The organism is Rhizobacter sp. Root1221, from assembly GCF_001425785.1.
Lineage (GTDB): Bacteria > Pseudomonadota > Gammaproteobacteria > Burkholderiales > Burkholderiaceae_C > Rhizobacter.
The window spans coordinates 224001-280943 of the sequence record NZ_LMDI01000012.1 but is presented as its reverse complement, the minus strand read 5'-3'; the positions used below and the strand labels follow the sequence as shown (position 1 = coordinate 280943).

Below are 56943 nucleotides of genomic sequence, written 5' to 3'. Positions count from 1 at the left end.
GCCTGAAGTACGGCCTGCTGACGCAATACACGAGCTTCATCGCGGTGGACAAGATCGTCCGCAATTCGAACCCGGCCCAGAGTGCCACCGTGGACCAGCCGTCGCCGCTGCCCGAAGGGGTGAGCGAAGCGGCCATCGGCGCCGAGGTGCCGAGCACGCCGGAGCCGGGTGCCTGGATCGCGCTCCTGCTCGTGGTGGGCATCGTGGGCGCCACGCTGGCCTCGCGCCGCCCGAAGTGAGGACCCGCCGTGAACGTGACCTGTGACGTTCGCGCGGCCGTGCCCACCAGCGAGGAGGGCCGCTGGCTGGCCCGCCTCGACGCCGTGCCACCGCTCGGGTGGCTGGCGCTGCACGCGGCGGCGCTGTGGCCCCACTGGCGGTGGGCCGCGGCGCGGGTCGCCGACGGGTCGGACGACCCGCTGGGCCTGGCCGCGCTGGCGGTGTTCGGGGTGCTGGTGGCCCGCGAATCCGCACGGCTGACCGCACGGCCCGACACCCGCTGGCTGGTGGCGGCCGCCGTGGGCACCGCGGCGGCCACCGCCGCCACGTTCTTTCTGCCACCGCTGCTTGGTGCGGTATTCGCGGCGCTGGCGCTGGCCTGTGCCGCGCGGGCCTTCCTGCCCGCGGGCCACGCGGCGTTGCCGCTGCTGGGGCTGTCGGTGCTGGCGTTGCCGGTGGTGTCGTCCCTGCAGTTTTATGCGGGGTTTCCGCTGCGGGTGGTGACCGCCCAGTTGAGCACGTGGGTGCTGCAGGCGGCCGGGTTCGTGGCCACGCGCACCGGCACCGCGATGGAGGTGGATGGCCGGCTCGTGATCGTCGATGCCCCTTGTTCGGGTGTGCAGATGGTGTGGATGGCGTACTTCGCCGCGTGTGCGGTGGCGGGCTGGTACGGGCTGCGCGACCGCGCGTTCCTGCAGCGCCTGCCGGCCGCGGGGGGCTTCGTGCTGATGGGGAACGTGGTGCGCAACAGCGTGCTGGTCGGGTTGGAGGCGCGGCACGTGGCCGTGTCGGAGTCGCTGCACCAGGGCATCGGGCTCGTGGTGCTGGCGATCGTGTGCTGGGGTGTCGTGACCGTGATGCGGGGAGGCCGTCGTGACGTCGTTTGAAAACCGGGGGGCCCGTTGGGCCAAGGGACTGTTCGCGGTGCTGCTGGCCGCGTGCGCGCTGTCGCCGCTCGCCCGCCACGCGGGCCCGGCGCCCACCGCCACCGCGTCGCCCGAGTGGCCCACCGTGTGGGAGGGCCGCCCGTTGCGGCCGCTGGCACTGAGCCCCGTCGAACACCGCTTTGCCAGCCGGTTTCCCGGCCACATCGCCCGCCTGACCGACGGCGAGCAGGTGCTCGTGCTGCGCGAGGTGCGTGAACCCACGCGCCTGCTGCACCCCGCGGCCGATTGCTACCGCGGCCTCGGCTACCGCATCCGCAACGCCCAGCTGGAGACCGACGGGCAGGCGCGGTTGTGGCGCTGTTTCATCGCGGAACGCGACGGCCATGCCACGCGGGTGTGCGAACGCATCGTCGATGCCCAGGGCCAGGCGTACACCGACACATCGAGCTGGTACTGGGCCGCGCAGTTCGGCCGGTCCACCGGGCCGTGGCAGGCCGTCACCGTGGCGAGGGCGCTGTGAAGGCCGTCCTCAAATGGTGTGCGGTTCTGGTGGGCCTCGTGGTCGCCACCGTGCTCGTGTTGGCTGCAGCGGTGTTGCACCTGCTGCGGCCGGCCGATGGCGAGTGGGCCCACACCGTGCGGGCGGGGAGGTTCTCGCACGCGGTGAGTGTGCCCGCACTGTGGCGCCTGGCCACCCACCCGATGGTGCTGCGCCTGACCGCGGACCGCGTGTGGTCCACGCCGTTCGGTCCGGTGCAATGGACCGCCTCGCCGCAGGACGGCCAATGGCACGCGGTGTGCGCGCCGTGTTCGGTGCACCGCCCCGAGTGGGGTGCCGACACCCTGACCGTGTCGCGGGCCGAGTTCTCGCTGCAACACGGGATGGAGGGCCGTGCGTCCGGCTCGGTGTCCATCGGCGATGCCCCGCGTGCGGTGGCCGGCCGCTGGTCGCTGGTGATGCAACCGGCGGGCGCCGTGCTCGAGGTAGCCCTCAGCGACGTGCCGATGGCCGACGCCTACGGGGTGCTCGCGGCGGTGGTGCCCGAGGCCCGGCGCGCCCGCATCGATGGCCGGCTCGACTTGCGGGCCACGCTGCACCTGCCGTCGAGGGCGTTGACGGTGACCCCGAAGGTGACGGGTTTCCGGGTGGCCGGCCTCGGCACCGAGCAGCTCGCCGACGCGCGCCCGGCGTGCCCGGAAGGCCCGGCTGGCACGTGGCTGCCGCGCGCCGTGATCGCGGCGGAGGACCAGCGCTTCCACGAACACACCGGTTTCGACGTGGACGCGCTGGCAGCCGCCTGGTCCGCCAACCAGGCCAAGGGTGCGGTGGTGGCCGGCGGCAGCACGCTGTCGCAGCAGCTCGCCAAGCTCGTCTACACCGGTGACGGACGCAGCCCGGCGCGCAAGCTGCGCGAGCTGCTGTACGCGGTGGAACTGGACCGCACGCTCGGCAAGGCCCGGGTGCTGAACCTCTACCTCGCCCTCGTGCCGTGGGGCGAGGGGCAGTGCGGGGCCGCGGCTGCGGCGCGGCACTACCTGCACAAGGAGGCTTCGAAGCTCACGCCGATCGAGGCCGCGTGGCTCGCGAGCTTGTTGCACAACCCCGACCGGGAGCGGGCCGCGTTGGCCCGCGACGGCCACGTGAACGTGGCCCGGGTCGACTGGGTGATGGACCAGATGCGCCCGCCGCCGAGGCCACGCTGGCGTGTGCCGGCGGCGGGGTGGCTTCCACCGTCTTGAAAACCTTGCGGGTGGCCCGACTTTCCGGCGGGGTAGCATTCAGCCCCTAACGACCGAAGGACATTCCATGATTCGCAGGCACTGGCTCGTTGCCGTCGCACTCGCTTCCATCACCGCCCTGAGCGGCTGTGGGTACAACGACTTCCAGCGGCTCGACGAACAGGTCAAGTCGGCCTGGGCCGAGGTGGTGAACCAGTACCAGCGCCGGGCGGACCTGATTCCGAATCTGGTGTCGACGGTCAAGGGCCAGGGCCAGTTCGAGCAGGAGACCCTGACGCGTGTAGTCGAGGCACGCGCAAAGGCCACCAGCATCCAGGCCACGCCTGAGCTGGTGAACAACCCCGAGGCATTCGACAAGTTCCAGAAGGCCCAGGGTGAACTGACCGGCGCGCTGAGCCGCCTGATGGTGGTCAGCGAACGGTACCCGGAGCTGCAGACCAACAAGGGCTTCCAAGATGTGCGCGCCGAACTGGCCGGTGCCGAGAACCGCATTGCCGTAGCCCGCAATCGCTTCATCAAGGCCGTGGCGGACTACAACACGTTGGCTCGAAGCTTCCCGTCCAACCTGACTGCAATGGCCTTCAACTACACGATCAAGCCGTCCTTCACCGTGCAGAACGAAGCCGCCATCTCCACCCCGCCCGTCGTGGACTTCAGCAGCAAGCCCGCCTCGAAGTGAGCGCCACACCTTGAGCCGCCTGCTGCGCTGGACGTTCGCGCTGCTGCTCGCGCTGGCAGGTGCGGCAACGTTCGCGCAGGACGTGCTGCCGGTGCCGCCGCTGTCCGGCCGCGTGGTGGACCAGACCGGCACGCTCACCGACAGCCAGCGCAGCGCCATCGCATCGAAGCTCGAGGGCGTCGAGCGCCAGCACGGCTCGCAGGTGGTGGTGCTGATGGTGCCCACCACGGCGCCGGAAGACATCTTCTCGTTCACGCAACGCGTGGGTGAGCAGTGGAAGATCGGCCGGCGCGACGTGGGCGACGGCCTGCTGATCGTGGTGGCCAAGGGCGACCGCAAGATGCGCATCGCGCCGGCGAAGGCACTCGAAGGCGCCATCCCCGACCTGGTGGCCAAGCGCATCATCGAAGACCAGATGGTGCCCGCGTTCCGCCAGGACGATTACGCAGGCGGACTCAACCTCGCCATCGACCAGCTCGCCGCGCGCATCGGCGGCGAAGGCCTGCCCGAGCCCGCCGTTCGGCCGTCACCATCCGCCCGCCAGGGCTTCGACTGGGAAGACGCTGGCATCCTGCTGTTCGTCGGGGTGCCGCTGCTTGGTGGCATCGCCGTGGCCGTGTTGGGCCGCAAGCTCGGCTCGCTGCTCACCGGCGGGGTGGTGGGTGGCATCGGCTGGTGGATGACCGCCAGCCTGTTGATCGCCGGCGGCGCGGGGCTGCTCGCGCTGCTGCTCGTCGGTGCGATGGGCGTGGGCTCGCGCGGTGGACGCGGTGGCGGCGGGCCCATCATCTGGGGCGGTGGTGGCGGCGGGGGTGGGTTCGGCGGCGGCGGCGGGGGCGGTTTCAGCTCCGGCGGCGGCGGCGATTTCGGCGGCGGTGGTGCCTCGGGGGACTGGTGATGAACAACCACGGCCATCTGCTGGTCCGAATGCTCAAGCACCGCTGGCGCGACGCGGGCGACGCCCGCCGGGCGATCGGCGACGACGGCCTGCGCGACCTGCAGGCGCGTGTGATCGACAGCGAACGCGAGCACACCGGCGAGATCCGAATCTGCGTGGAAGGCGGCCTGCCGCTGTCGTACCTGCGCCGCCGGGCCACCGCGCGCGAGCGCGCCGTGACGCTGTTCGGCAAGCTGCGCGTGTGGGACACGCAGGACAACAACGGCGTGCTGATCTACCTGCTGCTGGCCGACCACCGCATCGAGATCATCGCGGACCGCGGCCTCAACGCCCTGGTGCCCGAGGCCCAGTGGGCCGCACTCGCGGTGCAGATGGCCGCCGCGTTCCGAGAGAACCACTTCGCACAAGGCCTGGCAGAAGCCGTGGCCGCCGTGCACACCCTGCTCGTGCAGCACTTCCCCGCCACGGCCGGCGCGCCAAACCCGAACGAACTGCCGGACGCCGTCGTGTTGCTCTGAAGACGCTCGGACCATTCCGAGGGGTCATGGCGCAGCCGCCGGGTAGTGCGTTTCGAGCCGCCGGGTCAGAAGTGCGCGAGGTAGCCGCCGTCGACGGCAATCACCTGGCCGGTGACGTACGACGCGGCCGGAGACACCAGGAATACCACCGCGCCGGCGATCTCGTCGGGCTGGCCCCAGCGACCCAGCGACGTGCGGCGTTGCAGCCAGTCGGCCACGCCGGGGTCGGCCACCATCGCCACGTTGGGTTCCGTGGCGAAGTAGCCTGGGGCCACGGCGTTGACCGTGATGCCCTGCGGGCCCAGTTCGGCCGCCAGGGCACGGGTCAAGGCGGTGAGCCCGCCCTTGGCCGTGGTGTAGGCCACGTCACCCGCCCGCGCGATGTCACCCGCGATGGACGTGATGTTGACGATGCGGCCCCGCCCCCGCGGCGCCATGTGGCGTGCGGCCGACTGGCACAGGTGGAACGGGGCCAGCAGGTCCACTTCGAACAGCGCGCGCACGTCGGGCAACGTGAAGTCGGCCAACGCGCCGCGGTGGCGTTGCCCCACGTTGTTGACGAGGATGTCCCAACCGCCCTGGGCCAGCATCGTGTCGATGCACGTGGCGGCAGCAGCCGGGTCGGTCACGTCGAACACGGCCGGGTTCGCCGTGCCGCCGGCCGCACGCACCGCGTCCACGGCCGCTGCCACGCGGGTGGCGTCGCGGCCGTTGACCCACACCGTGGCCCCTGCCAACGCCAGCGCCTGCGCGATGGCCAGGCCCAGCCCGCCAGTGGCGCCGGTCACGAGGGCATTCTGTCCCGTGAGTGAAAACGGATGGGGGGTCATGACGTTGTCCTTCGCAAAAACGAAGAAGCCCGCCGAGGCGAGCCTGGCGGGCTTTCAGACGCGAACGTCGATCACTTCTTGCGGAACTTGCGCAGGGCGGCGATCTGGGCGGCCATCGCGACGAACTCGCTCTGGGCCGCGGCGAAGTCGATGTCGCTCTTCGCGTTTTTCATCGCTTCTTCGGCGAGGCGTTTGGCTTCGGCAGCCTTGGCTTCGTCGAGGTCCTTGCCGCGGATGGCGGTGTCGGCGAGCACGGTGACCGTGCCCGGCTGCACTTCGAGGATGCCCCCGGCGACGAACACGAATTCTTCCGTGCCGTCGGTGCGTTCGATGCGGACGGCGCCCGGCTTGATGCGGGTGATCAGCGGCGTGTGGCGGGGCAGGATGCCCAGCTCGCCGTTTTCACCCGGCAAGGCGACGAACTTGGCTTCGCCGGAGAAGATGCTCTCTTCGGCGGAGACCACGTCTACGTGCAGGGTTGCCATGATGTTTTCCTAAGGAGTTGGAATCGGGTTCAGGGAGGACACACCGGGTGCGGACGGGAAGGTCCGCGCCCGGTCAGGCCGCTCACTGAATCTTCTTCGCCTTCTCGAAGGCTTCGTCGATGGTGCCGACCATGTAGAAGGCCTGTTCCGGGAGGCTGTCGCACTCGCCGGCCACGATCATCTTGAAGCCGCGGATGGTTTCCTTCAGCGGCACGTACTTGCCCGGCGAGCCGGTGAACACTTCGGCCACGTGGAACGGCTGGCTCAGGAAACGCTGGATCTTCCGGGCACGGGCCACGGCCAGCTTGTCTTCCGGCGACAGTTCGTCCATGCCGAGAATGGCGATGATGTCGCGCAGTTCCTTGTAGCGCTGCAGCGTGCCTTGCACCGCGCGGGCGGTGTTGTAGTGCTCTTCGCCCACCACGTTCGGGTCCAGCTGGCGCGAGGTCGAGTCGAGCGGGTCCACGGCGGGGTAGATGCCCAGCGAAGCGATGTCACGCGACAGCACCACGGTGGAATCCAAGTGGGCGAAGGTCGTGGCAGGCGACGGGTCGGTCAAGTCATCCGCAGGGACGTACACGGCCTGGATCGACGTGATCGAGCCCACCTTGGTGGAGGTGATGCGCTCTTGCAGGCGGCCCATTTCCTCGGCCAGCGTGGGCTGGTAGCCCACGGCGGAAGGCATGCGGCCCAGCAGTGCGGACACTTCCGTGCCGGCCAGCGTGTAGCGGTAGATGTTGTCCACGAAGAACAGCACGTCCTTGCCTTCGTCGCGGAACGATTCGGCGATGGTCAGGCCGGTCAGGGCCACGCGCAGGCGGTTGCCCGGGGGCTCGTTCATCTGGCCGTAAACCATGGCCACCTTGGAGTCTTCGAGCTTCTCGAGGTTCACGACGCCGGAGTCGGCCATCTCGTGATAGAAGTCGTTGCCCTCACGGGTGCGCTCGCCCACACCAGCGAACACCGACAGACCGCTGTGGGCCTTGGCGATGTTGTTGATGAGTTCCATCATGTTCACGGTCTTGCCCACGCCGGCACCACCGAACAGACCCACCTTGCCGCCCTTGGCGAACGGGCACACCAGGTCGATCACCTTGATGCCGGTTTCCAGCAGGTCGGTCGACGGGCTCAGCTCGTCGAACGCCGGCGGGAGGCGGTGGATGGAAGCCGTCAGCTCCTGGCTGACCGGGCCGCGTTCGTCGATGGGCGAACCCAGCACGTCCATGATGCGGCCGAGGGTGGCACGACCCACCGGGACCGAAATGGCCTTGCCGGTGTTGGTCACGGTCAGGCCGCGGCGCAGGCCGTCGGACGAACCCAGTGCAATGGTGCGGACCACGCCGTCGCCCAGCTGCTGCTGGACTTCGAGGGTCAGGGCCGTGCCCTCCAGCTTCAGTGCGTCGTACACCTTGGGCATTGCGTTGCGGGGGAACTCCACGTCCACCACCGCACCGATGCACTGAACAATTTTGCCGTCAGCCATGTTCGTATCCTTGATAAATCAGTTTCTTGAATCGTCGACCTGAGGAGCGCGGGCCGGTCAGACCGCCGCGGCGCCTGCCACGATCTCGGACAGTTCTTTGGTGATCGCTGCCTGGCGCGCCTTGTTGTAGACGAGCTTGAGTTCGCCGATCACGTTGCCCGCGTTGTCGGTCGCCGACTTCATGGCCACCATGCGAGCCGAATGTTCCGACGCCATGTTCTCGGCGACGGCCTGGTAGACCAGGGCTTCGGTGTAACGCACGAGCAGCTCGTCGATCACCGTCACGGCATCGGGCTCGTAGATGTAGTCCCAGCCGTGCGAACCGGCCCCGACGGGCGCCTGGGCCGCATCGGCCTTCAGGCTGTCCGCCGACAGCGGCAGCAGCTTCAGCAGCACCGGCTCCTGCTTCATCGTGTTGATGAAGCGGGTGTACGTCAGGTACACGGCCGACAGCTTGCCTTCGGCATACGCGTCGAACAGCACCTTGACCGGGCCGATCAGCTTGTCGAGGTGCGGCTTGTCACCCAGCTGGGTGACATGCGACACGACGTTCGCGCCGATGCGGTTCAGGAAGCCGAAGCCCTTGTTGCCGATTGCAACGGCTTCGATCTTCTGGCCCTGGCCTTCGAGCTCGCGGAGCTTGTTGGTCAGGCCGCGGAGCACGTTGGTGTTCAAGCCGCCGCACAAGCCCTTGTCGGTCGTGACCACGATGACACCGGCCGCCTTGGCCGAGTCGTTCGGGATCATGAACGGGTGCTTGTACTCGGGCGTGGCCAACGACAGGTTGGCCGCCAAGCTGCGGATCTTCTCGGCATACGGGCGCGCGGCGCGCATGCGCTCCTGCGCCTTGCGCATCTTGGAGACGGACACCATCTCCATGGCCTTGGTGATCTTCTTCGTGTTCTCGAAGCTCTTGATCTTGCCGCGGATTTCCTTGCCTGCTGCCATGTCGGAGTTCCTTCGTTAAAGGGTCTTCGGACCGTCAGCGGGTCAGGCGAAAGACTTCTTGAAGGCCGTCACGGCGCTGGACAGTTCGGCTTCCGCGTCCTTGTCGAGTGCCTTCGAGTCTTCAATCTTCTTCAGCAGACCGGCGTGGCTGGACTTCAGGTGCGTGTGCAGGCCGGCTTCGAAGGCCAGGACCTTCTTGACGTCGATGTCGTCCATGAAACCCTTGTTCACGGCAAACAGCGTGGCGCCCATCAGGCTGATCGACAGCGGCGAGTACTGGGCCTGCTTCAGCAGTTCCGTGACGCGTGCGCCGCGGTCGAGCTGCTTGCGGGTGGCTTCGTCCAGGTCGGAGGCGAACTGCGCGAATGCAGCCAGTTCACGGTACTGTGCCAAGTCGGTACGGATACCGCCGGACTGGCCCTTGATGATCTTCGTCTGGGCGGCACCACCGACACGCGACACCGAGATACCGGCGTTGATGGCGGGGCGGACACCGGCGTTGAACAACGACGTTTCCAGGAAGATCTGGCCGTCGGTGATCGAGATCACGTTGGTGGGCACGAAGGCGGACACGTCGCCGGCTTGCGTTTCGATGATCGGCAGGGCCGTCAGCGAACCGGTCTTGCCCTTGACTTCACCCTTGGTGAACGCTTCGACGTAGTCGGCGTTCACGCGGGCTGCGCGTTCGAGCAGGCGGCTGTGGAGGTAGAACACGTCGCCAGGGTAGGCTTCGCGGCCCGGCGGGCGGCGCAGCAGCAGCGACACTTGACGGTAGGCCACGGCCTGCTTGGACAGGTCGTCGTACACGATCAGGGCGTCTTCGCCGCGGTCGCGGAAGTATTCGCCCATCGTGCAACCCGAGTAGGCCGACACGTACTGCATCGCGGCCGATTCGGCAGCGGAGGCGGCCACCACGATGGTGTATTCCAGGGCGCCGTTGGCTTCCAGGGCGCGCACCACGTTCTTGATCGACGAAGCCTTCTGGCCGATCGCAACGTAGATGCAGGTCATGTTCTGACCCTTCTGGTTGATGATGGCGTCGATGGCGACAGCGGTCTTGCCGGTCTGGCGGTCACCGATGATCAGCTCGCGCTGGCCACGGCCCACGGGCACCATGGAGTCGATGGACTTCAGGCCGGTCTGCATCGGCTGGTCCACCGATTTACGCGCGATCACGCCCGGGGCGATCTTCTCGATCGGGGCGGTCAGTTTGGCGTTGATCGGGCCCTTGCCGTCGATGGGCTGGCCGAGGGCGTTGACCACACGGCCCTTGAGTTCGGGGCCGATGGGCACTTCGAGGATGCGGCCCGTGCACTTGACGGTGTCGCCTTCCGAGATGTGCTCGTATTCACCCAGGATCACCGAGCCGACGGAGTCGCGCTCGAGGTTCAGGGCCAGACCGAAGGTGGGTGCACCAGCCGGGGTGGCCGGGAATTCCAGCATTTCGCCCTGCATCACGTCCGACAGGCCGTGGATGCGGACGATGCCGTCGGTGACCGACACCACGGTGCCCTGGTTGCGGATGTCCGCCGAAGCGGTGAGCCCTTCGATGCGGCTCTTGATCAGTTCGGAAATTTCTGCGGGATTCAGTTGCATAGCTTCTCTCCGGTCTGCTTCGGGCGAGGCCTTGGCAGGTTGGACGGGCAGCGGGGACGGCTTACGCCGTCAGGGCTGCCTTCATTTGTTCAAGACGGGCCTTGACCGAGGTGTCCAGCACTTCGTCACCGACCACCACGCGGATGCCGCCGATCAACTCGGGCTGCACCACCACGGCGGCGTTGAGCTTGCGCCCGAAGCGCTTTTCCAGCGTCACCTTCACGTCGGCCAGTTGGGCCGGTTCGATCGGGTAGGCGCTGTACAGGACAGCATCCGAGACACCGGAGCGCGCGTTCACGAGCGCCTGGAACTGCACTGCCATTTCGGGCAGCGCCGCCAGGCGGTCGTTTTCGAGCGCGAGCTGCAGCAGGTTTTTCGCGGCGGCGGACAGCGGGGTCTTCACGACCGAACCGATCACGTCGAGCACCTGTTGGGTGCTGACCTTGGGGTTCGACGCGAAGGCACGCAGGTCGGCGTCACCGGCGACGCTGGCCAGGGCCTGGATTTCTCCGGCCAGGGCCGGCGCGCTGGTGGCGTCGGATGCCTTGAACAGCGCCTCGGCGTAGGGGCGCGCGATGGTTGCAAGCTCGGCCATGGTTTACAGCTCAGCCTTGAGGCGGTTCAGGATGTCGGCGTGGACGCCGGCGTTGACTTCGCGCTTCAGGATCTGCTCCGCACCCTTGACGGCCAGCACGGCAACCTGGTCGCGCAGGCTTTCGCGTGCGCGGGTGGCTTCCTGCTCGGCTTCGGCCTTGGCCGACGCGATGATCTTGGCGCCTTCTTCGCTTGCGCGGGTCTTGGCTTCCTCGATCATCGACTGGGCCAGGCGCTCGGCGTCGGCCAGGCGCTTGTTGGCGTCGTCACGGGCGGCCGACAGCTGCTCGCCCACACGCTGTTGCGTGGCGACGAGCTCCGTCTTGGCCTTGTCAGCGGCGGACAGACCTTCGGCAATCTTCGCGGCGCGCTCATCCAGGGCCTTCGTGAGCGGCGGCCAGATGTAGCGCATCGTGAACCACACCAGGATCGCGAAGACGATCGCCTGGAGGAACAGTGTTGCGTTGATGTTCATTGCACAGTCCTTTCAACCGTGAAAGGGGAGGCGACGAATTACTTGATGAACGCGGCGAACGGGTTGGCGAACGCGAACAGCAGCGCGATGGCGACACCGATCAGGAAGGCAGCGTCGATCAGGCCGGCCAGGATGAACATCTTGGTTTGCAGTTCGTTCATCAGTTCCGGTTGGCGAGCCGACGATTCGAGGAACTTGCCACCCATCAGTGCGATGCCGATCGAAGCGCCGATCGCGCCCAGGCCGACGATCAGACCGCAAGCCAGTGCCAGAAGACCGATGTAGCTGTTATCCATGATTGCTCCTAAGAATGGAATGAAAAACGAAAGGGACTAAAACGAGAGAACGGACCGGATCAGTGCGCGTCGTGCGCCTGGCCCGCATAGATCAGCGTCAGCATCATGAAGATGAAGGCTTGCAGCGTGATCACCAGAATGTGGAACAGGGTCCAGACGGTCCCGGCCACCACATGCCCCACACCCAGCCAGAAGTTGGCGGTCGCGGGATTGAACTGCCATGCCCACACGCCACCCATCAGGGCAATCAGCATGAACACGAGTTCGCCGGCGAACATGTTGCCGAACAGCCGCATGCCGTGGGACACGGTCTTTGCGACGTACTCGATCATTTGCATGAGGAAGTTCACCGGGTACAGGAACCACTTGTCGCCGAACGGGGCCGCGACAAGTTCATGCGCCCAACCGCCCACGCCCTTGATCTTGACGTTGTAGACGAGGCAGACGAACAGCACGCTGGTCGAAAGACCGAGCGTGGTCGACAGGTCGGCCGTGGGGACGACACGCAGGTAATCCTTGAAGCCGAGCGCGGGGCCGGCCGTGTGCCATGCGGCGGGGAGCAGGTCCACCGGCAGCATGTCCATGAAGTTCATCAGGAAGATCCACAGGGCCACGGTCAGCGCGAGCGGTGACACGAGCTTGCGGCTCTGGGCGTTGTGGATCACGCCCTTGGCCTGGTTCTCGACCATTTCGGCGAGCATCTCGACCGCAGCCTGGAAGCGGCCCGGCACACCCGACGTGGCACGGCGCGCGGCCAGCCAGAGGATCCAGCAGCCCAGCACACCGAGGATCACCGAGAAGACCAGCGAGTCCAGGTTGAAGACGCTGAAGTCGACGATGGACGTCTGTTTGGTGCTCTCGAAAGAGAAGGTCTTCTGCAGGTGTTGCAGGTGGTGCTGGATGTACTCCGTGGGCGTGGGGCCCGCGTGATGAGCAGCGTTTGCTTCGGCAGACATGTCGAATCAGACTCTCTTTGTTTTCGTGGTCACAACCGGCCGGCGCCGCAGAAGCAGCACCAACCATCCCATCTTCAGGCTCACGACCATCGTGACCAGCATGGCCGGCCAACTCAGGTCATTCGCCCATACCGCAACCCCCACCAACATGGAAGCTGCCACGGCGATCTTCACCAATTCCCAGAACATGAAACTGACGGCCGCAGAAGCCGGGTCCCCTGTTCCTCGGCGAATCCCCCAAGCCAGCAAGGCCCCGGGAACCACCACCACCGCCGCTCCCCACAGGGCCGACCACACCGCGCTGGCACGGTGCGTGAGCCCCCAGGTCACCAGGGCGCAAGCCACACCGAACGCGGCTTGCGCCGCAAGGATTCGCCAAGGCGAGACCGGTGGGTTCTTGGCTCGCAGGGCCGACACTTCTTCTGGTGTCAGGGCCTTGAAAGCCGGCTCTTGCGCCGCATCTGGGTCAGACGTGTCATCGAAGCCATGATCGAAAGGTCCGTTCATGGCCCAAGTACATCCGTTAGCAGCAAAGCCTCGGAATTATACGTGGAAACCCACCCTCGTCCGTGAACGCCAATTCGCGCTGTCTGGTTTCAACCAAAAATCGCAGTGGGGAGTCCGGGCACTTCCACGCGCAATGACAGCACGCCGCCCGCCCAGGGCTGCGCGGCCAGCTCGGCCTCCGGGCGCTTCTCGCGCGTGGTGGTGAGGTACAGGGTGCGGAGGTCGGGGCCACCAAAACAGGGCATCGTGGGGCATTGGACCGGCACACGCACGTCGCGCAGCACTTCGCCCGTGGGGGCGATGCGCAACACACACTGACCCTCGAACATGGCCACCCAGTAGCAGCCCTCGGCGTCGACCGCCGCCCCATCGGGACGACCGCCGTAGGTGGCGAGGTCCTGTCCCGGCTGCTTGAGAGGGAACGGCGCGAACACGCGGCGGTTCGACACCGAGCCGTCACCCGGCTCGACGTCGAACGCGAACACCGTGTGCGACGTGGTGTCGGACCAGTACATCGTGCGGCCGTTCGGGCTGAAGCCCAAACCGTTCGACACGGTGATGCCGTCCGCCACCTGCACGAGGCCGCGCTCGCGGTCGTATCGGTAGAGGGCCGACAGCGGCTGGCGCGCATCGCTCAGCGTGCCTACCCAGAAGCGCCCCTGGGCGTCGCACTTGCCGTCGTTGAAGCGGAACGCGGCCGGATCGTAGGGTGGCGGCGCCAGCGGCTCACGCTGGCCGGTGCGGCGGTCGAACCGCCACAGGCCATCGCGCTGCGCCAGCAGCAACGCCCCATCGGCCATGGGTGCAAGGCTCGCCACGTGGTTGTCGAACTGCCAGTGGCGCAGTTCACCGGTGGCCGGGTCGAACCGGCGCACCTGATGTTCGGCGATGTCGCAGTAATACAGACACTGCTCCACCGGGTGCCACATGGGTGACTCGCCCAGCACCGCGGGTGCGGCCACGGCCAGCACCCAGGGGGCGTCGTGCTCGGGGAGCGGCGTGCTCACAGTGCGGTGACGGCCAGCGTCATCGAAGCTTCGAACGTTTCACCCGGCTGCACCGTGCGCAGGCCGTTGGCGGCCGGGTCGGCCATCTGGATGGCGTTGCTCACGTGGCTGACCGGCTCGACGCAGTAGTAGTCCTTGTCCTGCGGTGTGTAGACCACGAGGTACGGGAGCGTGGACGTGAGTTGCAGCGAGAACTTCTCGTCGCCGATGCGGGCCGCGCCCTGCCAACCGTCGAAACAGTTGTCGAAATCGAGTTGCGCCACGTCGGCGTGGATGCCGGCCTGGGCTTCGCGGCGGACGGGGAGGTGCGTTGCGTCCGAGTCCCAGCGGTGGGTGAGTTCGATGTCCAGGTGGCTGCGCCCGCGTTTCGGGAAGTACGGGTGCCAGCCCAGGCCGGCCGGTTGCGCCTGCGTGTCGGTGTTCGTGAACACGAAGCGCGCGGTGAATGCCTGCGGGGTCAGGCTGAAGTACTGCACCACCTCGAAGGCGAACGGCCAGTGCTCGTCGGGCGTGTGGCGGTAACGCAGGGCCGCCTCCGTCGGGCTCGACGAGACGACCTCCCACCCCCGCAGCCAGGCGACGCCGTGTACCGAGTGGGGGTAGTCGCCGAAGTTCGCGGCGGTGGTGTAGTGCTTGCCGAGCCAGCTGAACTGGCAGTTGCCGACGCGGTTCGAGTACGGCACGAGCGGGTAGCTGGCGGAGGCACGCGGCAGCGTGAGCTGCGCCGGTTCGGTGGAGCGGAGCACCGGCGTGTCGCCGTGCCACAGCCCGGCGATGGAGCCGCCGAGGTCGGGGCGCAGCGCGAGCCGCAGCGCGCCGGCACGAAGTTCAAGGCTGTGGGGGGAGGATGCGGTCATGGCCTGTGTTGGGCTGGAGAGGAAGGAAGTGGGCGAGGTCGGGACGGGTCAGTCCAGATCGGCCTTCAGGTAGTGCGCGCCCGGGATGGGGTTGAAATAGTAAGGCGGGATGTCGTGGAAGCCCAGGGTGGCGTAAAGGCCGCGCGCCGCTTCCATGTCATCGAGGGTGTCGAGCAGCATCGTCGAGTAGCCGGCGCGCCGGGCTTCGTCGAGCAGCGCCTGGGCCATCACCCGGCCGAGGCCGAAGCGGCGGAACGCGGGGCGCACGTACAGGCGCTTCATCTCGCAGGCGTTCGGGTAGTCGGCGTCGGGCAGCGGGGCGAACGCGCCGCAACCAGCGATGGCACCGTCCACCAGCGCCAGCAGCAACTGCCCCGACGGTGCCGCGTAGCGCCCGGGGAGCGTGGCGAGCTCGTGTTCGAAGTCCTGGAACGAGAGGTCGATGCCGAGGCTGTCGGCATATTCGTGGAAGATGCCGCGCGCGACGTCGAACCACTCGACGTTGTCGGCGGCAATCAGGTGGATGTCGGGAGCGTCCATTCCGGCAGGGTAGAGGCAGGCGGCCCAGTTTATCGGGTCACCCGGGTCCCACGGCATTCCACAGCGCCGCGACGGGTCGGGATATCCCGACATGCTGTTCGGCTAACATTCGCGGCTGCCATCATCCGGCGCACCGCGACACCGCCCAGCCCCCCGCCGGGATGGCCGCGGGCCCTTCACGAGCCTGTTCCGCATGACCTTGTTGTCTCCTCGATCCCTGATGATCCAAGCCGGCGTGCTGGCCGCGTTCCTGATGCCCCTCCCGATCGCAGCGCAGGCTGCCGGCGAAACGACCTCCGGCGGTTTCGGGGCGCCGGGCTACGGCACCGACACGCAGCAGCAGCAGCGAAGCACGGGCGGCAACTCACGCAGCGACAACGGCTCGACCATGGGACGCGACGGCATCCTGACGCTGCGCAACGACCCGGCGTCCGCCGGCGCAAACGCGGCACAGCAGCCGCAGAGCCGCTCGGGGGTCACCACGCCGGGCCGCCGCAGCGACCTGCCGCCGCCGCGCCCGAGCGAGTTCCAGAAGTTCGTCGAAGCCGCGACGGGCCGCCAGCTCCAGAACTTCGGCGCCCGGTTCTTCAACGACGCCGCCGATTCCTTCTCGCCCATCGACAACGTGCCCGTGTCGGCCGACTACACCGTCGGGCCGGGCGACCAGCTGCTGATCCGTGCCTGGGGCAGCATCGACGTCGACTACCGCGCCACCGTCGACCGCGCCGGCCAGATCAGCCTGCCGAAGGTGGGCACCTTCACGGTCGCCGGCACCCGCGCGTCGAACCTCGAAAGCCACCTGCGTGCGCAGATCGGCCGCCTGTTCACCAACTTCAACCTGAACGTGACGCTTGGCCAGCTGCGTGGCGTGAAGGTGTTTGTCGTGGGCCCGGCCCGCGTGCCGGGCGTCTACACGCTGGCCAGCCAGTCGAGCCTGCTGTCCGCGGTGGTGGCGGCCGGCGGCCCCAGCCCCAACGGCTCGATGCGCAAGGTGGCGCTGCGCCGCGACGGCAAGACCGTGGCCGAGATCGACATCTACGACTTCCTCGTCCAGGGCGACAAGTCGAAGGACGTGCAGCTCACCGCCGGCGACGTGGTGGTGTTCCAGCCCGCCGGCCCGCGCGTGGCCGTGACCGGTGCGATCGACAGCCCGGCCATCTATGAGCTGCGGTCCCCGCAGGAACCCGTCGCCGACGTGCTGCGATACGCGGGCGATTCGCCGGTGCTCGTGAACCCGAACCGGGTGCAGGTCGAACGCATCGACCCGTCGCGCCCGGGCGCCGCCCGCTTCGTCGAGCAGTTCAAGCTCGACCCCGACGGCCTGAAGAAGCCGCTGCAGGACGGCGACGTGCTGACGCTGCTGGCCATCTCGCCGGAGTTCGCCAACGCCGTGACGCTGAAGGGCAGCGTGGCCCAGCCGCTGCGCTACGCGCACCGCCCGGGCATGCGCATCCGCGACCTGATCCCCGACCGCGACGCGCTCATCTCACCCGACTTCTACCGCCGCAAGAACCTGCTGGTGCAGGTGATGGAGGACGATCGGGAAGAGCGCATGGCGCGGCAGCTGCGCCGTACCACCGCCACCGCCACCGATGGCACGGACACCGCCGACAGCCGCCGCACGGGCACCACCCGCACCGGCGGCACGTCGTCGCGCCGCACGTCCGACGCCATCGGCGACCGCGACCTGGAACGCCAGCGCGCACGCGAGCGGGACGAGGAACGCGAGCGCAGCACCACCAGCAACGACCGTGACGACGACCTCGCCGCTGACCGTGAACGCGACGACCGCAACCGTTCGAGCGTGAGTACCCGGCAGCGCGCCGCAGCACCGCTGTTCGACGAGCTGAACTGGGACTACGCGGTGATCGAACGCCTGAACAGGACGGACCTGACCACACAGGTGATCCCGTTCAACCTCGGCAAGGCCGTGCTGCAGGGTGACGACGCCAACAACCTGGAACTGCTCGCCGGTGACGTGGTGACGGTGTTCAGCCAGAAGGACGTGCGGGTACCGGTGTCGCGCCAGACCCGCATGGTGTCGGTGCTCGGCGAGGTGGGTGCCCCCGGCACCTACCAGCTGCTGCCGGGCGAGACGCTGCCGCAGCTGATTGCCCGTGCCGGCGGCCTCACGCCGCAGGCGTATGTGTACGGCCTCGAGTTCAGCCGCGAGGAAACCCGCCAGCGCCAGCGCGAGAACCTGACCGCGGCCATCGTGCGCCTGGAAGCCCTCTCGTCGGTGCAGGCGGCGCGCGATGCCGCGAACCGCACCGGTGAAGGGGCCGCCGTCCAGGCCCTGAGCACCGCTGCGACGCAGGCCCAGATCGGCCGGCTGAGCCGCATGGAGCCCAACGGCCGCATCGCGCTCGAATTGCAGCCGGCGTCGTCGCTCGGCGATCTGCCCGACGTGCCGCTCGAACACCAGGACCAGATCATCGTGCCCACGAAGCCGGCGTTCGTCACGGTGGCCGGTGCGGTGGTCAACAACAACGCGTTCCTGTGGAAGCCGGGCAAGACCGTGGGCGACTACATCAATTCGGCTGGCCTCGATGACGCGGCCGAAGAGTCGAACATGTTCGTGCTGCGGGCCGATGGCACCGTGATGCACGCCAATGATTCGCGTGGCTTCTTCGGCGGCAACAACCTGAAATCGGCTGCGCTGAGCCCGGGCGACGCGGTGGTGGTGCCCAACAAGCTGGACTACGAAACCTGGGGCCGCGCACTGGTGCGCAACCTGAAGGACTGGTCGCAGATCTTCTCGCAGTTCGGCCTCGGTGCGGCCGCCATCATCACGCTGCGGAACAACTGACCGACATGAACACCTCCGTTCAAACCGCGGGCGAGGCCCCGGACGATTTCGACGACGGCCCGCAGGTGGGCCTGGTCGACCTGCTGACGTGGGTCGGGGAGCGCAAGCGGTTCATTGGCGGGGTGACCGCCGCGGCGGCCGCCGTGTCGGTTGCGGCCGCGCTGGCGATGCCTAACGTCTTCACCGCACGCACCACGCTGCTGCCCCCCAGCAACCAGCAGCAAAGCGGGTCGGCCGCCGCACTTGCGGCACTGGGGTCCCTAGGTTCGTTGGCCGGCGGCCTGTCCGCCAAGACACCCGACGAGCTTTACCTGAGCCTGCTGCGCAGCGATACCGTGCAGCGCAGCCTCGACAAGCGATTCGACCTGAAGGCCCGCTACAACGCCAAGACCTACGAGGCACTGCGCGGCGCGTTGCCCAAGTTCATCCGCGTCGCGGCCGAGAAGAAGTCGGGAGTCATCACCGTCGAGGTCGACGACGAAGACCCGAAATTCGCCGCCGAACTGGCCAACGCCCACGCCAGCGAGATCACCGGCCTGCTGGGCCGCCTGGCCGTCACCGAGGCGCAGCAGCGGCGCGTGTTCTTCGAGCAGCAGCTCAAGGAATCGAAGGAGAACCTGATCAAGTCCGAAGTGGCCCTGCGCGAGGTGCAGGAGAAGTCGGGCATGGTGGTGCTCGACAAGCAGGCCGGTGCCATCATCGAGGCGGTGGCCGCGCTCAAGACCCGCATCGCCGAACGCGAGATCCGGCTGAAGGTGATGCGCACCGCCACCACGGCGGAGAACCCCGACGTGCGCCTGCTGATGTCCGAGATCGCGGCGCTCCGCTCGGAACTGCAGCGCATGGAATCGAACGGCACCACGGTCTCGACGTCCAAGGAAGGTGGCATCGACATTCCGATCGGACGACTGCCGTCCGCCGGGCTGGAGTACGTGCGCGCGTACCGCGAGATGAAGTTCCAGGAAACGCTGCTGGCCAGCATGCTGCGCCAGTTCGAGGTAGCCAAGCTCGACGAGGCCAAGGACGCGCCCGCGCTGCAGCAGGTCGACGTGGCACTGCCGCCCGACCGCAAGTCGAAGCCCGGCCGCGCGGTGATCGTGCTGGCCAGCACGTTCGCCGCGCTGCTGCTGTCATCGCTGTGGGTGATCTGGCGCCGCTACGGCCAGCTCGCTCGCGAGCACGACCCGGAACGCGCGAAGGCCCTGGACGGACTGCGCAGCGCATGGCGGCTGCGCCGCTGAGTCCCTAGAGCATCACGTCGCCGCGCACACAGTCGACGGTGGGGCCACCCACCCAGACCGTGTCGCCATCACGCTCCAGCATGATGCGGCCCGCACGGCCGATGCAGGCGCCCTGCGCGGCCCGGTAGGCCGCCGGCGCCACGCCGCGGCCCATCAACCACTGCGCCACGCTGGCGTTGAGACTGCCGGTCACCGGGTCTTCCAGCACACCGGCCGACGGCGCGAACCCGCGCACCTCGAACTGGGCCACCGATCCCGGCGGGTGCGCCCCCACCAAGCCCACGTCGGCCAACGGCGCCAGCGCCGACCCGTCCGGCTTCACGGCCAGCACACGCTCGGCGCTGTCGAGCTGCAGCACGAGCCACGGCAGGCCGTTGTCGAGCCACTGCGCCGCCACGACGTGGTCCGCCAACACCCCCAGCGCCGCCATCACGCGGGCCAGCAGGTCAGGCTCGACCGCCGACGGGGTCATCGGTGGCGCCGCAAACGCGGCTTCGTTGCCTTGCGCACGGATGCGCACGAGCCCCACCCCGCATTCCTGCACCACCTCACCCGCCGAGCGCGGCTGGCCGCCGGCCTGGCGCCAGGCGTGGCAGCTGCCGAGCGTGGGGTGGCCGGCAAACCGCAGCTCGCGGCCCGGCGTGAAGATGCGGACGCGGTAGTCGGCCGCGGGATCGGTGGGGCGCAGCAGGAAGGTGGTCTCCGACAGGTTCGTCCAGTGGGCGAAGGCCTGCATCTGCGCGGTGTCCAGGTCATCGGCATCGTGCACGACCGCGAGGGCGTTGCCCTTGAGCGGGGTGTCGGTGAACACGTCGACCTGCGAAAAGGGGTAACGCCTCATGGCCGGGTCCTCAGCGTATCGGCCAGCAACCGCACGCCGCGGTCGATCTGGTCGGGGGTGGATGTCACGAACGAGAGCCGCATCGTCGCAGGATTGCCCGCCCCCGCAAAGAACGCGTTGCCCGGCACGAAGGCCACGCCGCGCTCCACCGCGTGGGGCAACAGCGCCGCGGCATCGGTACCCGCCGGCAACTCGACCCAGAAAAACATGCCGCCGCGCGGCGTTTCCCAGCGGCAGCCGTCGGGCAGGTGGCGGCGCAAGGCTTCGGCCATCGCATCCCGCTGGGTCTTGTACAGCGCGCGCACGGCAGGCAGGTGGCGGCTCAGCAGGTCGGTGCGCAGGATGTCCAGCACGATGCGCTGGTTGAAGCCGGGCGTGTGCAGGTCGGCCGCCTGTTTCGCCTGCAGCAGCTTCTGCCCGAGCACCGGGGGGGCCACCACGTAGCCCAGCCGCAGGCCCGGCGCGAGCACCTTCGAGAACGAACCGAGGTACACCACCCCTTCCGGCCAAAGGGCCGCGAGCGGGGCGGGCGGGGGTTCGTCGTACCAGAGTTCGCCGTACGGGTTGTCTTCCACGATCGGCAGGCCGATGGCCTGCGCCGCCGCGACGAGGGCCTCCCGGCGCGGGGCGCTGATGCAGCGGCCGCTCGGGTTCTGGAAGTTCGGCAGCGCGTACAGCAGCCGGGCCCCACGCGCCGAGGCCAGCCCATCGGGAAGGGGCCCGTCGCCGTCGCACGGCACCGTGGTCCATTCCGGCTCGAACACGCCGAACGCCTGCAGCGCCCCCAGGTAGGTGGGCTCCTCGACGGCGACCCGGCTGCCGGCATCCACCAGCACCTTGCCGAGCAGGTCGAGCCCTTGCTGGGATCCGGTGGTGATGAGCACTTGCGAGGCATCGACCCGCATGCCGGTGTCGCGCAGGTGGGCGGCCACCCATTCGCGAAGTTCCGGCAGCCCTTCGCTGGCCGCGTACTGCAACGCGGCATGGGGGGTGTCCCGCAACACGCGGGCACTTGCCTCGCGCACCGCCTCGACCGGGAAGGCATCGGTCGACGGCAAGCCGCCGGCGAGCGAAACGATGCCGGGGCGTTCGGTGACCTTGAGGATCTCGCGGATGCTCGACGGGTTCATCAACGCGGTGCGGCGGGCCAGGTGCCAGGTCATGGGAGGGTCCTCGAAGGGTAAAAGCCCAGTCTACGCATGAGACCGATACAGCAACAGTACACTTGAGCGATACGCCGCGCACACTGTACTGGTTGCCAGACCGACACATGAACACCCCGCTGCTTTCCCGCCAGGCCCACACCACCCTCACCGAGCAACTGGCTGGCCGGTTCGCCGAACGCATCCGCCAGCGGTTGATCGCCCCGGGATCGCGGTTGCCGTCGGTGCGTGAATGCGCGCGCCGCCACGGGGTGAGTCCCCACACCGTGGTGGCTGCGTACGACCAACTGCTCGCCCAGGGCCTCGTGGAGGCCCGGCGGCAGCGCGGCTTTTTCGTTCGCGACCTCCACCCCGCCACACAGGCATCCGCCGCAGCGGAACCGGCACCCCGGGCCCGCCCCACCGCCCCCGTCAGCGCCACCGCGTTGGTGCGCGGCATGTTCCAGCCCCCTGGCGCCCAGCCGATGCCGGGCCTGGGCACCCTGCCAGTGGAGTGGCTCGACCTGCCGATGCTGGCCACCGCGTTGCGGCGCGTGACCAGCGGCGCGCAACTGGAAGCCCTGTCGCTGCGCTACGGGGAACCCGCAGGCGACTCGCGCCTGCGCCAGGCGCTGTCGGCCCGGCTCGCCGAAATCGGCGTGTCGGCGCAGCCCTCGCAGATCGTCACCACGTCGGGCGCGATCCACGCCCTCGACATCGTGACCCGCACACTGCTGCGACCGGGCGACACGGTGCTGGTCGACGAACCTGGCTGGTCGGTGGAATACGCACGCCTCACGGCACTGGGCATGAGGCTGCTGCCGGTGCCACGTGGCGACGACGGCCCCGACCTCGCGGCGATGGCACGCCTCATCGAGGCCCAGAAGCCGGCCGACCGGCCGCGGTTGTACGTGACCGTGTCCGTGTTGCACAACCCCACGGGGGCCTCGCTGTCGCTCGGGCACGCGCACCGGCTGCTCCAGCTGGCACAGGCCCACGACCTGCACATCGTCGAGGATGACACCTACGGCCACCTCGCGCCGGCCCACCTGCCGCGCCTGTCGGCACTCGACGGCCTCGGGCGCACGGTGTACGTGTCGGGATTCTCGAAGGTGCTGGCACCCAACTGGCGCGTGGGGTACCTGGCGGCCTCACCCGCGCTCGTGGAGCGGGTGATCGATACCAAGCTCTTGACCAGCCTCACCACACCCGCCTTGCTGGAGCAAGCAATCGCTCACTGCCTGGAGCATGGCCTGCTGCGCCGGCACATCGAGCGGGTGATCCAACGCCTGGACGCCGCGCGGGCGCGCACGGTGCGCGTGGCAGAAGCCGCAGGGTTCCGCTTTGCCGCACCGCCCCGCGGCCTGTTCGGCTGGGTGGACGTGGGGATGGACACCGAGCGCCTGTCGCACGCGATGCTGGACGACGGATGGTTCCTGGCCCCGGGTTCATTGTTCTTTGCCACGCCACGGCCCACGCCGTTGATGCGCATCAACTTCGCCACGACCCAGGAGCCACGGTTCTGGCAGGCCGTCGAACGGGCCCGGCGAGGCACCTGACCCGATGGAACGGCGTCTTCCCACGGTTGAGTGATTTCCCATCGGCGCCTGTGTGGCATACAGTCACGCCTGAAGCGATTCCCCTGCATGTTTGAACCCACCATTCCCTTTGGCGAACCCGAGTTGATCCGGGTCAGTGCCTTCGAACGTTACCTGCACGAACCCGGGGGCCCACGGGCACGCGGCATCGTGCGTGAAACGTCCACGCGCGCCGCCGCGCTGAGCCCGTCGCTGCTGGCCGACCTCAGCCGGTTCGAACACGCCGGTCATGCGTCGGAGGCCCTGGAGGTGCTCGCTGCCTGCGTGCGCCATTCGCAGCAGGTGGTGATCCACCTGCAGATGGGCGACATGGTCGTGCCACTCACGGTGTTCGCGGTGGAACGCCTCGTGCATTGCCCCATCAGCCTCGACGCGCTGCTGAAGCAGCGCCCCACCGAACTGCGGGTGCTGCACGTGGAGCCCGCCGTGTTGCGGCCGCCGGGCGACGACGAAAAGGCCCTGATCGGCGAAGACCAGCACTACCACCCGCTGCGCCCGGTGCTGTGGGAATTTGCGCTGCGCGGGTCCCGCGCCACGCTGCTGCCCGAAATCGCGGGGCCCGTGGCCTACCGCGTGGCCCCGGGGCTCGAACTGGGCGACCTGCGGGTCACCGGCGCGCTGATGGCCGCCATCCAGCGCCTGCAGGGCGACAGCGTGTCCATGCGCGAGTTGACCGACTGGCCCGGCTTCGACATCGAACGCGCGGCGCGCCTGCTCAACGCGCTGTACCTGCAGTCGGGCCTGATCATCAGCCGCACGCACCGCGCGGCCAGCGATTCCTGGTTCGGCGTGCTCAGCCGCTGACGGCCCCGAAGGGCCGCCGCTGCGTCAGCGTGACCCGAGCGCTTCCCAGCGCTCCATGGCCGCCAGCAGTTCGTCGTCGAGGGCCGCGCAACGCGCCTGCACCTCGGCCAGGCGCTTCGCATCCGTGTAGATCTCCACACCCGACAACAGATCGGCCAGCTGCTTCTGTTCGGTCTCGAGGGCCTCGATGCGCGCCGGGAGGCCGTCGAGTTCGCGCTGCTCCTTGTAGCTGAGCTTCGCCTTCTTCACGGGTGCTGCCGCAGGGGTTGCGGCAGCAGCAGCCGGGGGCGTGGGTGCCGGGGCGGCGCGGGCGGCCTTGTCGCGCAGGCTGCGTGCGCGATCGCGTTGCAGCTTCCAGTCCTCATATCCGCCTTCGTATTCGCGCCACAACCCTTCGCCGTCCTCACCCTCCCACGCGATGGTGCTGGTGACGACGTTGTCGAGGAATCGGCGGTCGTGGCTCACGAGGAACACGGTGCCGGGGTAGCTCTGCAGCAGCTCCTCGAGCAGTTCGAGCGTGTCGATGTCGAGGTCGTTGGTGGGCTCGTCGAGCACCAGCACGTTGGCGGGCAGCGCGAACAGGCGGGCGAGCAGCAGGCGGTTGCGTTCACCACCCGACAAGGTGCGCACCGGCGAGTTGGCCCGCTCCGGCGAAAAGAGGAAGTCGTTCAGGTAGCTCATGACGTGCTTGCGCGCGCCATTGAATTCCACCCACTCGCTGCCGGGGCTGATGGTGTCGGCCAGCGTGGCATCGAGTTTCAACGTGCTGCGCATCTGGTCGAAGTAGGCCACCTCGAGTTTCGTGCCCTGGCGGATGGCTCCGCTGTCGGGCTGCAGTTCGCCGAGGATGAGCTTGAGCAGCGTGGTCTTGCCGGCGCCGTTCGGGCCGATGAGGCCCACCTTGTCGCCACGCAGGATGGTGGCGTTGAAGCCCTTGACGATCACCTTGTCGTCGAAGCGCTTGGCCACGTCGCGCAGTTCCGCCACGATCTTGCCGCTGGACGCACCCGCGTCGACCTCGAGCCGCACTTGCCCGAGCGAGTCGCGGCGGGACTGGCGGCTGGCACGCAACACCTCGAGGCGCGCGATGCGGGCCACGCTGCGCGTGCGGCGCGCCTCTACCCCCCTGCGAATCCACACCTCCTCCTGCGCCAGCAGCTTGTCGGCGCGGGCGTTCGCGAGCGCTTCGGACGCGAGCTGCTCTTCCTTCAGGCGCTCATAGGCCGTGAAGTTGCCCGGGTAGCTGCGGATGATGCCGCGGTCGAGTTCGAGGATGCGGGTGGCCACGCCGTCGAGGAATGCGCGGTCGTGGGTGATCAGCATCACGCTGCCCTTGAATGCGCGCAGCAGGTCTTCGAGCCACGCGATGGAGTCGAGGTCCAGGTGGTTGGTGGGTTCGTCGAGCAGCAGCACGTCGGGCACGGCCACGAGCGCCTGCGCAAGGGCCACGCGTTTTTTCATGCCGCCCGACAACTCACCCACGGTGCGGGCGCCGTCGAGGTGCAGTTGCGCGAGCGTGGTGTCCACGCGCTGCTCCCACGTCCACGCGTCGAGCGCCTCGATGCGGGTCTGCAGCGCGTCCAGGTCCACCCCTTCGGCGTGTTCTTCGTACTGTTGGCGCACCGACTTCGCCTCGGCCACGCCGATGCTCACCACGTCGAACACGGAGGCGGTCAGGTCGAAGACCGGTTCCTGCGGCACATAGCAGATGCGCAGGCCCTGGGTGATCTGGAGCAGGCCGTCGTCAGGCTTTTCCAGGCCGGCGATGATCTTCAGCAGCGAAGACTTGCCGGCCCCGTTGCGGCCGATCAGGCCCAGCCGCTCGCCCGCCTCGAGGGAAAACGCGGCGTTGTCGAGCAGGGCCACGTGGCCGAAGGCCAGGTGGGCATTGGAGAGCGAGAGGACGGCCATGGGGAAACAATGCGCAAAGCGTGATTATGGCCCCCCAGTCGCTTCGCTCCTGCCCCCGGGGGGCGCCCGCGGTCGCCCGGGGGACCCGGGCTCGGCGGTAGCTTGATCTGCGGCGTCGCTTCGCTAGCCTTCCTGGCGTTCGCGTTTCGGGGCGTTGCTCGCTTCGCCTCGCTCGCCCTGCCGCGGTCCCTGCCTGGCGCGGGTCCCGTCAGCCGGCCAGCGCGGCCTCGAGCGCGTCGATGAACATCGCGGCCACGTCGAAACCGGCCTGTTGCGTGATTTCCTGGAAACAGGTGGGGCTGGTGACGTTGATCTCGGTGAGGCTGTCACCGATGATGTCCAGGCCCACGAGCAGCAGGCCACGGGCCGCAAGGATGGGGCCCAGGTATTCGGCGATCTCGCGGTCTCGCGTGTTGAGCGGCTGCGCCACGCCCTTGCCACCCGCCGCGAGGTTGCCGCGGATTTCGCTGCCCTGGGGAATGCGTGCCAGCACGTGCGGCACCGGCTTGCCACCGATCACCAGCACCCGCTTGTCGCCGCGCACGATCTCGGGCAGGTAACGCTGCACCATCACCGTCTGTGCGCCACCGCGGTTCAGCGTTTCGCTGATGCTGCCGAGGTTCAGGCCATCGGGGCCCACGCGGAAGATGCCCATGCCCCCCATGCCGTCGAGGGGCTTGAGGATGATGTCCTGGTGTTCGGCGTGGAAGCGGCGGATGTCCGCATCCGAGCGGGTCACGAGCGTGGGGCCGATGAACTGCGGGAACTCGAGGATCGCGAGTTTTTCAGGGTGATCGCGCAACGCCGACGGCTTGTTGAAGACCCGTGCGCCGTCACGTTCTGCCTGCTCGAGCAGGTGGGTGGCGTAGAAGAACTCGCTGTCGAACGGCGGGTCCTTGCGCATCAGCACCGCGTCCACGTCGGCCAGCGCCGTGACGGTGCCCGCGGACACCACGGTGTACCAATCGTCGAGGCTACCGGTGAGCGCGATTTCGCGCAGCGGTGCACTGACCCGCCCGCCGCGCTGCCAATGCAGGTCACGCGGTTCGCACACGAGCAGCGTGTGCCCTCGGCGCGCGGCCTCGCGCATCATCGCGAAGGTCGAGTCCTTGTACGGCTTGAACGTGTCGAGCGGGTCGGCGACAAAGAGCAGTTTCATGGCGAGGGGCAACGATCGGGCAAGGCCGACACTGTTGCACAAAACGGGCGCCACCGCTGCATCACGGCCTTCACCTCGCCCGTCAGATCTCGATCTTGGAGCCGAGCTCGACGACCCGGTTGGTCGGCAAACTGAGGAAGTCAGCCGCACCGCTGGCGTTGTGGTGCATGCTCGCGAACATCTTCTCGCGCCACATCACCATGCCTTCGCCCAGCGACGGGATCACGATGTCACGCGACAGGAAGTACGAGGTTTCCATCTCGTCGAGGCGCACGCCGCGGCCGCGCAGCAGGTTCAGCGCCTCGGGCACATCGGGGTCGTTCTTGAAACCAAAGTGCAGCGTGACCTGCCAGCAGTCGTGCCCCAGGGACGTCATCTCCACACGCCTGTCGAAGCCGATCCACGGCACTTCGTGGTGCATGACGGTGACGAACACGTTGGTCTCATGCAGCACCTTGTTGTGCTTGAGGTTGTGCAGCAACGCGTTGGGCGTGAGGCCCTGTTCGCTGACCAGGAACACGGCCGTGCCGGTGACCCGGGCCGGCGGGCTCAGGAACACCGCATCGAGGAAACTCACGAGGTCGATGGCGTCGTCGCGCAGCCGGTCGCGCATCAGTTGGCGGCCGTCCTTCCACGTCATCATCAGCGTGAACATCACGCCGCCGATCATCAGCGGGAACCAGCCACCGTCGAACACCTTGACGATGTTCGCGGCAAAGAACACCGCATCCACCACGAAGAAGAAGCCGGTGGCCGCCACGCACACGAACCACGGGTACTTCCAGCCGTAGCGGATGACGAAGAACGTCATCGTGGTGGTGATCAGCATGTCCACGGTCACGGCGATGCCGTAGGCGCCGGCCAGCTTGCCGCTGGACCCGAACAGCGCCACCGCGAAGACGATGCAGACGTACAGCCCCCAGTTGACGACGGGCACGTAGACCTGGCCCGCTTCCTTCACCGAAGTGTGCAGGATGTGCATGCGCGGCAGGTACCCGAGCTGGATGGCCTGTTTCGTGATGGAAAACGCCGCCGTGATGAGGGCCTGCGACGCGATGACCGTGGCGCAGGTGGCCAGTGCGATCAGCGGGTACAGCGCCCATTGCGGTGCCATTTCGTAGAACGGGTTGTTGACGTTCTCGGGGTGGGCGAGCAGCAGGGCGCCCTGGCCGAAGTAGTTCAGCACGAGCGCCGGCATGGCCAGCGAGAACCACGCGATGCGGATGGGGCGCTTGCCGAAGTGCCCCATGTCGGCATACAGCGCCTCGGCGCCAGTGACACACAGCACCAGCGCACCGAGTGCCACGAACGACGTGGCCGGGTGCGCAAACAGGAACTTGATCGCGTACACGGGATTCAGCGCCCACAGCACGGCCGGGTTCGTCAAGATGTGCTGCACGCCCAGCAGCGCCAGCACCGCGAACCACACCACCATCACCGGCCCGAAGAACTTGCCCACGCTGGCCGTGCCGTGGCGCTGCACGATGAACAGCACCGTCAGCACCAGCAACGTGATGGGCACGATCCAGCGGTGCAGCCCGGGCGCGGCCACCTCGAGGCCCTCGACGGCGGACAGCACCGAGATGGCCGGGGTGATGACACCGTCGCCGAAGAAGATGGCCGTGCCGAACACGCCAACCAGCAGAAGCCGGTTGCGCAGTGCCGGGCGTTCGGCCACCGCGGTGGAGGCCAGTGCCAGCATCGCGATGAGGCCACCTTCGCCGTTGTTGTCGGCACGCAGGATCAGGGCCACGTACTTCAGCCCCACGATGACCGTGAGGGTCCAGAACACCAGCGAGAGCACGCCAAAGATGCTTTCCTCGCTGAGCGCCACGCGCCCGTGGGCAAAAACTTCCTTCAGCGCGTAGAGGGGGCTCGTTCCGATGTCGCCGTACACGACACCGATGGCGCCCAGCGTGAGGACCGCAAGGCTGGAAGTGGGACGGGGCTGGGTCACGGTAGTCCGCAACGCTTGGGGCGGCGCGGGCTCGGGAAACTAGGGGTCGCCATTTTGCACCTGCGGGACAAGATCAATGTTGCAATGCAACAACTGCATCTTGCCCGAGCGGGCACTATTCGTAAACCTCGGCATCCGGATCGGTGGCTTCCAGCTCGTAGCTGGCCGCCAACATGGCCAGCCGGGCAATCACCCCGTACATGTAGAACCGGTTGGGCGCACTGGCGCCGGGTTTCACGCCCGGCTTCGGAAGCTGGTTGGACTCGGCAAACGCCAGTGGCGCGAACACCGCCCCCGGCGAGTTCAGGTTTTCGTCCACGCCCCGTTCGGCGTTCACCCGGTAGAACCCGCCCACCACGTAGCGGTCGATCATGTAGACCACAGGCTCGGCCACGGCGTCATTGACACGTTCGTATGTGGGCACTCCTTCCTGCAGGATCACCTCGCTGACCTCCTGCCCGTCCTTGATGACGCTCATTTTGTTGCGCGTCTTGCGGGTCAGGTCGGCGAGGTCCTTCGGGTCGCGCACGGTCATGATGCCCATGCCGTAGGTGCCAGCGTCCGCCTTCACGATCAGGAACGGCTTCTCCTGGATCCCGTATTCCTTGTGCTTGCGGCGGATCTTCGCGAGCAGCGCCTCGGCCTGCGTGGCCAGTTCGTCCTGGCCGGTGCCGGCGGTGAAGTTGATCTCGCCGCAGCGGGCGAACATGGGGTTGATGAGCCACGGGTCCATGCCCAGCAGCTTCGCGAACTTCTTCGCCACCTCCTCGTAGGCCTGGAAGTGGTTGGTCTTGCGGCGCACCGCCCAGCCGGCGTGCAGTGGCGGCAGCAGGTACTGCTCGTGCAGGCCCTCGAGCACCTTCGGCAACCCGGCCGACAGGTCGTTGTTGAGCAGGATGGTGCAGGGGTCGAAGTCCTTCAGGCCGAGGCGGCCGCGCGTGCGCACCAGGGGTTCGACCGTGAGCGACGTACCGTCGGGCAGGTCGATCGGCGTGGGGGCCGTGATGGTGTCGTCAAGGGTGCCCAGGCGCACGTTGAGGCCGGCCTGGTGGAAGATCTGTTTCAGGCGGGCCACGTTGGCCAGGTAGAAGCTGTTCCGGGTGTGTTTCTCGGGGATCAGCAGCAGGTTCTTGGCCTCTGGGCAGATCTTTTCGATGGCAGCCATGGCCGCCTGCACCGCCAGTGGCAGCATCTCGGCGGTGAGGTTGTTGAAGCCTCCGGGGAAGAGGTTGGTGTCGACCGGCGCGAGCTTGTACCCGGCGTTGCGCACGTCCACCGACGTGTAGAACGGAGGCGTGTGTTCCATCCATTCGAGGCGGAACCAGCGTTCGATGGCAGGCAGCGATTCGAGGATGCGCTGCTCGAGTTCATTGATCGGGCCGTTGAGGGCGGTGATGAGGTGAGGAACCATGGGGAGCCCGAAAGAATCGCGTCGATGCGGAGATTCTAGGCATGTGGGGGCGACGGCGGCAGCTGCAAGCCGCCCCCCACCGATGGGCCGCCCATGAAAGAGGCCACCTTTCGGTGGCCTCTTTTGTCGAACGGAGCGCCGGGCGGTCGAGCCCGGCGCAGGGGCAAGGGCTTACTTGTGGTAAGCCGTCTCGCCGTGGGCCGAGATGTCCAGGCCTTCGCGTTCTTCTTCTTCCGTGACCCGCAGGCCGATGACCAGGTCCACGACCTTGAAGGCGATGAACGAGACCACACCGGACCAGACGACGGTCAGCAGCACGGCCTTCAGCTGGATCCAGACCTGGGCGCCGATGCTGTTGGACACCACCGAAGCGGTGACCCAGTCGCCGACGAGGCCGGGGCCGCCGAGGGCCTGGTTGTTGAACACACCGGTCAGCAGCGCGCCGACGATGCCGCCGACACCGTGGACACCGAAGACGTCCAGCGAGTCATCGGCACCCAGCAGGCGCTTCAGGCCGTTCACACCCCACAGGCAGGCGAAACCGGCGATGAAACCGATCACGAGGCCACCCATCAGGCCGACGTTGCCGGCGGCCGGCGTGATGGCAACGAGGCCGGCAACGGCACCCGACGCAGCGCCGAGCATCGAGGCCTTGCCCTTGAGCAGCGCTTCGCCGATGCACCAGGCCAGCACGGCGGCGGCGGTGGCACCCAGGGTGTTCATGAACGCGAGGACGGCGCTGTTGCCGGCTTCGAGTGCCGAACCGGCGTTGAAGCCGAACCAGCCCACCCACAGCAGCGAGGCACCGACCATCGTCAGCGTCAGCGAGTGCGGGGTGAAGGCTTCCTTGCCGTAGCCGACACGCTTGCCGATCACGAAAGCGCCCACCAGGCCAGCGACGGCCGCGTTGATGTGCACCACGGTGCCGCCCGCGAAGTCGAGCGCGCCCATCTGCCACAGGAAACCGGCCTTGCCATTCATCTCTTCCACCACGGAGGCGGCCGAGTAGGCGTCCGGACCCATCCAGAACCACACCATGTGGGCGATCGGGGCGTAGCTGAACGTGAACCACAGCACCATGAACAGCAGCACGGCCGAGAACTTGATGCGCTCGGCGAAGGCGCCGACGATCAGGCAGCAGGTGATGCCGGCGAACGTGGCCTGGAAGGCAACGAACAGCATTTCAGGGATGTAGACACCCTTGCTGAACGTGGCGCCCATGGCAAACGTACCGTCTGCGGCGTTGAACAGGCCCTTCATGAACAACCGGTCGAGGCCACCGATGAACGCGTTGCCTTCGGAGAACGCGAGGCTGTAGCCGTAGACCATCCACAGCACCACGATGAGCGAGAACGTCACCAGGATCTGCATCAGCACCGACAGCATGTTCTTGCTGCGCACGAGGCCGCCGTAGAACAGCGCGAGGCCGGGGATGGTCATCAGGATGACGAGCAGCGTGGATACGGCGACCCAGGCCACGTCGCCCTTGTTGGCCACCGGCGCGGCAGCGGCCGGTGCGGCAGATGCCGCGTCGGCCGGCGCAGCAGCGGCGGGAGCTGCGGCAGGCGCGGCCGTGGCGGCCACGGAAGCAGCGGCTTCCGGCGCGGAGGCGGCGGCGTCTTGTGCGGAGACACCCCCTGCAAAGCCCAGGACCGACAGGCCCAGGACGAGTGAAGCGATCAATTTTTTCATGGTTGTCTTTCTCGGACCGTCAGAGTGCGTCCTTGCCGGTTTCACCGGTTCGGATGCGGACCACTTGCTCCAGCGGCGACACGAAGATCTTGCCGTCGCCGATCTTGCCGGTGCGCGCGGCACCTTCGATGGCCTCGATGACGCGGTCGATCAGAGCGTCGTCCACGGCGGCCTCGATCTTCACCTTGGGCAGGAAATCCACCACGTACTCTGCACCGCGGTACAGCTCCGTGTGGCCCTTCTGGCGCCCGAACCCTTTCACTTCGGTCACGGTGATGCCTTGCACACCAATGGTGCTGAGGGCTTCACGGACCTCGTCAAGCTTGAACGGCTTGACGATGGCAGTCACCATCTTCATGGGATTCTCCTAGTTTGTTTCCCGCTTGCTTGCATCCGGCCAGGCCGGCCCCTCACATCGCCTTCGTGATGGACACGATCAGGCGACCCTTGTTCACGTCGCCCCAGGCATCCTTCTTGTTGCCGCCGGCGTAGGCCGCTGCGGCCGAGAAGCCCGAGCCGATGTCGTAGGTGGCACCGACCTTGTAGTCGACGTAGTTGGCGAGGGTGCCGCCGGCCGCCGCCACCGCATCGTGTGCGTCGTCGGAGAAGCGGGTGGCGCCCAGGTGGGCGTTGAGCGTGACGCCCTTGACCAGCTCATAGTTGGCCGACAGGTCGGCGTAGAGCGTGCCGCGGGCTTCTTCGATGCCGAAGTAGCGCTTCGACACGGTGTACGACAGCTTGGCCGTCACGATGCTCCACGACACGGCGCCATAGAGTTCGGTGGTGTTGAAGACGGCGCCTTGCGGGTACTGGTAACGCAGGGCGCCGACGTCGAAACCGAAGTCGGGGGTGATCTGGCCCTTGTAGCCGCCGTAGAAGTCCATCTCGAGGTCGGTGCCGCTGACGAAGCCGATGCTCGAGTTCCAGTTGCCGACGTAGAAACCGTTCTTCGAATAGTCAAATCCGCCCTGGAGAGCCGGTGCAACCGTCTTGTCCGAATTGCTTTGGTCCTGGCCACGGTACTTGTACTTCGTGGTCAGCGTCAGGTTCGACGTGACGGCGGGAGCTTCTTCTGCGTGGACAGCGCCCACGACCGAGGCCAGCACCGACAGACAAACAAGCGATTTCTTCATTGAGGGGGACTCCGTTGAACAGTTGGGTAATTCTTCCGAAACCCGTTCTGCAGCTTCTGTGCCATGCCCATTCACACGGGAGCATGCCCCATGATCGACCCTTTTGCCCCCTCGTCGAGCACGACAGGCACCTTTACGGTGCTTGACATTTTCCATTGGCCTCGAGATGCACGCCAATGGTGCACAGAGTGGCGGCGACTGGACGGCCTAGTGCCCTGCCCCGAAGCCCCGCAACAGGCGCGCCAGCGCACGCACCGCGGCGTCGGGCGAGCCGTCGATCTGCGCACGCACGATCGCACCATCAACGGCCAGTGCCACCGCCTCGGCATCGGCCTTGCGGCCGCGGCCCGCGGGCAGCAGCGGCGCGATGGCGGCTGTCATGTCGGCCTTGTGCTGCCGCACGGCCGCCAGTGCCTCAGGCAGCGTGGTGCCCAGTTCGGCCGTGGCGTTGATGAACGCGCAGCCGCGGTAGGTGTCCGAGGCCAGCCATTCACGCAGCGCCGGCACGACGGCCTCGACGGGCGGGGCCCCACGCTGCGGGGCATGGCGCTGCAGGGCCCCCACGAACCAATCCATCCACACGCCGTGGCGGTGCGCGAGGAAGGCCAGCACCAGGTCGTTCTTGCTCGGGAAGTGCCGGTAGAAGGTCACCTTCGTGACCCCGGCCTCGGCGATCACGCGGTCGATGCCCGTGGCCCGGATGCCGTCCCGGTAGAAGAGGTCGTGGGCCGTCAGCAGGATGCGTTCGCGGGCCGGGCGCCCGGACAGGTCGGTCGAGGTCATGCCCCATTGTAGACAGGTCTGTCTACATGCACTAGAGTGCAACCGTAGACAGACCTGTCTACATTCACTCCGGAGCCCCTCATGAGCCAGCGCCCCCCGCTTCCCCCGTTCACCGAGACTACCGCCCGCCAGAAGGTTCGCCTGGCCGAGGACGGCTGGAACAGCCGCGACCCAGCCCGGGTGGCCCTGGCCTACACGCCCGACACCCGCTGGCGCAACCGCGCCGAGTTCGTCACCGGACGCGAACAGGTCGAGGCGTTCCTGCAGCGCAAGTGGGTGCGCGAGCTGGACTACCGGCTCATCAAGGAGTTGTGGGCGTTCGACGGCAACCGCATCGCGGTGCGCTTCGCCTACGAGTGGCACGACGACACCGGCCAGTGGTATCGCAGCTACGGCAACGAAAACTGGTCCTTCGATGACAACGGCCTCATGACCGACCGGCACGCGAGCATCAACGACCTGCCCATCGCCGAGGCGGACCGCAAGTTCCATTGGCCCGCCGGACGGCGCCCGGACGAACACCCCGGCCTGACGGCGCTGGGCTGCTGAACTTCTTGTAAGAACAGCACACCGGCACCCGACCACCGGTGGAGAGGGCCCTGACCATGAACACGCTGTTCCAACGACACGTCCTGTCCCGGCGGTGGCTCACGTTCGCCACCCTGGGACTCAGCCTCCTGGCCTTCGGCGCCGGCACGCTGAACCTCGGGTTCCTGGTCATCGCGAACTTCCACCTGCTGGCCGACCACGGCTGGCAGGCGGTGATGGACGGTGCGTTGCACCAGTCGCTGGAACTGCTCGTGACCGCTTACCTGTGTGCCGCGGCCTACGTGGTGCTGAAAACGTGCGAGCAGCGGCTTGTCCGCTGGTTGGGTGGCAACGGCTGAAGCGTTGCCCGTCTGCGCAGACCCCTAGGCAAATACCCTCAACTTCGCCGCGTTCCGTCCGATATGGACGGGGCTGGTCCCCTGCCGTGGGTGCAGGGGAACGCCCTCATTGTCCTGGAGCTCCCACATGCAATCCCTCTTCGATCGACTCCGCCTCGGTCCCCGCCTGGCCGTGGCGTTCGCCCTGGTGCTGCTTGTCATGTCCGCCGCCGCGGGCATCGGCATCTGGCGGCTGGACACCCTCCACGCCATCGCCAGCGACCTCGGTGGCCCCTCGGCCGAGCGGGCCCTGCTCGCGCGGGAACTGCAGGCCATCGTCGTGCTCAGTTCGGTGCGCGCCGAAACCCTGCTCGAGATCGACGACCCGGCCTACGCGGCCCGCATCAATGCCGACCGCAAGGTGACCTCCGCCCGTTCGGAGGTCGTCCGCAAGGCCCTCGAAGACCTGGCCGACACCGACGAGACCAAGCGCCTCTTCGCGGACATCGACACCGCGGGCGATGCCTTTCGCGACGTGCGCAACGCGCTGGTGAAGAAGAAGGGCGCCGGTGAGGCCATCACGGACGAGGAGATCCAGTCCAAGCTGCGGCCGGCCGCCACCGGCTACGCGACCGCGGTGGAGGCCCTCGCCCAGTACCAGCGCCAACGCGTCGAGCACGAGCGGGCCCAGGCCGACGCCAGCCACCACACCGGCATCGCGATGCTGGCCGGCGGCATCGCCATCGGCGTGTTGCTGGCCGCCGGCTGTGCCTGGGCACTGTCGCGCTCCATCACGCGGCCGCTGGCCGAGGCCTCGCGCCGGGCCGAGCGGGTGGCGGGGGGCGACCTGACCGCCGCCGCCGTCGCGGACGAACGCCGCAACGAGATGCAGACCCTGGTGGCCGACCTGAGCACGATGCAGGTGCGGCTGGCCGACCTGGTGGCCAACGTGCAGGGGGCCAGCGAGTCCATCACCACTGCCAGCGCCGAGATCGCCGCAGGCAACCTCGATCTGTCTTCGCGCACGGAGCAAGCGGCATCGAGCCTGCAGCAGACCGCGTCGAGCATGGAGCAGCTGACCGCCACCGTGCGCCAGAGCGCGGACGCCGCGCGGCAGGCCAGCGACCTCGCGACGTCCGCGTCCGGCGTGGCCGAACGCGGTGGTGAGGTGGTGTCGAAGGTGGTTCACACGATGGACGGCATCGCAGCCGCATCGGCCCGCATCGCCGACATCATCGGGGTCATCGACGGCATTGCGTTCCAGACCAACATCCTCGCGCTGAACGCCGCGGTGGAGGCCGCCCGCGCCGGCGAGCAGGGCCGCGGCTTTGCGGTGGTGGCGAGCGAAGTGCGCAGCCTGGCCCAACGGTCGGCGAACGCCGCCCGCGAGATCAAGGTCCTGATCCAGTCCAGCACGCAGCAGGTCGAATCGGGCACGAGCCTCGTGCGTGACGCCGGCACGACGATGGCCGAGGTGGTGCTGTCGGTCCGGCGAGTGACGGAGATCGTGCGCGAGATCAGCACCGCAGCCCTCGAACAGAGCGACGGCATCGGCCAGGTCAACCAGGCCGTGGCCCAGCTCGACCAGGTGACGCAGCAGAACGCCGCACTCGTGGAGGAGTCGTCCGCCGCCACCGAAAGCCTGAAGGACCAGGTGCTGCACCTGTCGGGCCTCGTGGGGGCGTTCAAGCTGGCGCGGGCGAGCTGAACTGCGCGAGTTCCTCCGCAGACCTTGAGGGCAACAGGGTGGCTTCGCATTAGTCAACCATTCGGATTACCATCCGCTTTTGACCGCGGAGGATCCGATGAAGCCGATCTCGCCCCTCAAGCCGCTCAAGCCCGCGCTGGAACTCGCCCAGTCCACCCGGCGCTTTCCCAACGAACCACCGGCGTACCGCGAGGCGCGCAATGCGCTGCTGGCGGAGGAAATCGAACTGCGCCGCCATGCCGAACGTGTTGCCGCACAGCGCCGCGCGTTGCCGCTTGGCGGCGACGTGCCCGACGACTACCGCTTCGACGGCGAGCAGGGGCCCGTCACGTTGTCCCAGCTGTTCGGGCCGCACGACACGCTGATCACGTACAACTGGATGTTCGGCCCGCAACGCGAACGGCCGTGCCCCATGTGCACGTGCCTGCTCGGCGCCATCGACGCGGAGATCCCCGACATCACACAACGCGTGAGCGTGGCCATCGTCGCACGCTCGCCCGTCGAACGCCTGACCGCCTTCAAGCGCGAGCGCGGGTGGCGGTACCTGCCGGTGGTCTCGTCCGGCGGCAACACCTTCAACCGCGACTACGGCGGCGAGGCCCCCGACCAGGGTGAAGACAGCGCCGGCTTCAACGTGTTCGTCCGCCGCGGCAGACGCGTCATCCACACGTACGGCGACGAGTTCACCTTCGATATGGCCGACCCTGGCGAGGACCCGCGTGGCCCCGTCGAGTACATGCCGCTGTGGAACCTGCTCGACCTGACCCCGGGCGGACGCGGCACCGACTGGTATCCGAAGCTGTCGTATTGAGGCAGGCCCGCCCCGCTGTCAGAGCCGTCGGGGCGGCAGGTAGATGGTGAACTCGTTCAGCGGCTCGACCAGCACGCTGTGCGGCACCTGCTGCTCCTCCGGCGTGACGAGGCCCAGGCGTTCCAGCAGGCCGAAGCGCGCCGAGACCAGGCGCGCGGGTGTCACCTGCAGACGTTCATGCCACACACGGTAGGTGCCCAAGGCACCATCGCGCCGGTGGTAGAAGCCCGCAAGCGGGTGCGTGAGGAACACGAGGCCCGTCTCCAGGTCCGGAAAGCCGGGCAGCTCAAGCCCGTCGTCGGCACGTTGCACCAGCGACAAAGCGGCGGGCGCCCATGGCGCCGCGGTGTGCATCTCGTAGCGCCGGTACAGACTGGTCGCCGGGTCCAGGTCGCAGTCGAACCGCACGCGGCCCGCGTGCCATGGCAGGTTCCACACCCTCCGCGGCACCGCCAACGCCCACGAGTCGAGCGTCGTGCCGAGGAACCACACACACCGCTCTCCCGTGGCGGTATCGACGACGTAGATGCGGTAGTTCGTCTGCCCCATCGTGAACTTGGGGAATGGGAACACCGCCGATGTGAAATCCACGTCGATGAACGGCACCACCGACATCAGCGCCCGCCGCTTGCCGTCGATCTCCACGGCGTCGAGCACGAACCGCGGCGGCAGCAGGCCACCGAACCGCACGGGGTCCACCGCGTACGTGACGATCGCGAAGTGCTGCAGGCCGCAGCGAACGTCAATGCCCGAGGGAGCGGGACGCGGGTGCAGGTGGTCGGCGAAACGCAGGCCATCACCCACCGCAGGCCATCGCGGGGCGGCAAGGGGTTCGATGGCAAGCGAGTCCGGCTCGGAGGAAAAGTTCGTGGTCATGGGTCGGCCCTGGCATGGCCCTCTGAGGTTCAAGACGGACTTCCCCGTCGTTCACCGATGCGGTGGCGGGCGGCGGACGTATCAACGGAGGCCCCGATCATGCCGCCTCGACAGACAACGACGACGCAGCCGTCCCGGCAGTAGCGAGCACCCACGCGGGCCGCGATACTACGGCCTCACGAACCCTTCCTCTGCCACGCTCATGTACCGACTCCACGGCTTCTCCCAGTCCGGCAACACCTACAAGGTGGCCCTTCTCCTGCAAGCACTGAAGCAACCTTGGCAAGCGGTCCACGTGCCGCTGGAGTCGTTCACGGGCGGCCTGACGCGCTCCGAGAGCTGGCGGCAGGAAGTCAACGACATGGGTGAGGTCCCGATGCTGGAAGTCGGGGATCGGAAGATGTCGCAGTCGGCCGCGATCATGGTCTACCTGGCCGACCGGCACGGGGCGTTTGGCGGTGAATCCGCCGACGAGCGCCACGAGATCCTGCGCTGGATGTTCTTTGACAACCACAAGTTCACGAGCTACTTCGCCACCTTCCGCTTCATGAAGGCGTTTGGCCCGGTCGCACCCGACCCCGCCGTCTCCGCGTGGCTGCGCAGCCGCATCGACAACGCGTTCGGCATCGTCGAGAAGCACCTGACCGACAGGGCATACCTGGTCGGCAACCAGCCCACCATCGCGGACATCTCGTTGTGCGGCTACCTCTACTTCCCGGCGGAGGAAAGCGGCTACGACATCGGCAAACAGTACCCCGCCATGGCGAAATGGCTGGATCGCGTGAAGCAGCTGCCCGGTTGGAAGGCGCCCTACGACCTGCTGCCCGGACAGCAGGTGCCTGCTCGCTGGTGATGCGCATCCGGCCGCTTGAACCGCACATTTCGGCTCGAGCGGCAGGTCTTTGCAACCGGTTGACGCACAGCGTCCAGGCCGCGGCACTCAAACCCCCCAGCTGAGGGACGACAAGCCCGGGAGTCGCCGCCTACCATGAAGGCTCAGTCGGCATGTTGACCGACGCCATCAGGGATGAACGCATGAAACACCTCACCGCTTCGGTCATAGCGGCCGTCGTCTTTGCCTGCTCCGGCAGCGCGTCGGCAACGGCCGACTACAAGGCTTCTCTCTACTTCGACGGCGGCTTGCCCGCCCTGCGAACCGGCGGTGCACTCGACGGCCCTCACAACCTCGACGGTGCCTGGACCACGTCGGGCATCCGCAGCGCGCATTCCAGCGCCCGCGACCAACTCGGCGTCGACGGCAGTGGCGACGCGGTCTGGGACACGTGGCGCAGCGCGCCGTCCAAGCACAACTACCAGAACGCACCCACCCAGCTGGGCGAGATCATCTCGCACAACCCGGCACTGGGCCACATCGGGTCCGGCACGGCGTCCATCAACACCAACTGGATTACCACCAACGCCGTGCGCGACGGTGGCGGCGCCGAACTCGACCTGGCGGCCGACTGGAAGCGCGGGTTCTCGCTCGCGGCCGGTGAATCGATGACCTTCACTTCGCTGTGCACGCTGGACATCCTGGGCGGAGAAGATGCACCGCTCGACAGCGTGTCGTGGTTCAACCTCGACGCGGCCAGCTCGTTCGCGAAGCTGACGATGGCCGACACCGCCAACCGCGTCGGCGCCAGCCTGTCGGCTTCGTTGACCAGCCTGTTCGGCGGCAGCCTGTCCGACGTCTTCCACTACGCCGTCGGCTCTGACGGCCGCCTGACGCTGTCGGTCACCAACGCCACCAGCTCCCTGATGACCGGCTGGCTCGGCGCAGGCACCTACGTCGACGTCAGCGCGCCCGTGGGCCTCGGCTCCTCCGCGGGCCTCAGCACCGCCCCCCTGGAGATCAGCGCGCCGGTCCCCGAACCGATGACGGTCGCGATGATGATGCTGGGCCTCGGTGTCATCGGGGCCGCGGGCAAGCGGCGTTCGGCGCGGCGCTGAACCGCGTCACCTTCGAGGGGCACCTGCCCCTCGAAGGCCGGTGTTATGGGCCGCCCTCGAAGGCGGCCCGAACCACCGCACGGCCACACTCCGTGCATGTCCCTCGCCGTCCTCCACAGCCGAGCCCTCGATGGCCTGCACGCACCCGCCGTCACGGTCGAGGTGCACCTCGCCAACGGGTTGCCCGTCTTCACGCTCGTGGGCCTGGCCGACACCGAGGTGCGCGAGGCGCGCGAACGGGTGCGTGCCGCGCTGATCAACTGTGGGCTTTCCTTCCCGCACAACAAGCGCATCACGGTGAACCTGGCGCCGGCCGACCTGCCGAAGGAGTCCGGCCGGTTCGACCTGCCCATCGCGCTGGGCATCCTGGCCGCCAGCGAGCAGATCGACCTCAAGCGCACGGTGGGGTTCGAGTTCGCCGGCGAGTTGTCTCTGGCCGGGGACCTTCGTCCTGTGCGGGGTGCCCTCGCGTTGGCGCTTGCGCTGCGGCGAGGCGCCGGTGCCGGGCGGGCGCTGGTGCTGCCGTTCGATTGCGCGCAGGAGGCCGCCCTCGTGAGCGGCCTGGCCATCCACGGGGCTCGCCACCTGCTTGACGTGGTGGAAGCCTTCCGGCACCGCGAGCCCGATGCGGCCGACGTGGGGTCGTTGCCACGCATGAGCCCGTTGCCACGGCCCGCACCGGCGGCGCCCGCCGACCTGCGCGATGTGAAGGGCCAGGCCGCTGCCAAGCGTGCCTTGGAGATTGCCGCCGCCGGCGAACACAGCCTGCTGATGATGGGGCCACCGGGCACCGGCAAGTCGATGCTCGCGCAGCGGTTCGCCGGGTTGCTGCCGCCGCTGTCGCTCGACGCCGCGCTCGAATCCGCGGCGCTGCTGAGCCTCAACGGCAGCTTCTCGGCAGAGCGGTGGGGACACAGAATTTTCAGGGCCCCGCACCACAGTGCGTCGCCCGCGGCGCTCGCGGGCGGTGGATCACCACCAAGACCGGGGGAGATCTCGCTGGCGCACCACGGGGTGTTGTTCCTCGATGAACTGCCCGAGTTCAAGCGGGCGGCGCTGGAGGCCTTGCGCGAACCCCTCGAGACCGGGCGCATCGTGATCTCGCGGGCCGCACGGCAGGCGGAATTCCCGGCGCAATTCCAGCTGATCGCAGCGATGAATCCATGCGCCTGTGGTCACCATGGCAACCCGCTGCGGCATTGCCGCTGTGCACCCGACATGGTGTTGAAGTACCAGGCGCGGCTCAGCGGCCCGCTGCTCGATCGCATCGACCTGCAGGTGGAGGTGCCCGCGGTGGCACCCGGCACGCTGGCGGCCGCACCCGATGGTGAAGGCACCGACGTGGTGTCCCGGCGGGTGGCCGCGGCGCACGGGGTGGCGCTGGCGCGGCAAGGGGTGCCCAATGCGCGGCTGCAGAACGCACCGCTCGATGAACACGCCGCACTCGACGAGGCATCGTCGTCGTTCCTGCAGGCGGCCTCCACGCGCCTCGGGTGGTCGGCGCGCAGCCACCACCGGGTGCTGCGCATTGCCCGCACGATCGCCGACCTCGCCAACGCGAGCCACGTGCAAGTGCCCCACCTGGCCGAAGCCATCCAGTACCGCCGGGTGCTCAATCCGGCATGACCCTCATCCCGTCGTCAGGCGATGAAACCCAGGTCCGGCGTGAAGTTCTTCAGGTTCGGGAACACCAGGTTCAGGTTGCTGTCGCTGATGCCGAACCACTTGCCCACGGTGGCGCCGATCTGGTCCACCGACACGCCCGGCAGGAAACTGCCCGAGCCCACTTCGTCGCTGTGGTTCAAACCCACCTGCGGGAAGCGCCCGTAGATCTCCTTGCCCTTGACGGCCCCGCCGTACACGAAGTGGTGAGCGCCCCAGCCGTGGTCGGTGCCGTCACCATTGCTGGTGAACGTGCGGCCGAAGTCGGACCCGGTGAAGAGCGTGACCTTGTCGCGCATGCCCATGGTGCCCAGCACGCCGTCGAGGTAACCGATGGCATGCGACAGGCGGGCCAGCAGGTCGGCCTGGCCACGGTTCTGGTTGTCGTGGGTGTCGAAGCCGCCCATCGACACGAAAAACACCTGGCGCGACGCACCGAGCGACGCGCGTGCACCGATGATGCGGGCCACGGTCTGCAGCTGCACCGCGAGGTCGTTGTTCGCGTTGGTGCGGGTGGACGGCCGCATGTACTGCGTGGGCGCCGCCACGGCGGATGCCGTGAACGCCGTCTGGAACGCCACCTGGGCTTCGATGGACCGCTTGGTCACCACCGACTGCTCGCGGGCCAGCAGGTGGGCCGCATCGGTCTGCGTGATGATGGTCCTGTAGCTCGCCGCGGCCGCAGCGGAGTTGAACAGGTTGCCGGTGATGTTGCCGATGGCCACGGCACCACCGCTGCCCACCTGGTACTGGAACACGCTCTGGCCCGACATGAACACCGCGTTGCCGCCGGCCGAGATGCTGGTGAACACGGTGTTCGAGTTGCCGCTGGCCAGCAGGTCGCCGAAGCGCCCACCCCAGCCCACCTTGGCACCTTCGGGGGCCAGGGCCTGCCAGCTCGATTGCTGGTCGTTGTGCGAGAACAGCTTCGGCGGGCGCTTCTTCAGGGTGTTGCTCTGGTACTCGGCCTTCGTCATCGGCTGGAGCAGTGGGCCGGCGTTGCCGATGATGCCCAGGCGGCCCGCGCCGAACAGGCTCTGCACGTCGGTCATCGCCGGATGCAGCGCAAACGTGCGCGTGTTGTTCTCGGCGAATGCGGTGAAGTTCGGCACGATGGGCAGCACGCCGCCCAGCGCGGCGGGCGAGCCGGCGTTGGCCGCACCATCGGCCACGGTGCCCACGGCCTTCAGCGCGATGGGGTCCGGTGCCGTGGAGCGCACGGTGCTGTAGGCCTCCCACGAGGCGGTGTCGGTGGGCAGCACCATGTTCGCCGAATCGTTCCCCCCGTAGAGGAACAGGCAGATGATGGCCTTGTAGTCGGACGTCTGCGCCACGGCAGCGTTCATCGTGGCGAGGTTCATCGCAAACGGCAGCGCGGCGGGGCCGATGGACCCGGACAGGACGGTGGCGCGGCGAAGGAATTCGCGGCGGGACGCATTGGAGGTGGTCATGTCAGGTCCTCGTCACTTCTGGATCAGGTAGTCGGGCGACGCCATCGTCAGCATCACGGCGATGCGGGCGCGCTCCTCCTTGGCGGTCTGCACGGCAGCGGCATTCGACGCCGTGGCCGTGGGGATGGCGCGGCCGGTGACACCGGCGATGATGAGGTCGCGCAGCGCCGGGGTCATCTGGCCCGACATCAACAGCAGGCTGATGCGGTCCACCAGCGCGGCCGGGTCGTCGGCGAGGGCCACCAGTGGCGCGAAGTCGGGCTGGATGTCGCGCGAGGCGCTGGCCTGCACCCACCTGCTGCGGATGTAGTTCAGGTACCCCGCCACCGACACCTCGTTGGTCAGTTGAAGCTCCGGTGCCACCAGGTTGGCCGTGGCCGCTGCGCTGTTGGGCGGTGTGTAGCCCGGGCGGTAGAAGTTGAACACGGTGGGCGACTTCATCACCGTCTGGCCAAGGCTCGACGTGACGTTGTCGGTGTCGTCGATGCCGATGAAGCGGCCCGTGGCGGACCGTGCGTTGAGCGCACGCAGCAGGCTCGACAGGCGCAGCACCGGTTCACGCACCTTGCCGTACGACGTGCTCGTCGCGTCGAGCGTGCGGGCCTCGGGGTCCAGCAGCACCACCTTGAACACGGCCTTCAGGTCGCCGCGAACGCCTTGCCCGTTGTCGTTGAACGCCGCTGCCACCCGGCCCACGTAGGCCGGGCTCGGGTTGCTGGTGACCATGCGCTGGATCAGCAGCTTGCCGAAGAAGGGGCCCACGTTGGGGTGGTTGAACAGGTGGTCGAGCGCGATCTCCATGTCGCCTTCGGCGTCGGCCGTTGCGGTGGTCGTGGCCGGGATGGTCTTGCCGAGGAAGGTCTTCTCGCTGACCGAATGGAACTTGTTGTACGCCTGCATCGGCATCCAGTCGCGGTCGGCGTTGGCGCTGCCCCCGTTGAACCGCGAGTCGGTGCGATCGGCCATGTTCGGGCCGGCATACCAGCTCCAGCCGGTGAACACCTTGGCCAGGCCCTTGATGTCGTCGTGCGTGTAGGTCTCGGTGGGCGTGCCGCCCTTGTAGGAGCCATCCGGGTTCAGCTCGTACAGGCCGATCGAGAACAGCTGCATGATCTCGCGAGCGAAGTTTTCGTCCGCGACACGGCCCTTGTTGTCTTCCTTCTGGTTGCGCAGGCTCGACAGGTACAGCCCCATCATCGGGTGCTTGGACACCGCCTCGAGCAGCTCACGGTAGTTGCCGAAGGCGTGTTCGCCCAGCAGGTCGTAGTAGGACGTGACCCCACGGATCTGGCCCGACAGGCCGCTGTCCACGAACGACACGACGAAGATCTGCGACAGCGCATAGGCCGCCCGCTGGCGGAGCTGGTCGGGGCCGGCGATGGCCTGGGCCCAGAACGATTCGCGGAAGTGCGTCTGGCTCACCGTGGTGTCGGTACCGGCGAAACTAGCCTGGATGGCATCCAGGTAGGCGCGGTGAGGCGTGCGCCCGGCGTCCATCTGCACCTTGATCCAGGCCGGGTAGCCGTGCAGGCGAACCCAGTCGATCTGCGCTTGGGTGGGGCCGAACGAGGCCTGGGTGAGGAAACGCGCGGCCTCGGTGGCCGGCGGCTGCTGGGCAGCGGGCAGTTCGGCGACTTGTTCGCCCTGGTCGGACTCCTTGTTGCCACCGCAGGCGGCCAGCAAGGCCAACACCACGGCCGCCACGCCCAGGCGGACATGTTTCGCGAGCTTCTTCTCCGGAAGTGTCTTCACTTCTTTCTCCCCAACGTGCAACAACACCTTGAACAGGTGTCGCTGTACGCACGTCACATACCAAGGAAGAAGAAGGGCATTGACGCTTCAAATCCGTCAATCCTCGGCAGGTGCAGGGGAATCACCCGCCAGTCCATGCAGCCGAACGTGACGAATCACGTCTCAATCGAGACGAAACGTTTCCGATGTAAGCCGGCCGGCGCAACCGGACGAGGTTCAGCGAAGCGACGCGAGCGCACGCTCCACACGGTCGGGATCCTGGCCGGTGCGGGCCGCGAAGTCGCGGACCTGGTCGTCGCCGATCTTGCCCACGTTGAAGTAGGCCGCGTCGGGATGGGCCTGGTAGAAGCCGCTCACGCTGGCCGCCGGTGTCATGGCCCAGCTTTCCGTGAGGGCCATGCCGATCTCGTCGCACACCAGTGCACGGAACATGTCGCCCTTGACCGTGTGGTCGGGACACGCGGGATAGCCCGGTGCCGGACGGATGCCACGGTACTTCTCGGCGATGAGGGCGTCGGTGTCGAGCTGCTCATCGGCCGCGTAGCCCCAGAAGTCGGTTCGCACGCGCTGGTGCAGGCGTTCGGCAAACGCCTCGGCCAGGCGGTCGGCAAGGGCCTTGAACATGATCGAGCTGTAGTCGTCGTTCGCGTCGAGGAACTGCTTGTCCTTTTTCTCGGCCCCGATGCCGGCCGTCACCGCGAACAGGCCGATGTAGTCGGCCTTGCCCGACGACTTGGGCGCGATGAAGTCGGACAGGCAGCGGTTCGGGCGTTTCACGCCGTCGACCACCGGCCGCACGGTCTGCATGCGCAGGCCGTGCCACGTCATCAGCACCTCGCTGCGGGTCTCGTCGGTGTAGATCTCGATGTCGTCGTCGTTGACGGTGTTGGCGGGGTACAGGCCGATGACGCCGTTGGCCGTGAGCCAGCGGCCCTCGATCAGGCGCTTGAGCATCGCGCGGGCGTCCTCGAACACCTTGGTGGCGGCATCACCCACCACCTCGTCGGTCAGGATGGCGGGGTACGGGCCGGCCAGGTCCCACGTCTGGAAGAACGGACCCCAGTCGATGCTTTGCGCAAGCTCGGCCAGGTCATAGTTGCGGAACACGCGGCGGCCGATGAACTTCGGCTTGGCCGGCTCGGACGCGGCCCAGTCGAAGGGGGCCTTGTTGGCCCGTGCCTCGGCCAGCGTGACGAGCGGCGTGGCCTTCTTGTTGGCGTGCTGCTCGCGCACACGGTCGTAGTCGGTCTTCAGTTCGGAGATGAACGCGGCGGCCTTCTCGTCGCTCAGCAGGTCGCTGCACACGCCCACGCTGCGGCTGGCGTCGGGCACGTACACCACCGGGCCGTCGTAGTGCAGCGAGATCTTCACCGCCGTGTGCACCCGGCTCGTGGTGGCGCCGCCGATCAGCAGCGGCGTGAGGCGGCCGCGGAAATACGGGTCGCGCTGCATCTCGCCAGCCACGTGCTGCATTTCCTCGAGGCTCGGCGTGATGAGGCCGGACAGGCCGATGATGTCGGCGCCTTCTTCCTTCGCCTTCGCGAGGATGTCCTGGCACGGGACCATCACGCCCATGTTGACCACCTCGAAGTTGTTGCACTGCAGGACCACCGTGACGATGTTCTTGCCGATGTCGTGCACATCACCCTTCACGGTGGCGATGACGATCTTGCCCTTGGCCTTGGCTTCGCCACCGGCGTCGATCAAGGCGCGCTTCTCTTCCTCGATGTAGGGGAGCAGGTGGGCCACGGCCTGTTTCATCACCCGCGCGCTCTTGACCACCTGCGGCAGGAACATCTTGCCCTGGCCGAACAGGTCGCCCACGACGTTCATGCCATCCATCAGCGGGCCTTCGATCACGTGAAGCGGGCGGCCGCCCTTCGCGTGGATGGCCTGGTACACCTCTTCGGTGTCCTCGACGATGAAGTCGTTGATGCCGTGCACGAGTGCATGGCTCAGGCGTTCGGCCACGGGCTTGGCGCGCCACGCGAACTTCGCGGAGTCGTCCTTCGCGGCGCCCTTGGCCGTCTCCGCGATCTCGATCAAGCGCTCGCTGGGCGTGAGCTTCGCCTCGCCATCCTTGTAGACGGGCTGCCGGTTGAGCACCACGTCTTCCACACGCTCGCGCAGCGTGGCGTCGAGGTTGTCGTACACGCCCATCATGCCGGCGTTGACGATGCCCATGTCCATGCCCGCCTGGATGGCGTGGTACAGGAACACGGTGTGGATGGCCTCGCGCATCGGGTCGTTGCCGCGGAAGCTGAAGCTCACGTTCGACACCCCGCCACTCACCTTCGCGCCCGGCAGGTTCTGCTTGATCCAGCGCGTGGCATTGATGAAATCGACCGCGTAGTTGTCGTGTTCCTCGATGCCGGTGGCGATGGCGAAGATGTTCGGGTCGAAGATGATGTCCTCGGGCGGGAACCCGATTTCGTCGACGAGGATGCGGTAGGCGCGTTCGCAGATCTCGGTCTTGCGGGCGTAGGTGTCGGCCTGGCCTTTTTCGTCGAAGGCCATCACCACCGTGGCGGCGCCGTAGCGGCGGATCAGCTTGGCCTGCTGGCGGAACGGCGCCTCGCCTTCCTTCATCGAGATGGAGTTGACGATGCCCTTGCCCTGGATGCACTTCAGGCCCGCCTCGATCACCTCCCACTTGGAGCTGTCGATCATGATGGGCACGCGCGAGATCTCGGGTTCGCTGGCGATCAGGTTCAGGAAGCGCACCATGGACGCCTTGGCGTCGAGCATGGCCTCGTCCATGTTGATGTCGATCACCTGCGCCCCGTTTTCCACCTGCTGGCGGGCCACGCTCAGCGCCTGCTCGAACTCACCGTTCAGGATCATGCGGGCGAACGCCTTCGACCCGGTGACGTTGGTGCGCTCGCCGATGTTGACGAACAGCGTGCCTTCGCCGATGAGCACGGGCTCCAGGCCCGACAACTTCATCGGAGGGGGGACGGCAACGGCGGCGGATGGGGTCACGGTGTGGACGCAGGTGGGGCATGGACCGCGGCGCTCGACCCGCGGTGCATGCAGGACAACGGGATGCATGGACAACCAATGGCGGGTGAGCGTGGTTCCGAGCTCCAAGCCTGGCGGAGCCGGCAACCGGCCCCGTCGCAACGCTCCTTGGACGCGCCGATTTTATGCCGGACTGCGAGGAAACCCCAGTTCGGTGGAACCCCGGAGCGGGGTGCGGTTACAAAGCGGGGGAAGGACACGTTCCAATGTCCTTCCAGCCTAGCGAACCCGGACACGCCCCATGAATCACACCCGACTCAACCTCCTCGCCACTTGCTGCACGGCGCTTGCCCTGGTGGCGTGCGGCTCGTCGCCAAAGCCGCTTCCGAAGGCGTCCACCGCCGTGGAGGGGTCGGCGCCGGGGCCGGCCTACGGGAAACCCGGGCCAGGCGGTTTTGCATGGACCCCCTCGATGCAATCGGCCCGAAACCAACTCGATTCGTCGCTGCGCGGCACGGGTGTCACGGTGGACCGCAGCACCGACGACCGCTTGTGGATCACATTGCCGGGCGACCTGAGCTTCGAGGCCAACCGCTCCGCACTCAAGCCCGGCGCGCGCGCGGCGCTGGACCAGGTGTCGCTGGCCGTGCGCAAACTGGGTCAGGTCGACGTGCGCATCGTGGGCCACACCGACAGCAAGGGATCGGCCACGGCCAACAACGCGCTGTCGCTCGACCGCGCGGCCAGTACCCGCGACTGGCTCGTGGCCCGCGGGCTCTCGCCAGTGCGCGTCGCGGTGGCCGGCCGGGGCGCCCAGGACCCGGTGGACAGCAACGACACCGACAGCGGCCGAGCCAGCAACCGCCGGGTGGAGATCCTGATCGGGGAACGCGCCCCCGGGGTCACGCCGCCAGCAGGCCGCTGAACAGGCCGCCGTGCACACAGCGCGGCTGGTACTTGCCCACGCGGCGTGCGATCTCGGCGATGTGGTCGGGCGTGGTGCCGCAGCAGCCGCCGGCAATGTTCAGGAACCCGGCCTGGGCGAATTCCTCGACCAGGCCTCCGGTGATGTCGGGCGTTTCATCGAAGCCCGTGTCGCTCATCGGGTTGGGCAACCCGGCGTTCGGGTAGCAGCTGATGAAGGTGTCACCCGCCGCCTTGGCCAGTTCCTCGATGTAGGGGCGCATCAGCGCGGCACCGAGCGCGCAGTTCAGGCCCACGGCCAGCGGACGCGCATGGCGCACGCTGTGCCAGAAGGCGGTGACGGTCTGGCCTGACAGGATGCGGCCCGACGCGTCGGTGACCGTGCCCGAGATGATCACGGGCAGGCGTTCGCCCGTGTTGTCCATCAGCTCGTCGAGGGCAAAGATGGCGGCCTTGGCGTTCAGCGTGTCGAAGATGGTTTCCACGAGGAACAGGTCGGCGCCCCCTTCCATCAGCGCCTCGCCCTGCTCGTAGTACGCGGCCTTCAGTTCGTCGAAGTGCACGTTGCGGGCGGCGGGGTCGTTGACATCCGGGCTGATGCTGGCCGTGCGCGGCGTGGGGCCCAGGGCGCCCGCCACGTACCGCGGTTTGTCGGGGGTGCTGTACTTGTCGCACGCTTCGCGGGCGAGGCGAGCGGCCACCACGTTCATCTCGCGGGCGACGTGGCCGAGGCCGTAGTCGTCCTGCGCCACCGTGGTGGCGCCGAATGTGTTGGTCTCGATCAGGTCGGCGCCCGCGGCGAGGTATTGCTCGTGGATCTCGCGGATCACGTCGGGCCGCGTGAACTGCAGCAGCTCGTTGTTGCCCTTGAGGTCCTTCGGATGGTCTGCGAACCGCGTGCCGCGGTAATCCGCCTCGCCGAGCTTGTAGCGCTGGATCATGGTGCCCATCGCACCGTCGAGGATGACGATGCGTTGTTTCATGATGCCGGGCAGGGCGGCGGCGCGGGTGTAGGCGGGCGAGTTCATCCCCCGATTGTAGAAACCCCCGGCGGCCGGCGCCGCTGCGGGGGCTAAGGGCCCGTCATTCCGCGCCCGAACGCGTGCCGCCCACGGTGCGGGCGTTCACGGCGCACTGCATCGCAGTCACCGCGGCGCCACCGACAGCGACTCGTCGAACAGCGACGGGCGGAAGTCGAGGGACCGTGGCCCCTCGTCCTTCATCGCCCACAGGGTCAGTGCCTTCGCCGACATCGGCTTGGCAAACAGGAATCCCTGCAACTCGTCGCATCCCAGCGTGCACAGGATCTTCTGCTGGGCCTCGGTTTCGACCCCTTCGGCCACCACCTTGAGGCCCAGGGCCTGGGCGAGCTTCACGACCGCGCTGACGATCGCCCGGGCATCGGCACTCGTCTCCAGGTCGAGCACGAAGCTGCGGTCGATCTTGAGCTCCTCGGCCGCGAGCTGGCGCAGGTAGCTCAGGCTCGAGTAGCCGGTGCCGAAGTCGTCGATGGACAGGTGCACTCCGGCGGCCGACAGGCGTTCGATGACACGCAAGGTCGTGCGCGTGTCCTCCATCGCCGCCGATTCGGTGATCTCGCAGGTGAGCAGGTGCGGGTCGATCTCGTGCCGCGCCAGCGCCTCGGCGATGCGGTCGACGAGGTCTTCCTGGCGCAGCTGGTGCACCGACAGGTTGAGCGCCACGCGCATGCGCAGCCCGCTATCGCCCCAGTCGCGGATCTGCCGGCACACGTCCTCGATCAGCCAGTTGCCGAGCGCCTGGATCAGGCCGAACTTCTCGGCCAACGGGATGAAGATGTGGGGCCCCACCATGCCGCGTTTCGGGTGGTGCCAGCGCATCAGTGCCTCGGCGCCGGTGATCTGGCCGCTGGCTGCATGGATCTTCGGCTGGTAGTACAGCTCGAGTTCGCGGTGCTGGATGGCCCGGCGCAGGTCACGCAGCAGTTCCACCTGGTCGTGCACGCCGGCCACCATGCGCGGCTCGAACACGCAGTAGGTGGCCCCGCCGTTGCGCTTGGCCGCATGCATGGCCGCAGCGGCGTGCGGGATCAGTTTCGTCTGGGCGCCGTGTTCGGGGTACGACGCGATGCCCACCGAACACGACATGGTGACCTCGCGCTCGTCCACCACGCAGACGTCGTTCAAGGCCTTCAGCAGGCGGTTGGCCAGGTGGGCCGAGTCGTCCGGCGACGGGTTGCCTTCGAGCAGCATCAGGAACTCGTCGCCACCGGCCCGGGCCACGATGTCACGCGAGCCCGCCATCGACCGCAACCGCTTGCCCATCTCGCACAAGACGGCGTCGCCCGCGGCCTGCCCGAGCGACTCGTTGACGGTCTTCAGGCCGTCGAGGTTGATGAACAGCAGCGCAACACGCTGGCCCTGCCGGTCGGCCCGCATCGTGGCGCGCAGCAGCCACGTCTCGAACATGGTCCGGTTGGGCAGGCTGGTCAGCGGGTCGGTCTGCGCGGCCACCTGCAGCTCCTCGCGGGCACGGCGCAGCGCCGCCTTGAAACGCGATTCGAGCACCGACGACAGCAGCAGCAGCGCCAGCAGGCTGGGCACGGCCAGGGAGGCCAGCGCAAACAAGGTCTCGCCGTTGACGCTGCCCGCCGACGGGGGCGACATGGCCTCCCAAGGCACCCCCACCCAACGGATCACGAGGCCGTTGGCCGCCCACATCGCGGTGCCCATGGGTACCGCGGCGGCGGCCTGCCAGGCCAGCGTGCGGCCGGAGGCCGCCCGGCGGCAACGCGAAAAGCAGTACCAGGCCAGCCCGACGCCCCCCACGACCCCCCCCGCGCCAGCCAGCCAGGCATTCACCTGCCAGTTCAGCGACGGATACAGCTCGAGGGACACCAGCGCCAGCACCGGCGCCGCGCACAAGGTGGCGCCAAGCACAACGGTCCCGGCGAGGCCCCGGACGGGCCGGCGCGTGCGGTCCACCGCCATCGCGATGGACGCGGCCGCGCCGAGGTAGGCCAGCACCAGCGTGCCGAACACCTGCCAGGCGTCGTAGTTCAAGGCCATGGGCAGGTCGCTGCCGGACATCGCGACGAAATGGGCGGCGCACATGCCCGTGGACAACGCCAATGCCGCGCCAGCAAGCGCTCGCATCGCCGTGGGCCGGTGCGCGGAGAGCACCCCGCGCGACAGGTCCAGCGCGACATAGGCGGCAAAAAGGGCCAGCCCCCAGGATCCGACCCACCATCCCGGACGAAGGCTCCAATCGATCATTCCCGTATCCATCAGGGCCTCGGAGTTCTCTCTATCCGGGGATCATCGGCATCCGGCCAGCGGAACTTGAGTCTTGTTACGCCCCCCCAGGCCCGCGAAGGAAACCGATTCCACGCTGCCGGCGGACGTCGGGTTTCACGCGGTATTCCGCCTCGAGCTGCGACAGGAATTCGTCCGGCGTGAACACCTCGCCCAGCACGTCCACCTGGCGCTTGACCGACGCATAGTCGCCCGCGGACAACCCGTCGAGCTGGCGCAACCGGCTGGCCTGTTCGGCGGTGAGCCGGTGAGGCTCGCCACCGAGCGCCTCGGCCACGAACATGCGCTCGCGCTGGGCCGCCGCCAACGGCAGGAACCGCACCTTGAACGTGAAGCGGCGCAGCGCCGCCTCGTCGAGGTCGTCGAACAGGTTCGTGGTGCAGATGAACACCCCGGCGAACCGTTCCATGCCCTGCAGCATCTCGTTGACCTCGGTGACCTCGTAGCTTCGTTCGGCCATGCGGCGGCTGCGCAGGAAGCTGTCGGCCTCGTCGAGCAGCAGCACCGCCTGTTCCGCCTCCGCCTCCTCGAACATGCGGGCCATGTTCTGCTCGGTTTCACCCACGAACTTGCTGGCCAGGTCGGACGCCTGGCGGATCAGCAGCGGCCGCTGCAACTGCTGCGCGATGTGTTCGGCGAGCGCTGTCTTGCCGGTGCCGGGTGGCCCGTGGAAACACAGGGTGCCGAAGCCCTTGCGTGACAAGGCGTCGACGATCTTCGGCACCTCGAAACGGGATTCGGTGTTGACGAGCGACAAGTCGTACCGCGTGACCACGCGCCGCGCGCCGCGCTGCCCCCCGGCCGAACCGAGGGCCTTGTCGGCGTTGCCCAGCTGGCGCTCGATCAGCCCCTCGATGGCCCGGGACTCCTCCGCGTCCGCGGTGAGCCGTGCGAACTTCACCGCGGTGCGCACCTGGGCGGGCGTGAGCCCGCGGCGTTCGGCCAGCCGCGCCGCGAACCCGTCGGACACCGGCACCCCTTCGAGCGCGCGCGTGACCAGCGCCTCGCGCGCGCCCGGTGGTGGCGACTTCAGGTCGAGGTGGTACTGGAAACGGCGGCGGAAGGCCGGGTCGATCTGCTCGATGCGGTTCGTGACCCAGATCACCGGCACCGGGTTGGTCTCGAGGATCTGGTTGACCCACGCCTTGCCGCTGACACTGCCCGACGGCATGCCGTCGCCGGTGTCGAGGCGGGCCATCAGCTGCGCGGCGTCGGTGGAGATGGGCGGGAACACGTCCTCCACCTCATCGAACAGCAGCGCCACCGTGGCGCTGCCCTTGAGGAACACCTGGCTGATCTGCAGCGACCGGTAGCGGTCGCGGCCACTCAGGCTGTTGCCGTCGCGATCGGCGTACTCGACTTCGTAGAGTTCGAGCCCCGCGGCCTGCGCGGCCACCTTGGCCAGCTCGGTCTTGCCGGTGCCCGGCGGCCCGTACAGCAACACGTTCACGCCGGGTTCGCGCCGGGCCACCGCGTTGCGCAGCAGCGCGGTGAGCACCTTCTGGTCGTCGCCCACGTAGTGGAAGTCGTCCGGCGAGAGGTCGCTGCGGGTGGCGGGCCTCGTGAACACCGCCATCAGGTCGGACGGGCCCTCGTAGCGGCGCATCAGCACCGGCGGCAGCTGCTCGCTGACCTTCATCAGGTCGGCCAGGTCGGTGATGTTGTGCTCGGAGATCAGGTTCTCGACCATGCCGGTGCGCTCGAGGCGCGACCCCGCGCGCAACGCCTCGGCCACCTCCTGTTCGTTGACCCCGGCCACCGCGGCGATGGCCGCATAGGCTTCCTGTGCGTTCGACACCTTGAACTCGACGAGCAGGCCGCGCAGGTCACGCTGGTAGCGGGCCAGCGTGCCGTACAGCAACAGCGCGCGTTCGGCCGGGTTGAGTTGCAGCAGGCCGGCCAGCGCGTCGATGTTCTTCTCGACCAGCGTGGACTCCTTCTTCAGGCTGCGGTCGAGCCACTCGGCGGTAGTGCCGATGACGGCGAGCAGGTCCTTCGGGGCGTCCTTGATGTATTCGTCGATGTAGAAGAAGAGGGTGCCTTCCTCGTACGGGCCGCCCCAGCCGCCGTGGCGGCTCATGAAGGTGGTGTCGCTCAGGTCCTCGTGGCCCGTCCAGTGTTCGTTGCCCTTGCAGCGCACCTTCAGGAACGCGCGCAGCCGTTCGAGCACGCTGGCCGGCCACACGAGGTGCTTGGCCGTGAGCGAGAGCAGGCTGTTCCAGTCGCGCCGCAGGTTGAAGCGCGCCGCGTGCCGCACCGTGAGGGTCAGCACGAACTGCGAGCACATGCGGTCGAGCACCGGCGCGTCTTTCAGACCGGGCGACAACACGACACGCGCGTCGAAGCGAGGGGTGGCCATGGGCAGCTCCTGCGGGCGAACAACCATCGGGGCCATCTTGGCGCACCACGCACCAAGGGGCAAGCCCGGTTGCACCATAGCGCAAGGCCACGTTCCGTGGGGGAACGCTTGTCCGAATCCCCGTGGGGCAATGCGCGCCCGCGAGGCGGGCGCGGGGGAAACGGTTCAGTGGAGGACGACCGGGTGCAGCATCAGCGAGGTGTAACGCTCGATGTAGTCGTCCATTTCCTCTTCCGACGGGGAGGTTTCGATCAGCGCGGTGACCTCGTCCTTGAAGGTCTCAGCCATCGCGCCCTCGATGAAGATCTCCTTCCGCGCGAATTTGTCGACGATCTCGAAGCCGCCTCGGGACAGGGCGTCGTCGCCGAGACCGCTGTCCTGTGCTTCGGGCAGATCGAACTGAACGACGACATAGTTGTCCGAGTTGTAGACCATCTGCATGCGATTCTCCTGGTGAGACACCCCGTACCTCGGGCCGATCCGGACGCTTTCAAGTCTGTGATGAGAGGGCCACGGCCTCAGGATGGATCCGAACCGCGCCGCACCAGTTCCAATGTTTCGTTGTCGGGTGAACTGGTGAGGCGTGCGCGCACCGGCAAGTGGTGCAGTTGGGGGTCGAGCCACACCTCCACGCGCGTGTCGTGGGCTTTGCGCGGTTCACGCAACAGCTTGATGGCCGGCACCGATGCGCCGCCGATGGCGACGTTTTCGGTGCCGATGGCCTGGAATGACCACACATCGGCGTCCCCGCGCGCGCCGGTGACGAACATGCTGATCCGCTTGCCGGGGGCCACCCGCTGCGGGTCGGCGTTGGCGATGGCGGCGATCTGGACCATCCAGCTCAGGCGGTCCTGCGTGCCGGGGATGAGCGGGTGCTTCACGTCGGGGCCGGAATAGGTGATCTTGCCCGCCGATCGCTGGAAGTTGGCTGCCAGCATGGACTTGCCACGGCGTTCGTCGGTGAACCGGACGGGAGCGATGCCATCGCCGTCGATCTGCCCGGCGCTGTCCCAGGTGATCACCTTGAAGCCTGCCACCCGGCCCTCCAGGCGGGCGTGGTAGCGGGTGTCCTGCTCGTCCCACACCAGTTCGCCATTGCCGCTCCACGGCCCCCGGCTGATCACGTAACGCACCGTGAGGGAGGGGGGCATGCGCGTGCGGTACACCGGCACGTCCCCAGGGGCCGGGTCCACGATGGGCTGGGGCTCGACCCCGGGTTTCGCCGCGGCCTTCGCCACCTTCCGGGCGGGTGCCGGGGGTGCCGGCGCCGGCGCTGGTGCAGGGGTGGCCGGCGCTGGTGCGGCGGCGGGTGGCGGCGCCGGGGCGTCCACCACCCGCACGGCCACGGTGGGGACACGGGGCGGCGGGGTGTCGGCCCACGAGACGGAAACGCCGGCCAGCGCCAGGTGGGCGAGCACGACGGGAACGGCCAGCGGCAACAGCGCACGCCAGCGGCGGGAGGGGGCGGAGAAGAAAGAGTCGTCCATGCATCGACAATACGGGAAACCGAAGCCCTTGCCACGCCACTCACGATGAAACTCGCCAGTTACAAGGATGGATCACGCGACGGCCAGCTCGTGGTCGTCTCGCGCGACCTGGGCACCGCCCACTACGCCAACGGCATCGCCACCCGGCTGCAGCAGGTGCTGGACGACTGGAATTTCCTGTCGCCCCAGCTCGAGGAGCTGTCGATCTCGCTGAACCACGGCCGGGCACGGCACGCGTTCCCGTTCGACCCGGCCCTCTGCATGGCCCCGCTGCCGCGCGCCTACCAGTGGGCCGACGGCTCGGCCTACCTGAACCACGTGGAACTCGTGCGCAAGGCGCGCGGCGCGGAGGTGCCCGACAGCCTCCAGACCGACCCGCTGGTCTACCAGGGTGGCAGTGACGATTTCCTGGGCCCCACCGACCCGATCGTCGTGCCCAGCGAAAAGATGGGCATCGACTTCGAAGGGGAAGTGGCCGTCATCACCGGCGACGTGGCGATGGGCACGCCGCCCGACCGGGCCGTCGATGCCATCCGCCTCGTGATGCTGGCCAACGACGTGAGCCTGCGCCACCTCGTGCCCGGGGAGCTCGCCAAGGGGTTCGGTTTTTTCCAGAGCAAGCCCGCCACCGCGTTCAGCCCGGTGGCCGTTACTCCCGACGAACTGGGGGCGGCCTGGAAGGGCGGCCGCGTGCACCTGCCGCTGCAGAGCACGTGGAACGGCAAGCGCGTGGGCCTCTGCGACGCGGGACCGGAGATGAAGTTCCACTTCGGGCAACTGATCGCCCACCTGGCAAAGACCCGCAACGTGCGCGCCGGCAGCATCGTGGGCAGCGGCACGGTCAGCA

General features: G+C 67.8%; 52 protein-coding genes and 1 riboswitch (2 of these 53 running past the window's edge). Of the genes, 20 read left to right on the top strand and 32 right to left on the bottom strand.

What is annotated here, in order from left to right:
* From ASC87_RS11155 to ASC87_RS11125, 7 genes are all read left to right on the top strand, one after another.
* Positions 1–239, top strand: the end of a protein-coding gene (locus ASC87_RS11155) for a VIT domain-containing protein (protein WP_056660972.1). The gene continues 1798 nt to the left of window position 1, outside the view; only the last 239 of its 2037 coding nucleotides appear in the window; its start codon lies beyond the left edge, outside the window; its stop codon occupies positions 237–239.
* 9 nt (positions 240–248) lie between these two features.
* On the top strand, positions 249–1106 hold the full coding sequence (gene xrtQ, locus ASC87_RS11150; RefSeq protein WP_235582138.1) for an exosortase Q: 858 nt from the start codon (positions 249–251) through the stop codon (positions 1104–1106).
* Positions 1093–1626: a hypothetical protein gene (locus tag ASC87_RS11145; protein WP_056660969.1), complete on the top strand. Its 534-nt coding sequence runs from the start codon at positions 1093–1095 to the stop codon at positions 1624–1626. Before xrtQ ends, ASC87_RS11145 begins: the two co-directional genes overlap by 14 nt.
* Complete coding sequence (locus tag ASC87_RS11140) at positions 1623–2846, top strand: biosynthetic peptidoglycan transglycosylase (protein WP_056660966.1); 1224 nt, start codon at positions 1623–1625, stop codon at positions 2844–2846. The genes ASC87_RS11145 and ASC87_RS11140 overlap by 4 nt, the downstream gene beginning before the upstream one ends.
* A gap of 67 nt (positions 2847–2913) precedes the next feature.
* Entirely contained in the window at positions 2914–3525 is a 612-nt protein-coding gene (locus ASC87_RS11135) for a LemA family protein (RefSeq protein WP_157603965.1), read from the top strand.
* Between the two features lie 10 nt (positions 3526–3535).
* Entirely contained in the window at positions 3536–4423 is an 888-nt protein-coding gene (locus ASC87_RS11130) for a YgcG family protein (protein ID WP_369820752.1), read from the top strand.
* Positions 4423–4941 carry a TPM domain-containing protein gene (locus ASC87_RS11125; protein WP_056660963.1) on the top strand — a complete coding sequence of 173 codons (519 nt, stop codon included), beginning with the start codon at positions 4423–4425 and terminating at the stop codon, positions 4939–4941. The genes ASC87_RS11130 and ASC87_RS11125 overlap by 1 nt, the downstream gene beginning before the upstream one ends.
* A 65-nt stretch (positions 4942–5006) precedes the next feature.
* Here ASC87_RS11125 and ASC87_RS11120 read toward each other — a convergent pair whose 3' ends face one another.
* From ASC87_RS11120 to ASC87_RS11060, 13 genes are all read right to left on the bottom strand, one after another.
* Complete coding sequence (locus tag ASC87_RS11120; protein WP_056660960.1) at positions 5007–5771, bottom strand: SDR family oxidoreductase; 765 nt, start codon at positions 5769–5771, stop codon at positions 5007–5009.
* A gap of 71 nt (positions 5772–5842) precedes the next feature.
* Entirely contained in the window at positions 5843–6256 is a 414-nt protein-coding gene (locus ASC87_RS11115; protein WP_056660957.1) for a F0F1 ATP synthase subunit epsilon, read from the bottom strand.
* An 82-nt stretch (positions 6257–6338) separates the two neighbouring features.
* Complete coding sequence (gene atpD, locus ASC87_RS11110; protein WP_056660954.1) at positions 6339–7739, bottom strand: F0F1 ATP synthase subunit beta; 1401 nt, start codon at positions 7737–7739, stop codon at positions 6339–6341.
* Between the two features lie 57 nt (positions 7740–7796).
* On the bottom strand, positions 7797–8687 hold the full coding sequence (gene atpG / locus ASC87_RS11105; RefSeq protein WP_056660951.1) for a F0F1 ATP synthase subunit gamma: 891 nt from the start codon (positions 8685–8687) through the stop codon (positions 7797–7799).
* Positions 8688–8729: 42 nt separating this feature from the next.
* Positions 8730–10283 carry a F0F1 ATP synthase subunit alpha gene (gene atpA / locus ASC87_RS11100; RefSeq protein ID WP_056660948.1) on the bottom strand — a complete coding sequence of 518 codons (1554 nt, stop codon included), beginning with the start codon at positions 10281–10283 and terminating at the stop codon, positions 8730–8732.
* 61 nt (positions 10284–10344) lie between these two features.
* On the bottom strand, positions 10345–10878 hold the full coding sequence (locus ASC87_RS11095) for a F0F1 ATP synthase subunit delta (protein ID WP_056660946.1): 534 nt from the start codon (positions 10876–10878) through the stop codon (positions 10345–10347).
* A gap of 3 nt (positions 10879–10881) precedes the next feature.
* Positions 10882–11352, bottom strand: a complete 471-nt coding sequence (locus ASC87_RS11090; protein WP_056660942.1) for a F0F1 ATP synthase subunit B — start codon at positions 11350–11352, stop codon at positions 10882–10884.
* A 38-nt stretch (positions 11353–11390) separates the two neighbouring features.
* Complete coding sequence (gene atpE / locus ASC87_RS11085) at positions 11391–11648, bottom strand: F0F1 ATP synthase subunit C (RefSeq protein ID WP_056660939.1); 258 nt, start codon at positions 11646–11648, stop codon at positions 11391–11393.
* A 59-nt stretch (positions 11649–11707) separates the two neighbouring features.
* Positions 11708–12604, bottom strand: coding sequence for a F0F1 ATP synthase subunit A (gene atpB / locus ASC87_RS11080; RefSeq protein WP_056660936.1), 897 nt, complete (start codon positions 12602–12604; stop codon positions 11708–11710).
* Between the two features lie 6 nt (positions 12605–12610).
* Positions 12611–13111, bottom strand: coding sequence for an ATP synthase subunit I (locus tag ASC87_RS11075; RefSeq protein ID WP_056660933.1), 501 nt, complete (start codon positions 13109–13111; stop codon positions 12611–12613).
* 89 nt (positions 13112–13200) lie between these two features.
* Positions 13201–14118 (bottom strand): SMP-30/gluconolactonase/LRE family protein, encoded by a 918-nt coding sequence (locus ASC87_RS11070; protein WP_235582137.1) that lies wholly within the window; start codon positions 14116–14118, stop codon positions 13201–13203.
* A complete protein-coding gene (locus tag ASC87_RS11065; RefSeq protein ID WP_056660930.1) occupies positions 14115–14975 on the bottom strand; it encodes an aldose 1-epimerase in 861 nt (286 codons plus the stop codon). The genes ASC87_RS11070 and ASC87_RS11065 overlap by 4 nt, the downstream gene beginning before the upstream one ends.
* 48 nt (positions 14976–15023) lie before the next feature.
* Positions 15024–15515: a GNAT family N-acetyltransferase gene (locus tag ASC87_RS11060; RefSeq protein WP_056660927.1), complete on the bottom strand. Its 492-nt coding sequence runs from the start codon at positions 15513–15515 to the stop codon at positions 15024–15026.
* Between the two features lie 220 nt (positions 15516–15735).
* Between ASC87_RS11060 and ASC87_RS11055 the strand changes: the two genes are divergently transcribed.
* Both ASC87_RS11055 and ASC87_RS11050 read left to right on the top strand, forming a co-directional pair.
* Positions 15736–18324, top strand: coding sequence for an SLBB domain-containing protein (locus tag ASC87_RS11055; protein WP_056660924.1), 2589 nt, complete (start codon positions 15736–15738; stop codon positions 18322–18324).
* 5 nt (positions 18325–18329) lie between these two features.
* Positions 18330–19565, top strand: a complete 1236-nt coding sequence (locus ASC87_RS11050; RefSeq protein WP_056660922.1) for a Wzz/FepE/Etk N-terminal domain-containing protein — start codon at positions 18330–18332, stop codon at positions 19563–19565.
* A gap of 4 nt (positions 19566–19569) precedes the next feature.
* Here the strand turns inward: ASC87_RS11050 and ASC87_RS11045 are convergent, their stop codons facing one another.
* Together ASC87_RS11045 and ASC87_RS11040 are read right to left on the bottom strand one after the other, a co-directional pair.
* Positions 19570–20406, bottom strand: coding sequence for a PhzF family phenazine biosynthesis protein (locus tag ASC87_RS11045; protein WP_056660919.1), 837 nt, complete (start codon positions 20404–20406; stop codon positions 19570–19572).
* A complete protein-coding gene (locus ASC87_RS11040) occupies positions 20403–21569 on the bottom strand; it encodes a PLP-dependent aminotransferase family protein (protein ID WP_056660917.1) in 1167 nt (388 codons plus the stop codon). Before ASC87_RS11040 ends, ASC87_RS11045 begins: the two co-directional genes overlap by 4 nt.
* A gap of 107 nt (positions 21570–21676) precedes the next feature.
* Between ASC87_RS11040 and ASC87_RS11035 the strand changes: the two genes are divergently transcribed.
* Both ASC87_RS11035 and ASC87_RS11030 read left to right on the top strand, forming a co-directional pair.
* Positions 21677–23107: a PLP-dependent aminotransferase family protein gene (locus ASC87_RS11035; protein ID WP_235582136.1), complete on the top strand. Its 1431-nt coding sequence runs from the start codon at positions 21677–21679 to the stop codon at positions 23105–23107.
* 87 nt (positions 23108–23194) lie between these two features.
* Positions 23195–23950 (top strand): hypothetical protein, encoded by a 756-nt coding sequence (locus ASC87_RS11030; protein WP_056660914.1) that lies wholly within the window; start codon positions 23195–23197, stop codon positions 23948–23950.
* 24 nt (positions 23951–23974) lie between these two features.
* Here the strand turns inward: ASC87_RS11030 and ASC87_RS11025 are convergent, their stop codons facing one another.
* The 8 genes from ASC87_RS11025 to ASC87_RS10990 form a co-directional block, all read right to left on the bottom strand.
* Positions 23975–25861, bottom strand: coding sequence for an ATP-binding cassette domain-containing protein (locus ASC87_RS11025; RefSeq protein ID WP_056660911.1), 1887 nt, complete (start codon positions 25859–25861; stop codon positions 23975–23977).
* Between the two features lie 208 nt (positions 25862–26069).
* On the bottom strand, positions 26070–27020 hold the full coding sequence (gene gshB / locus ASC87_RS11020) for a glutathione synthase (protein WP_056660908.1): 951 nt from the start codon (positions 27018–27020) through the stop codon (positions 26070–26072).
* An 82-nt stretch (positions 27021–27102) separates the two neighbouring features.
* Entirely contained in the window at positions 27103–28977 is a 1875-nt protein-coding gene (locus ASC87_RS11015; RefSeq protein WP_056660905.1) for a potassium transporter Kup, read from the bottom strand.
* Between the two features lie 115 nt (positions 28978–29092).
* Positions 29093–30388 (bottom strand): glutamate--cysteine ligase, encoded by a 1296-nt coding sequence (gshA, locus tag ASC87_RS11010; protein WP_056660902.1) that lies wholly within the window; start codon positions 30386–30388, stop codon positions 29093–29095.
* Positions 30389–30559: 171 nt separating this feature from the next.
* The gene (locus ASC87_RS11005; protein WP_082568543.1) at positions 30560–32080 is read right to left on the bottom strand and encodes an ammonium transporter; all 1521 of its coding nucleotides are present in this window, start codon (positions 32078–32080) and stop codon (positions 30560–30562) included.
* 19 nt (positions 32081–32099) lie between these two features.
* Positions 32100–32438 (bottom strand): P-II family nitrogen regulator, encoded by a 339-nt coding sequence (locus tag ASC87_RS11000; protein ID WP_056660899.1) that lies wholly within the window; start codon positions 32436–32438, stop codon positions 32100–32102.
* A gap of 52 nt (positions 32439–32490) precedes the next feature.
* A complete protein-coding gene (locus ASC87_RS10995) occupies positions 32491–33213 on the bottom strand; it encodes a TorF family putative porin (RefSeq protein WP_082568542.1) in 723 nt (240 codons plus the stop codon).
* A 207-nt stretch (positions 33214–33420) separates the two neighbouring features.
* Entirely contained in the window at positions 33421–33996 is a 576-nt protein-coding gene (locus ASC87_RS10990) for a TetR/AcrR family transcriptional regulator (protein WP_056660893.1), read from the bottom strand.
* A gap of 81 nt (positions 33997–34077) precedes the next feature.
* Between ASC87_RS10990 and ASC87_RS10985 the strand changes: the two genes are divergently transcribed.
* The 4 genes from ASC87_RS10985 to ASC87_RS10970 all read left to right on the top strand — a co-directional run bounded on the left by ASC87_RS10985 (position 34078) and on the right by ASC87_RS10970 (position 37381).
* Positions 34078–34545: a nuclear transport factor 2 family protein gene (locus tag ASC87_RS10985; protein WP_056660890.1), complete on the top strand. Its 468-nt coding sequence runs from the start codon at positions 34078–34080 to the stop codon at positions 34543–34545.
* Between the two features lie 56 nt (positions 34546–34601).
* On the top strand, positions 34602–34883 hold the full coding sequence (locus ASC87_RS10980) for a hypothetical protein (RefSeq protein WP_056660886.1): 282 nt from the start codon (positions 34602–34604) through the stop codon (positions 34881–34883).
* A 127-nt stretch (positions 34884–35010) separates the two neighbouring features.
* Entirely contained in the window at positions 35011–36570 is a 1560-nt protein-coding gene (locus ASC87_RS10975; RefSeq protein WP_056660883.1) for a methyl-accepting chemotaxis protein, read from the top strand.
* A gap of 97 nt (positions 36571–36667) precedes the next feature.
* Positions 36668–37381, top strand: a complete 714-nt coding sequence (locus ASC87_RS10970) for a DUF899 family protein (RefSeq protein WP_056660880.1) — start codon at positions 36668–36670, stop codon at positions 37379–37381.
* Between the two features lie 18 nt (positions 37382–37399).
* On the opposite strand, the gene ASC87_RS10965 is transcribed toward ASC87_RS10970, so the two are convergent.
* Complete coding sequence (locus ASC87_RS10965) at positions 37400–38257, bottom strand: DUF2071 domain-containing protein (RefSeq protein WP_082568541.1); 858 nt, start codon at positions 38255–38257, stop codon at positions 37400–37402.
* A gap of 202 nt (positions 38258–38459) precedes the next feature.
* Here ASC87_RS10965 and ASC87_RS10960 point away from each other — a divergent pair, with 202 nt between their 5' ends.
* The 3 genes from ASC87_RS10960 to ASC87_RS10950 all read left to right on the top strand — a co-directional run bounded on the left by ASC87_RS10960 (position 38460) and on the right by ASC87_RS10950 (position 41833).
* Positions 38460–39110 carry a glutathione S-transferase family protein gene (locus tag ASC87_RS10960; protein ID WP_056660877.1) on the top strand — a complete coding sequence of 217 codons (651 nt, stop codon included), beginning with the start codon at positions 38460–38462 and terminating at the stop codon, positions 39108–39110.
* A 182-nt stretch (positions 39111–39292) separates the two neighbouring features.
* Positions 39293–40207 (top strand): PEP-CTERM sorting domain-containing protein, encoded by a 915-nt coding sequence (locus ASC87_RS10955; protein ID WP_162255146.1) that lies wholly within the window; start codon positions 39293–39295, stop codon positions 40205–40207.
* Between the two features lie 96 nt (positions 40208–40303).
* A complete protein-coding gene (locus tag ASC87_RS10950; protein ID WP_056660871.1) occupies positions 40304–41833 on the top strand; it encodes a YifB family Mg chelatase-like AAA ATPase in 1530 nt (509 codons plus the stop codon).
* Between the two features lie 14 nt (positions 41834–41847).
* Here ASC87_RS10950 and ASC87_RS10945 read toward each other — a convergent pair whose 3' ends face one another.
* The 3 genes from ASC87_RS10945 to metH form a co-directional block, all read right to left on the bottom strand.
* Positions 41848–43320: a DUF1501 domain-containing protein gene (locus ASC87_RS10945; protein ID WP_056660868.1), complete on the bottom strand. Its 1473-nt coding sequence runs from the start codon at positions 43318–43320 to the stop codon at positions 41848–41850.
* A 12-nt stretch (positions 43321–43332) separates the two neighbouring features.
* Positions 43333–45072 carry a DUF1800 family protein gene (locus tag ASC87_RS10940; protein ID WP_235582135.1) on the bottom strand — a complete coding sequence of 580 codons (1740 nt, stop codon included), beginning with the start codon at positions 45070–45072 and terminating at the stop codon, positions 43333–43335.
* Between the two features lie 216 nt (positions 45073–45288).
* Positions 45289–48054 carry a methionine synthase gene (metH, locus tag ASC87_RS10935; protein WP_255358924.1) on the bottom strand — a complete coding sequence of 922 codons (2766 nt, stop codon included), beginning with the start codon at positions 48052–48054 and terminating at the stop codon, positions 45289–45291.
* 80 nt (positions 48055–48134) lie between these two features.
* Positions 48135–48208: riboswitch (S-adenosyl-L-homocysteine riboswitch) on the bottom strand.
* 126 nt (positions 48209–48334) lie between these two features.
* On the opposite strand from metH, the gene ASC87_RS10930 reads away from it, so the two are divergent.
* Positions 48335–48958 carry an OmpA family protein gene (locus tag ASC87_RS10930; protein ID WP_082568539.1) on the top strand — a complete coding sequence of 208 codons (624 nt, stop codon included), beginning with the start codon at positions 48335–48337 and terminating at the stop codon, positions 48956–48958.
* On the opposite strand, the gene ASC87_RS10925 is transcribed toward ASC87_RS10930, so the two are convergent.
* From ASC87_RS10925 to ASC87_RS10905, 5 genes are all read right to left on the bottom strand, one after another.
* Positions 48936–49985, bottom strand: coding sequence for a homocysteine S-methyltransferase family protein (locus ASC87_RS10925; RefSeq protein ID WP_056660862.1), 1050 nt, complete (start codon positions 49983–49985; stop codon positions 48936–48938). The genes ASC87_RS10930 and ASC87_RS10925 overlap by 23 nt on opposite strands.
* Positions 49986–50102: 117 nt before the next feature.
* Complete coding sequence (locus ASC87_RS10920; protein WP_056660859.1) at positions 50103–52211, bottom strand: bifunctional diguanylate cyclase/phosphodiesterase; 2109 nt, start codon at positions 52209–52211, stop codon at positions 50103–50105.
* Positions 52212–52287: 76 nt separating this feature from the next.
* Positions 52288–54609, bottom strand: coding sequence for an ATP-binding protein (locus ASC87_RS10915; protein WP_056661245.1), 2322 nt, complete (start codon positions 54607–54609; stop codon positions 52288–52290).
* Between the two features lie 165 nt (positions 54610–54774).
* Positions 54775–55050, bottom strand: coding sequence for a DUF3567 domain-containing protein (locus tag ASC87_RS10910; protein ID WP_056660855.1), 276 nt, complete (start codon positions 55048–55050; stop codon positions 54775–54777).
* A 77-nt stretch (positions 55051–55127) separates the two neighbouring features.
* Positions 55128–56096, bottom strand: coding sequence for a DUF3108 domain-containing protein (locus tag ASC87_RS10905; protein WP_056660852.1), 969 nt, complete (start codon positions 56094–56096; stop codon positions 55128–55130).
* A 45-nt stretch (positions 56097–56141) separates the two neighbouring features.
* Here ASC87_RS10905 and ASC87_RS10900 point away from each other — a divergent pair, with 45 nt between their 5' ends.
* A protein-coding gene (locus ASC87_RS10900; RefSeq protein WP_056660849.1) for a fumarylacetoacetate hydrolase family protein crosses the window boundary here: on the top strand, positions 56142–56943 show its 5' portion. It continues 179 nt past the right edge of the window; only the first 802 of its 981 coding nucleotides appear in the window; it begins with the start codon at positions 56142–56144; its stop codon lies beyond the right edge, outside the window.

What these genes read in the sequence shown, in the direction of transcription:
- ASC87_RS11045 (WP_056660919.1), bottom strand. Translation starts at nt 20,406, where the DNA reads ATGAGGCGTTACCCCTTTTCGCAGGTCGACGTGTTCACCGACACCCCG.
- ASC87_RS10975 (WP_056660883.1), top strand. Translation starts at nt 35,011, where the DNA reads ATGCAATCCCTCTTCGATCGACTCCGCCTCGGTCCCCGCCTGGCCGTG.
- ASC87_RS11000 (WP_056660899.1), bottom strand. Translation starts at nt 32,438, where the DNA reads ATGAAGATGGTGACTGCCATCGTCAAGCCGTTCAAGCTTGACGAGGTC.
- ASC87_RS10980 (WP_056660886.1), top strand. Translation starts at nt 34,602, where the DNA reads ATGAACACGCTGTTCCAACGACACGTCCTGTCCCGGCGGTGGCTCACG.
- ASC87_RS11120 (WP_056660960.1), bottom strand. Translation starts at nt 5,771, where the DNA reads ATGACCCCCCATCCGTTTTCACTCACGGGACAGAATGCCCTCGTGACC.
- ASC87_RS10945 (WP_056660868.1), bottom strand. Translation starts at nt 43,320, where the DNA reads ATGACCACCTCCAATGCGTCCCGCCGCGAATTCCTTCGCCGCGCCACC.
- ASC87_RS10995 (WP_082568542.1), bottom strand. Translation starts at nt 33,213, where the DNA reads ATGAAGAAATCGCTTGTTTGTCTGTCGGTGCTGGCCTCGGTCGTGGGC.
- ASC87_RS11135 (WP_157603965.1), top strand. Translation starts at nt 2,914, where the DNA reads ATGATTCGCAGGCACTGGCTCGTTGCCGTCGCACTCGCTTCCATCACC.
- ASC87_RS11035 (WP_235582136.1), top strand. Translation starts at nt 21,677, where the DNA reads ATGAACACCCCGCTGCTTTCCCGCCAGGCCCACACCACCCTCACCGAG.
- atpG (WP_056660951.1), bottom strand. Translation starts at nt 8,687, where the DNA reads ATGGCAGCAGGCAAGGAAATCCGCGGCAAGATCAAGAGCTTCGAGAAC.
- atpD (WP_056660954.1), bottom strand. Translation starts at nt 7,739, where the DNA reads ATGGCTGACGGCAAAATTGTTCAGTGCATCGGTGCGGTGGTGGACGTG.
- ASC87_RS11115 (WP_056660957.1), bottom strand. Translation starts at nt 6,256, where the DNA reads ATGGCAACCCTGCACGTAGACGTGGTCTCCGCCGAAGAGAGCATCTTC.
- ASC87_RS10915 (WP_056661245.1), bottom strand. Translation starts at nt 54,609, where the DNA reads ATGGCCACCCCTCGCTTCGACGCGCGTGTCGTGTTGTCGCCCGGTCTG.
- atpE (WP_056660939.1), bottom strand. Translation starts at nt 11,648, where the DNA reads ATGGATAACAGCTACATCGGTCTTCTGGCACTGGCTTGCGGTCTGATC.
- ASC87_RS10930 (WP_082568539.1), top strand. Translation starts at nt 48,335, where the DNA reads ATGAATCACACCCGACTCAACCTCCTCGCCACTTGCTGCACGGCGCTT.
- ASC87_RS11125 (WP_056660963.1), top strand. Translation starts at nt 4,423, where the DNA reads ATGAACAACCACGGCCATCTGCTGGTCCGAATGCTCAAGCACCGCTGG.
- ASC87_RS11025 (WP_056660911.1), bottom strand. Translation starts at nt 25,861, where the DNA reads ATGGCCGTCCTCTCGCTCTCCAATGCCCACCTGGCCTTCGGCCACGTG.
- gshA (WP_056660902.1), bottom strand. Translation starts at nt 30,388, where the DNA reads ATGGTTCCTCACCTCATCACCGCCCTCAACGGCCCGATCAATGAACTC.
- ASC87_RS11095 (WP_056660946.1), bottom strand. Translation starts at nt 10,878, where the DNA reads ATGGCCGAGCTTGCAACCATCGCGCGCCCCTACGCCGAGGCGCTGTTC.
- ASC87_RS10965 (WP_082568541.1), bottom strand. Translation starts at nt 38,257, where the DNA reads ATGACCACGAACTTTTCCTCCGAGCCGGACTCGCTTGCCATCGAACCC.
- ASC87_RS10970 (WP_056660880.1), top strand. Translation starts at nt 36,668, where the DNA reads ATGAAGCCGATCTCGCCCCTCAAGCCGCTCAAGCCCGCGCTGGAACTC.
- ASC87_RS10960 (WP_056660877.1), top strand. Translation starts at nt 38,460, where the DNA reads ATGTACCGACTCCACGGCTTCTCCCAGTCCGGCAACACCTACAAGGTG.
- ASC87_RS10925 (WP_056660862.1), bottom strand. Translation starts at nt 49,985, where the DNA reads ATGAACTCGCCCGCCTACACCCGCGCCGCCGCCCTGCCCGGCATCATG.
- atpA (WP_056660948.1), bottom strand. Translation starts at nt 10,283, where the DNA reads ATGCAACTGAATCCCGCAGAAATTTCCGAACTGATCAAGAGCCGCATC.
- atpB (WP_056660936.1), bottom strand. Translation starts at nt 12,604, where the DNA reads ATGTCTGCCGAAGCAAACGCTGCTCATCACGCGGGCCCCACGCCCACG.
- ASC87_RS11065 (WP_056660930.1), bottom strand. Translation starts at nt 14,975, where the DNA reads ATGACCGCATCCTCCCCCCACAGCCTTGAACTTCGTGCCGGCGCGCTG.
- ASC87_RS10985 (WP_056660890.1), top strand. Translation starts at nt 34,078, where the DNA reads ATGAGCCAGCGCCCCCCGCTTCCCCCGTTCACCGAGACTACCGCCCGC.
- ASC87_RS11075 (WP_056660933.1), bottom strand. Translation starts at nt 13,111, where the DNA reads ATGAACGGACCTTTCGATCATGGCTTCGATGACACGTCTGACCCAGAT.
- ASC87_RS11060 (WP_056660927.1), bottom strand. Translation starts at nt 15,515, where the DNA reads ATGGACGCTCCCGACATCCACCTGATTGCCGCCGACAACGTCGAGTGG.
- ASC87_RS11040 (WP_056660917.1), bottom strand. Translation starts at nt 21,569, where the DNA reads ATGACCTGGCACCTGGCCCGCCGCACCGCGTTGATGAACCCGTCGAGC.
- ASC87_RS10920 (WP_056660859.1), bottom strand. Translation starts at nt 52,211, where the DNA reads ATGATCGATTGGAGCCTTCGTCCGGGATGGTGGGTCGGATCCTGGGGG.
- ASC87_RS10955 (WP_162255146.1), top strand. Translation starts at nt 39,293, where the DNA reads ATGAAACACCTCACCGCTTCGGTCATAGCGGCCGTCGTCTTTGCCTGC.
- ASC87_RS11050 (WP_056660922.1), top strand. Translation starts at nt 18,330, where the DNA reads ATGAACACCTCCGTTCAAACCGCGGGCGAGGCCCCGGACGATTTCGAC.
- ASC87_RS11055 (WP_056660924.1), top strand. Translation starts at nt 15,736, where the DNA reads ATGATCCAAGCCGGCGTGCTGGCCGCGTTCCTGATGCCCCTCCCGATC.
- ASC87_RS10905 (WP_056660852.1), bottom strand. Translation starts at nt 56,096, where the DNA reads ATGGACGACTCTTTCTTCTCCGCCCCCTCCCGCCGCTGGCGTGCGCTG.
- ASC87_RS11090 (WP_056660942.1), bottom strand. Translation starts at nt 11,352, where the DNA reads ATGAACATCAACGCAACACTGTTCCTCCAGGCGATCGTCTTCGCGATC.
- ASC87_RS10910 (WP_056660855.1), bottom strand. Translation starts at nt 55,050, where the DNA reads ATGCAGATGGTCTACAACTCGGACAACTATGTCGTCGTTCAGTTCGAT.
- ASC87_RS10950 (WP_056660871.1), top strand. Translation starts at nt 40,304, where the DNA reads ATGTCCCTCGCCGTCCTCCACAGCCGAGCCCTCGATGGCCTGCACGCA.
- ASC87_RS11030 (WP_056660914.1), top strand. Translation starts at nt 23,195, where the DNA reads ATGTTTGAACCCACCATTCCCTTTGGCGAACCCGAGTTGATCCGGGTC.
- ASC87_RS10990 (WP_056660893.1), bottom strand. Translation starts at nt 33,996, where the DNA reads ATGACCTCGACCGACCTGTCCGGGCGCCCGGCCCGCGAACGCATCCTG.
- ASC87_RS11005 (WP_082568543.1), bottom strand. Translation starts at nt 32,080, where the DNA reads ATGAAAAAATTGATCGCTTCACTCGTCCTGGGCCTGTCGGTCCTGGGC.
- gshB (WP_056660908.1), bottom strand. Translation starts at nt 27,020, where the DNA reads ATGAAACTGCTCTTTGTCGCCGACCCGCTCGACACGTTCAAGCCGTAC.